Annotated in this window: 49 protein-coding genes (1 of these 49 only partly in view); 29 read left to right on the top strand and 20 right to left on the bottom strand. The window is 38.8% G+C overall.

The window, feature by feature from the left end; genetic code table 11:
* A partial coding sequence (locus A1D26_RS03065; RefSeq protein ID WP_232516791.1) for a hypothetical protein occupies window positions 1–1,457 on the top strand: 1,457 nt, incomplete at its 5' end.
* A gap of 104 nt (window positions 1,458–1,561) precedes the next feature.
* On the opposite strand, the gene A1D26_RS03060 is transcribed toward A1D26_RS03065, so the two are convergent.
* The 5 genes from A1D26_RS03060 to A1D26_RS03040 all read right to left on the bottom strand — a co-directional run bounded on the left by A1D26_RS03060 (window position 1,562) and on the right by A1D26_RS03040 (window position 4,811).
* Window positions 1,562–2,353, bottom strand: a complete 792-nt coding sequence (locus tag A1D26_RS03060) for a hypothetical protein (RefSeq protein WP_157402621.1) — start codon at window positions 2,351–2,353, stop codon at window positions 1,562–1,564.
* 390 nt (window positions 2,354–2,743) lie between these two features.
* Window positions 2,744–2,998, bottom strand: a complete 255-nt coding sequence (locus tag A1D26_RS09750; protein ID WP_157402620.1) for a type III toxin-antitoxin system ToxN/AbiQ family toxin — start codon at window positions 2,996–2,998, stop codon at window positions 2,744–2,746.
* A gap of 333 nt (window positions 2,999–3,331) precedes the next feature.
* Window positions 3,332–3,655 (bottom strand): hypothetical protein, encoded by a 324-nt coding sequence (locus A1D26_RS03050; RefSeq protein ID WP_157402619.1) that lies wholly within the window; start codon window positions 3,653–3,655, stop codon window positions 3,332–3,334.
* Between the two features lie 92 nt (window positions 3,656–3,747).
* The gene (locus A1D26_RS03045; protein WP_157402618.1) at window positions 3,748–4,098 is read right to left on the bottom strand and encodes a hypothetical protein; all 351 of its coding nucleotides are present in this window, start codon (window positions 4,096–4,098) and stop codon (window positions 3,748–3,750) included.
* A 332-nt stretch (window positions 4,099–4,430) separates the two neighbouring features.
* Window positions 4,431–4,811 (bottom strand): hypothetical protein, encoded by a 381-nt coding sequence (locus A1D26_RS03040; RefSeq protein WP_157402617.1) that lies wholly within the window; start codon window positions 4,809–4,811, stop codon window positions 4,431–4,433.
* A gap of 882 nt (window positions 4,812–5,693) precedes the next feature.
* Here A1D26_RS03040 and A1D26_RS03035 point away from each other — a divergent pair.
* The 7 genes from A1D26_RS03035 to A1D26_RS03000 all read left to right on the top strand — a co-directional run bounded on the left by A1D26_RS03035 (window position 5,694) and on the right by A1D26_RS03000 (window position 11,976).
* Entirely contained in the window at window positions 5,694–6,428 is a 735-nt protein-coding gene (locus A1D26_RS03035; RefSeq protein ID WP_157402616.1) for a thioredoxin fold domain-containing protein, read from the top strand.
* Between the two features lie 511 nt (window positions 6,429–6,939).
* Window positions 6,940–7,302 carry a hypothetical protein gene (locus tag A1D26_RS03030; RefSeq protein ID WP_157402615.1) on the top strand — a complete coding sequence of 121 codons (363 nt, stop codon included), beginning with the start codon at window positions 6,940–6,942 and terminating at the stop codon, window positions 7,300–7,302.
* Window positions 7,303–7,446: 144 nt separating this feature from the next.
* Entirely contained in the window at window positions 7,447–8,643 is a 1,197-nt protein-coding gene (locus A1D26_RS03025; RefSeq protein ID WP_157402614.1) for a MobA/MobL family protein, read from the top strand.
* 533 nt (window positions 8,644–9,176) lie between these two features.
* Complete coding sequence (locus A1D26_RS03015; RefSeq protein ID WP_157402613.1) at window positions 9,177–9,425, top strand: AbrB/MazE/SpoVT family DNA-binding domain-containing protein; 249 nt, start codon at window positions 9,177–9,179, stop codon at window positions 9,423–9,425.
* Window positions 9,425–9,763 (top strand): type II toxin-antitoxin system PemK/MazF family toxin, encoded by a 339-nt coding sequence (locus A1D26_RS03010; protein ID WP_157402612.1) that lies wholly within the window; start codon window positions 9,425–9,427, stop codon window positions 9,761–9,763. Before A1D26_RS03015 ends, A1D26_RS03010 begins: the two co-directional genes overlap by 1 nt.
* A gap of 497 nt (window positions 9,764–10,260) precedes the next feature.
* A complete protein-coding gene (gene argG / locus A1D26_RS03005) occupies window positions 10,261–11,592 on the top strand; it encodes an argininosuccinate synthase (RefSeq protein WP_157402611.1) in 1,332 nt (443 codons plus the stop codon).
* Window positions 11,593–11,679: 87 nt separating this feature from the next.
* Window positions 11,680–11,976, top strand: a complete 297-nt coding sequence (locus A1D26_RS03000) for a hypothetical protein (RefSeq protein ID WP_157402610.1) — start codon at window positions 11,680–11,682, stop codon at window positions 11,974–11,976.
* An 11-nt stretch (window positions 11,977–11,987) separates the two neighbouring features.
* Here A1D26_RS03000 and trmJ read toward each other — a convergent pair whose 3' ends face one another.
* Window positions 11,988–12,734, bottom strand: a complete 747-nt coding sequence (trmJ, locus tag A1D26_RS02995; protein ID WP_157402626.1) for a tRNA (cytosine(32)/uridine(32)-2'-O)-methyltransferase TrmJ — start codon at window positions 12,732–12,734, stop codon at window positions 11,988–11,990.
* 125 nt (window positions 12,735–12,859) lie between these two features.
* Between trmJ and A1D26_RS02990 the strand changes: the two genes are divergently transcribed.
* Complete coding sequence (locus tag A1D26_RS02990; RefSeq protein ID WP_157402609.1) at window positions 12,860–13,894, top strand: ABC transporter substrate-binding protein; 1,035 nt, start codon at window positions 12,860–12,862, stop codon at window positions 13,892–13,894.
* Window positions 13,895–14,005: 111 nt separating this feature from the next.
* Here A1D26_RS02990 and A1D26_RS02985 read toward each other — a convergent pair whose 3' ends face one another.
* The 3 genes from A1D26_RS02985 to A1D26_RS02975 form a co-directional block, all read right to left on the bottom strand.
* Complete coding sequence (locus A1D26_RS02985) at window positions 14,006–14,338, bottom strand: type II toxin-antitoxin system HicB family antitoxin (RefSeq protein WP_157402608.1); 333 nt, start codon at window positions 14,336–14,338, stop codon at window positions 14,006–14,008.
* A complete protein-coding gene (locus A1D26_RS02980) occupies window positions 14,331–14,606 on the bottom strand; it encodes a type II toxin-antitoxin system HicA family toxin (protein ID WP_157402607.1) in 276 nt (91 codons plus the stop codon). Before A1D26_RS02980 ends, A1D26_RS02985 begins: the two co-directional genes overlap by 8 nt.
* Window positions 14,607–14,713: 107 nt before the next feature.
* Entirely contained in the window at window positions 14,714–16,657 is a 1,944-nt protein-coding gene (locus A1D26_RS02975) for an ABC transporter ATP-binding protein (protein WP_157402606.1), read from the bottom strand.
* 81 nt (window positions 16,658–16,738) lie between these two features.
* Here A1D26_RS02975 and A1D26_RS02970 point away from each other — a divergent pair, with 81 nt between their 5' ends.
* Genes A1D26_RS02970 through gmhB form a run of 4 tightly spaced genes read left to right on the top strand, consistent with a single transcriptional unit; the run spans window position 16,739 to window position 19,698 of the window.
* Window positions 16,739–17,371: a MarC family protein gene (locus A1D26_RS02970; protein WP_157402605.1), complete on the top strand. Its 633-nt coding sequence runs from the start codon at window positions 16,739–16,741 to the stop codon at window positions 17,369–17,371.
* A gap of 58 nt (window positions 17,372–17,429) precedes the next feature.
* Entirely contained in the window at window positions 17,430–18,677 is a 1,248-nt protein-coding gene (moeA, locus tag A1D26_RS02965; protein ID WP_157402604.1) for a molybdopterin molybdotransferase MoeA, read from the top strand.
* A 9-nt stretch (window positions 18,678–18,686) separates the two neighbouring features.
* Window positions 18,687–19,166, top strand: a complete 480-nt coding sequence (gene bcp / locus A1D26_RS02960) for a thioredoxin-dependent thiol peroxidase (protein WP_157402603.1) — start codon at window positions 18,687–18,689, stop codon at window positions 19,164–19,166.
* Window positions 19,156–19,698: a D-glycero-beta-D-manno-heptose 1,7-bisphosphate 7-phosphatase gene (gmhB, locus tag A1D26_RS02955; RefSeq protein WP_157402602.1), complete on the top strand. Its 543-nt coding sequence runs from the start codon at window positions 19,156–19,158 to the stop codon at window positions 19,696–19,698. The genes bcp and gmhB overlap by 11 nt, the downstream gene beginning before the upstream one ends.
* A gap of 117 nt (window positions 19,699–19,815) precedes the next feature.
* Here gmhB and A1D26_RS02950 read toward each other — a convergent pair whose 3' ends face one another.
* Genes A1D26_RS02950 through A1D26_RS02940 form a run of 3 tightly spaced genes read right to left on the bottom strand, consistent with a single transcriptional unit; the run spans window position 19,816 to window position 22,559 of the window.
* Window positions 19,816–20,562 carry an ABC transporter permease gene (locus A1D26_RS02950; RefSeq protein WP_157402601.1) on the bottom strand — a complete coding sequence of 249 codons (747 nt, stop codon included), beginning with the start codon at window positions 20,560–20,562 and terminating at the stop codon, window positions 19,816–19,818.
* A gap of 20 nt (window positions 20,563–20,582) precedes the next feature.
* Entirely contained in the window at window positions 20,583–21,749 is a 1,167-nt protein-coding gene (locus A1D26_RS02945) for an ABC transporter substrate-binding protein (protein ID WP_157394685.1), read from the bottom strand.
* A 12-nt stretch (window positions 21,750–21,761) separates the two neighbouring features.
* Window positions 21,762–22,559, bottom strand: a complete 798-nt coding sequence (locus A1D26_RS02940) for an ABC transporter ATP-binding protein (protein ID WP_157394684.1) — start codon at window positions 22,557–22,559, stop codon at window positions 21,762–21,764.
* Between the two features lie 210 nt (window positions 22,560–22,769).
* Between A1D26_RS02940 and A1D26_RS02935 the strand changes: the two genes are divergently transcribed.
* Window positions 22,770–23,837 (top strand): acyl-CoA dehydrogenase family protein, encoded by a 1,068-nt coding sequence (locus tag A1D26_RS02935; protein WP_157402600.1) that lies wholly within the window; start codon window positions 22,770–22,772, stop codon window positions 23,835–23,837.
* A 39-nt stretch (window positions 23,838–23,876) separates the two neighbouring features.
* Window positions 23,877–24,419 carry a carboxymuconolactone decarboxylase family protein gene (locus A1D26_RS02930; protein WP_157394682.1) on the top strand — a complete coding sequence of 181 codons (543 nt, stop codon included), beginning with the start codon at window positions 23,877–23,879 and terminating at the stop codon, window positions 24,417–24,419.
* 95 nt (window positions 24,420–24,514) lie between these two features.
* Here the strand turns inward: A1D26_RS02930 and frr are convergent, their stop codons facing one another.
* Complete coding sequence (frr, locus tag A1D26_RS02925; RefSeq protein ID WP_157393890.1) at window positions 24,515–25,072, bottom strand: ribosome recycling factor; 558 nt, start codon at window positions 25,070–25,072, stop codon at window positions 24,515–24,517.
* A gap of 164 nt (window positions 25,073–25,236) precedes the next feature.
* On the opposite strand from frr, the gene lpcA reads away from it, so the two are divergent.
* Window positions 25,237–25,821 carry a D-sedoheptulose 7-phosphate isomerase gene (lpcA, locus tag A1D26_RS02920; protein WP_157402599.1) on the top strand — a complete coding sequence of 195 codons (585 nt, stop codon included), beginning with the start codon at window positions 25,237–25,239 and terminating at the stop codon, window positions 25,819–25,821.
* A gap of 50 nt (window positions 25,822–25,871) precedes the next feature.
* On the opposite strand, the gene A1D26_RS09685 is transcribed toward lpcA, so the two are convergent.
* Window positions 25,872–26,006 carry a hypothetical protein gene (locus tag A1D26_RS09685; RefSeq protein WP_262508728.1) on the bottom strand — a complete coding sequence of 45 codons (135 nt, stop codon included), beginning with the start codon at window positions 26,004–26,006 and terminating at the stop codon, window positions 25,872–25,874.
* 152 nt (window positions 26,007–26,158) lie between these two features.
* Between A1D26_RS09685 and A1D26_RS02915 the strand changes: the two genes are divergently transcribed.
* The 3 genes from A1D26_RS02915 to A1D26_RS02905 all read left to right on the top strand — a co-directional run bounded on the left by A1D26_RS02915 (window position 26,159) and on the right by A1D26_RS02905 (window position 40,401).
* The gene (locus A1D26_RS02915; protein ID WP_157402598.1) at window positions 26,159–28,102 is read left to right on the top strand and encodes a PhoX family protein; all 1,944 of its coding nucleotides are present in this window, start codon (window positions 26,159–26,161) and stop codon (window positions 28,100–28,102) included.
* 194 nt (window positions 28,103–28,296) lie between these two features.
* A complete protein-coding gene (locus tag A1D26_RS02910) occupies window positions 28,297–29,511 on the top strand; it encodes an aromatic amino acid transport family protein (RefSeq protein WP_157402597.1) in 1,215 nt (404 codons plus the stop codon).
* A gap of 825 nt (window positions 29,512–30,336) precedes the next feature.
* Entirely contained in the window at window positions 30,337–40,401 is a 10,065-nt protein-coding gene (locus A1D26_RS02905) for a YadA-like family protein (protein WP_157402596.1), read from the top strand.
* A 378-nt stretch (window positions 40,402–40,779) separates the two neighbouring features.
* On the opposite strand, the gene cmoA is transcribed toward A1D26_RS02905, so the two are convergent.
* Complete coding sequence (gene cmoA, locus A1D26_RS02900; RefSeq protein ID WP_157402595.1) at window positions 40,780–41,505, bottom strand: carboxy-S-adenosyl-L-methionine synthase CmoA; 726 nt, start codon at window positions 41,503–41,505, stop codon at window positions 40,780–40,782.
* Between the two features lie 47 nt (window positions 41,506–41,552).
* Complete coding sequence (gene yfbV, locus A1D26_RS02895) at window positions 41,553–41,987, bottom strand: terminus macrodomain insulation protein YfbV (RefSeq protein ID WP_157402594.1); 435 nt, start codon at window positions 41,985–41,987, stop codon at window positions 41,553–41,555.
* Between the two features lie 124 nt (window positions 41,988–42,111).
* On the opposite strand from yfbV, the gene A1D26_RS02890 reads away from it, so the two are divergent.
* From A1D26_RS02890 to A1D26_RS02875, 4 genes are read left to right on the top strand one after another with little or no spacing between them, the layout of a single operon-like run.
* Window positions 42,112–42,858, top strand: a complete 747-nt coding sequence (locus tag A1D26_RS02890; protein ID WP_157402593.1) for a hypothetical protein — start codon at window positions 42,112–42,114, stop codon at window positions 42,856–42,858.
* Between the two features lie 20 nt (window positions 42,859–42,878).
* On the top strand, window positions 42,879–43,427 hold the full coding sequence (locus tag A1D26_RS02885) for a septation protein A (RefSeq protein WP_157402592.1): 549 nt from the start codon (window positions 42,879–42,881) through the stop codon (window positions 43,425–43,427).
* Entirely contained in the window at window positions 43,417–43,863 is a 447-nt protein-coding gene (gene yciA, locus A1D26_RS02880; RefSeq protein ID WP_157402591.1) for an acyl-CoA thioester hydrolase YciA, read from the top strand. The genes A1D26_RS02885 and yciA overlap by 11 nt, the downstream gene beginning before the upstream one ends.
* A gap of 27 nt (window positions 43,864–43,890) precedes the next feature.
* Entirely contained in the window at window positions 43,891–44,187 is a 297-nt protein-coding gene (locus A1D26_RS02875; RefSeq protein ID WP_157402590.1) for a YciI family protein, read from the top strand.
* A gap of 80 nt (window positions 44,188–44,267) precedes the next feature.
* Here the strand turns inward: A1D26_RS02875 and A1D26_RS02870 are convergent, their stop codons facing one another.
* Window positions 44,268–44,621 (bottom strand): helix-turn-helix domain-containing protein, encoded by a 354-nt coding sequence (locus A1D26_RS02870; protein WP_157402589.1) that lies wholly within the window; start codon window positions 44,619–44,621, stop codon window positions 44,268–44,270.
* Between the two features lie 431 nt (window positions 44,622–45,052).
* Here A1D26_RS02870 and glnE point away from each other — a divergent pair, with 431 nt between their 5' ends.
* The 6 genes from glnE (at window position 45,053) to fadD (ending at window position 52,289) form a co-directional block, all read left to right on the top strand.
* Window positions 45,053–47,935, top strand: coding sequence for a bifunctional [glutamate--ammonia ligase]-adenylyl-L-tyrosine phosphorylase/[glutamate--ammonia-ligase] adenylyltransferase (gene glnE / locus A1D26_RS02865; RefSeq protein ID WP_157402588.1), 2,883 nt, complete (start codon window positions 45,053–45,055; stop codon window positions 47,933–47,935).
* Entirely contained in the window at window positions 47,928–48,668 is a 741-nt protein-coding gene (locus A1D26_RS02860; protein ID WP_157402587.1) for a copper homeostasis protein CutC, read from the top strand. The genes glnE and A1D26_RS02860 overlap by 8 nt, the downstream gene beginning before the upstream one ends.
* A complete protein-coding gene (locus A1D26_RS02855) occupies window positions 48,665–49,054 on the top strand; it encodes a hypothetical protein (RefSeq protein ID WP_157402586.1) in 390 nt (129 codons plus the stop codon). Before A1D26_RS02860 ends, A1D26_RS02855 begins: the two co-directional genes overlap by 4 nt.
* 84 nt (window positions 49,055–49,138) lie before the next feature.
* On the top strand, window positions 49,139–50,119 hold the full coding sequence (locus A1D26_RS02850) for a MucB/RseB C-terminal domain-containing protein (RefSeq protein ID WP_157402585.1): 981 nt from the start codon (window positions 49,139–49,141) through the stop codon (window positions 50,117–50,119).
* Window positions 50,120–50,140: 21 nt separating this feature from the next.
* Entirely contained in the window at window positions 50,141–50,569 is a 429-nt protein-coding gene (locus A1D26_RS02845) for a SoxR reducing system RseC family protein (protein WP_157402584.1), read from the top strand.
* Window positions 50,570–50,579: 10 nt separating this feature from the next.
* Window positions 50,580–52,289: a long-chain-fatty-acid--CoA ligase FadD gene (fadD, locus tag A1D26_RS02840; RefSeq protein ID WP_157402583.1), complete on the top strand. Its 1,710-nt coding sequence runs from the start codon at window positions 50,580–50,582 to the stop codon at window positions 52,287–52,289.
* 94 nt (window positions 52,290–52,383) lie between these two features.
* Here the strand turns inward: fadD and A1D26_RS02835 are convergent, their stop codons facing one another.
* The 3 genes from A1D26_RS02835 to znuC all read right to left on the bottom strand — a co-directional run.
* Window positions 52,384–53,184 (bottom strand): class II glutamine amidotransferase, encoded by an 801-nt coding sequence (locus A1D26_RS02835; RefSeq protein WP_157402582.1) that lies wholly within the window; start codon window positions 53,182–53,184, stop codon window positions 52,384–52,386.
* A 124-nt stretch (window positions 53,185–53,308) separates the two neighbouring features.
* The gene (gene znuB, locus A1D26_RS02830; RefSeq protein WP_157402581.1) at window positions 53,309–54,094 is read right to left on the bottom strand and encodes a zinc ABC transporter permease subunit ZnuB; all 786 of its coding nucleotides are present in this window, start codon (window positions 54,092–54,094) and stop codon (window positions 53,309–53,311) included.
* Window positions 54,095–54,111: 17 nt separating this feature from the next.
* On the bottom strand, window positions 54,112–54,509 hold the 3' portion of the coding sequence (gene znuC / locus A1D26_RS02825) for a zinc ABC transporter ATP-binding protein ZnuC (protein WP_157402580.1). 388 nt of this gene lie beyond the right edge of the window; the window shows 398 of its 786 coding nt (coding positions 389–786); the start codon falls outside the window, past its right edge — the gene reads right to left on this strand; it ends in the stop codon at window positions 54,112–54,114.

Raw genomic sequence — 54,509 nt, 5'->3', positions numbered from 1 at the left:
GGTTGTACTTCGATAATAATCTCAATACGATGATGGTGAGATTGTCTTTCTTGGATAGGGAGATGCGGTTGGATGAGATTACATCTGAGTTTATTGATAAGCGGTTGTATAATGACAAGGGCGAGTTGAATTATTCTCTTGATGTTAGAGATTATAGAACTATGTTTATAGCAAACGCTGTCAATAATGAGCCCGACCCGAAAAGAGATAATGGTTTAGCTGCTGTTATGGCGACAGGAGCTAATGAAGGTATAAAGTTTAGTGTTGATGAAGTTGGCAAAATGACAGCTGAGGGAGCTGTTAATGAAGAATCTTGGAAGCGAGCGACAGAAGCTTTTAGGGTTAGTAAAGATGATTTAGGTAATCTCAGTCCAAAAAATAAAGGTAAAGTTGTTGATAAAGCTAATAATGCTATAACCAATGTTAGTAATGCGATTACGGAAAAAGATCCTCTGGAAAGATACGCTGATAAACTTCGGGGAGATGATAAAAGTTTATCTAAGGAAGAGGCTATTAAGATAGCTCGGCAAGAGTTTGAAGAAAAATATAAAAGCCGATATTCATTAGTTGATGAACCTCTGAAAACTAAGTATGCTATGGAGGATTTAGGTAGACAACTTGACGAGGGGGGTAAACAATCATCGCGACAATCAACAAATATACAAAATGAAAACGATAAAGTTGGCGATACTAAAACAACCTCAATTAGTGATTCACATCTTAGGGTTTTTGTTGATAGTGTAAAAGAAGGTAATCTCAAATCTATTGGATATAATTTAAATGATGGGGGAGTTTTAGATAGATTAGCTAATCATAAATCTTTCACTGAAATGGCAGAATATTTATCCAGTAAAGGTTATTCTACAGATGATATTAAGTTGATAACTGCTGTTGTAGTTAAGTATAGACAAAGAGATGCTAAAGTAATGGCGGAAAATGAAAATGTACCATTACAAGACCTTAATAAGTTTTTAAGCGATCAAGAGCTTTTAAAGGCGGGGGTTGATAATATTGAAGGGGGTACTGCTTTAGATAATATATGTAAAGTTAATCGGAAGCAACAATTTATGTGGGATAAAAACTTAAATGCTTCCAAAGCCGCTCCCATTCAAGAACTTGCCCCTGAAAACAAGGGTAAACCTGATTCGCAAGCATCGTTAGTTTCTGCTATTGCTACCCCTAAACCAACTTTAACCTATAAGCAAGAAAAAACAGAACAAGAAAAAGATGAAGAGCGTAGAAAGCGTGAAGAAAAGGATGTTTTAGATAGAGTTGAGCCTAACCGCACTGCAGACCATTCGCCACGAGCATTGAACGAAAAGAATACCACAGCGAGTATTGAAGAGCAGAAGATTATTTTAGCTCAACAAGAAAGAAATATGACTCAGGAAGAGAAAATGCGTATGGAGCAGGAGATTGGTAATGACTCAAGAAACAAACAAGGAATGGATGTGTAAATACAAAAACCTTTGAAAACTTGATTTTATTTCAAATATTTTTTACTCAACAAAAAGCCCTGTATAGCTATAAAACAGGGCTTTAAATTTATGTGAGATATAACTTAGTTTACAATTTTAACATTTTGTAATTCAATATATTTCTGTAAATTTTCATTCAATCCTTTATATTGTTCCGCAATAATATCAAACTTCTTACGCCCCTCACTATTTTGAATTTCTGCACGAATTTCATTGATTTTTGGGTCGCCTCTTTTTAAGTTTTTTGCTTTGTGATTAAGCTCATAATCTGCATATATCACTCCTGCCATTCTATTTTCTTCTAAAAATTCTTCTTCAAGAGCTTTACGATACTCTAGTGTTATTTCTAATAGTTCTTTGTCTTTTACTTTATTGTCAATCATTAAAATGATTAAATCTTTTGAGCGATTATATAAGAAGCGAAATTTATCTTGGTATAGTTTGTTTGGTTCACGTCTTGTTGCGTAGGCGATATAGTTTGCGAATTGTTGACGAAGTGCTTGAGTTTCAGTTTTGAGAGCTTGGATTTCGTCTTGAGAGAGAGTTTTGCTCGTGTTTTTATTGAGAGGAGATGTTTTCTTGAGAGCTTGTTTGAGTTTTTCTTGAGAGATTTTTTGAGAGAGCCATTCTTTTATTTTTGGTTTATATTTCTCTTCAGAGTTTACATATTTTAACCACAGCTCCTGATATTCTTTAGTTGGAACTCCATAACGATGCTCGAAGTACCAATCAGTGCCAGTATGCTGAATGTGTCGATTTAATTCTTTTTCTGAATGTTCTACTCTAAATGAAGTTTCTGTGCTTGCTACAGCATTTCCGCCAAACATTAGGATACCAATCCCTAACATTACTTTGATTTTATTTACTGCTTTCATAATATACCCCTTTGAAGTTTAAAAAGCATTGTACATTGTTTAACTAAAATTTAAGTGAATTGTAACCGATATTGAGTGTGAAGTCAAGAGGAGTTTGAGGGGGGGTTTAATAGGACTAAGAATTAAAAACGCTTGTAAAATGACAATTTAAATCATATAATGAACTCGTGGAAGGTAGAGTTCGCCCCACCTTAAATAATTAGAAGACTCAACAGAAATTTGTGGAAGGTAGAGTTCGCCCCACCTTAAATAATTAGAAGACTCAACAGAATTAAAGCCTGCTTTTAAGTGGGCTTTAATTTTATCTAGTTAACCCCATTACGCAAGCATGAAACTTAAAAAACTAAAAGAAGCATTTTTCTTAGACAACCCAAACCTAGAGCAAGCTCTTTACGATAAAAATAGAGGGTATGGTATAGTTGTGATTTCATATAAATCATGAACAGTTGCCCTATCTCTTGGGAGATTCTTGTATTTTTCTTCTTTGTCGGAAGTTAATGGAATGTAATATGAGTAATACCCTTTACTAAAAACAACTCCAGTATAAGGCTTTTTATTTGTTTTGTTGTCGTAATTGTTAGAAACCCTATAATCTAAGGATTTTAAGTAGTCAACATAATCTTTTGAAATTATATAAAAATCCATACTTCTCCTTTCTATAAAAACAAAAGACAGTCTTGTAAAAAACTGCCTTTTGTTAGTGTTTTAAAGCTTCACCTTTATGGGAGTGAGACCCCAGTTTTAAAGCTTCACCTTTATGGGAGTGAGACCCCAGTTTTAAAGCTTCACCTTTATGGGAGTGAGACCCCAGTTTTTAAAAGCAATGAATTAATCACCACCTTTGATACTATTATAGTGTTTTATAACCGTTTTATCAAGTAAAAAATCACAAAAATTTCAAAGAAAAGACGAATGCTATAAAAATCATTCGTCTGTCTGTTGTTTTGCTTTAAATCATACCGCCATATTGATGTAGATTTAATATACTTCTACTTTTATGTATTTTTCTAGCAAATTGTTAGTGTCTTTGTAGTGTTGCTCAATAATATCAAACTTCTTCACATCATCACGATTGTTGATTTCTTTATGAGCTTCTTTGTACTCGGGCATTTTGTGAACTGGCTTATTTGCTTTTTTTGCTTCAGTAAAGATTGGAAAATTATCCATTAATGCAGTTTCTAATACTGAGTCAAAAACACCTGCTTCGATTTTGTGAATGTATAAAAATTCCTTTTCAAGAGTTTTACGATACTCTAATGTCATATCTAATAATTCTTTATCTTTTACTTTGTTGTCGATCATTAAAATAATTAAATCTTTTGATCGATTGTAGAGAAAACGGAATTTATCTTGATATAGAGTTCCGTATCTGCTTGGTCTATAAATCAAATAGTTTAAGAATTGTTGCGTAGAACTTGAGTTTCGATTTTGAGAGCTTGGATTTCGTCTTGAGAGAGAGTTTTGCTAGTGTTTTTGTTGAGATGAGAGGTTAATTTGAGAGCTTGTTTGAGTTTTTCTTGAGAGATTTTTTGAGAGAGCCAGGATTTTATTTTTTCGTATTCTTTTTTGTCTGTTTCAGTTTCCAACCATTTTTCTTTTGTTTCTAACCAGTCTTTCTGTCGTTCTTTAGTTGGAGTACCGTAACGATGTTCGAAGTACCAATCAGTTCCAGTATGCTGAATGTGTTTATTTTTATTTTTTTCAGCGTAGAAATCAGGAGCTTTTAATTCATCTTTTTTAAGCATCTCTTCAGTAATTTCATATTTCCCCGCCACAGCCAAGCACACCCACTCCTAACAATGTCAATGCCACAATTTTGTTTAATTTCATTTTCATATTTGTACTCCTTGCTTGTACAATGTTTAACTAAAATATGTAAAGCTTTTAAAGCTTTTTAATTTCTTTAAAACTTTTCTGTTTTAAATTGAGTGAATTTTAACCGATATTGAGATTGAAGTCAAGGGGAATTTGAGTAATTTTAATAGGTTTACTTTATCTCCCCAGATGTATTCAAGTATAAAACACCATCAATTACTCGAAGGTGTTTTTATAATAAGCTTTTTATTAAACACCTAACTTAGCAGTCTTTCTTGATTGATTTTTTGGTGGTTTTTGATTTCAAATCAAATGGTTTTTTATCTCCCCACTGAATACTTGCACAAACTTGCGTAGAAATTCCGTTTGGAGCTATATTGACTTTTGTTAAATAAGGTGGGTCGCTATCAATAAAATCTTCTTGAATAAGAATAATTTCTGAATTTGTTTCTTTTGAAATTTCTAATAGTTTTCTATATAAGCTGGATTTATCTTCAATTAAAGAAAAATGCTCTGCATTACTAAAAAGCTTATTGTTAAACAAGCTTTTTAAAGCTATGTCGTTTTCTAAATTAAGTTTGTTTATAGCGTTTTTGATTTCTATTGTTGAGTCTGTTAATAAAAAAATATTACAATTGTTCATAAAACATTCCTTTTTAATAGATAAATGTGTGGCAAGCTTTAAGCTTTAATCTTCAACCTTAGAACGCAAGAAAAAATCAGATAATTCTTGAATTTCATCTTCTCCCCATTCAATCATTGTTTCGGGAACGGGAGAATAAAATGTTACTATGTTTGCTGAGTCAGAATCATTTATCACAGTTTACATTGATTCTGTTGCGTGGTTTGTGCTTGAATGGTTTTTCATATGGTCGTCCTTTAAAACGTTTTTTGTTTTCGTTTGTTTAAAGATTTGGTTGTGTTGTTATTGTAGTTTGATATATCATACTATTTTTCGAGTAGTACTTATGTTAATTATTCTCTTTGTGTTATGACGAGTTTTTATATATCGCCATTACAATTAACTTAATTTTTGACATTTGTGAAATCTTTTTAATGTAACTTAAGTGGCTTTTTTATTCTTGTTCAAAAGATTTAAAACGAGCATCTAACCCCTATTTTTTGTTTAATTCTCATCTTAATTGTATTAAATATTATCTCATTCTTAGATTTATTCTCAGATATTCTAAATACTCCATATCAAATTCAATCAATAAACAAGAAAACATGATTGTAAAATAAGTTAACGAATTATAACCTCAGTAAAAAAGAGAATTTCATTAAAATAGAGGGGCGTACTATGAATATGAACGAAACATCTCCTCTTAGAATAAATTCTTAACATAAAGAAGGCTTTCTTGAAAACTTGACAAATATATAAGGTTGATTTAATTTTATTCTATTTAAAGAATAGATTAAAAAATGACAACAGTTATTCAAAGTCGAAGCAAGTAAAAACTGCCAGCTTGGAAAACTGAGTTAGGGTTTTCTTCCACTTTTTATATTTGTAAATAAAGGATTCAAAATGAAATTAAGTAAAACTTTTTTAGCCATCGCAACATTATTCACAGCTACCACCGCTATGGCATCTGCTGAAACTTCTGCAGCTCAATACCCAGAACTCGCTAAATCTTTAGCGGTTATCGGAATCACAGAAGGTTATAAGGTTGAACCTTTAGATTATTTAAACTTAGTTAAAGTAACCACTAAAGATGGTAAAAAATTACAATTAACTCAAGACGGTAAATACGCTATTGAAGGGACTGTGTACGGCTTTAAAGACGGAGCTTTCTCTAATTTAACGCAAAAATCAGCTTTGAAAGGCTTAGCTGAAATTGAGAAGACAGCTATTGTGTTTAAAGCAACTGAAGAAAAACACGTTGTTCACGCTTTCGTTGATATTACCTGCTCTTTCTGCCAAAAGTTATTCAAAGATATGGCTAAATACAATGAAAAAGGTATTACTGTCAAATTATTAGCTTTCCCTCGTGAAGGTTTAGATAGCCCTACTGCAATGCGTATGGAAAGTATATTCACTGCAGAAAATCCTGCACAAGCTTATACAGACGCTGAAAATGGTAAAATGCCAGAAAACTTAAAAGAGCCTAATATCGTAAAACAGCACTATAAATTCGGTGATGATTTCGGTGTGTCAGGTACTCCTTTCATCATTCTTGCGAATGGGGAATCAATTCCTGGTTATCTTCCTCCAGATAAATTATTTGAAGCAGTTGAAACAATCACCAAAATTAAAAAATAAATCTATTTATGCTCAAAAATTTTAATGAATCTTAAACTTGTAAGCGTTAGTGATGTTATTAGTTTCTAGGGCTGATTTATTGTTTAATTTATCCAGCATCAAACCAATGTTGTATGTGTTTACGGTTTTTGGGGTGTTGCTGGATTCAGATTTTTTTGCTAAGAGCTCCATCCCACTTAGAATCGAATCTCTTATTTTGTTCTCTCTAAATTTTTAAACGTTTCTGCATTGCTACAATGCGTTTTAGTACGCATTAGAATGCTATAAACTTCTATATCTTCTGCATTATTATTTTTTTAGTGCCTCGTTATAAAGCGTTTCATAGCTTTTATAAGTAATTTGTACGTTAACCAATGTCATTATGCTCGCTAGAAAAATTTAACTCTGCTTTAGCTCCAAAACAGTATTACACCAACAACCCTGAAAGTGGGCTACTGATACACTCATATATAATAAATTACCCCATCTAAATAATATTAAATCCAAGCTCAATCATAACCAGACATGGACGTTGGCGAAACAATTTCCGAGTGTGGCGGAGCAAGGCTTGCAGGCGTTGCGGGATTGGTCGGCTAAAGCGGATATGCAGCGTGAGCGTATGGCGATATTACAATATTATGCGGAAGAAAGAGAAAATCGTGATGCTCGTGAGGCTCGAAATGCGAATTTAGCCCGAAATGTTGTAGGGGGTATGGGAGTCAGTCTGGGTGGTGCTAATAGCTTTAACAGTTTTGGTGGCGGGTTGTACTTCGATAATAATATCAATACATTGATGGTGAGATTGTCTTTCTTGGATAGGGAGAAATTATTTATGATAAATATATTAAAAGAATTAAGTGCCGCTAGGCCCCGCACGTTGCATAGCAATGTATAAGCGGGCATTTCGAGAATTATTTTAAATTCATTATATTAACCAATGTTAATGAGAGAAGTTTTTCTGTTAATTTATTTATAAATTCAAAAACTAGTAATGATTTATCTTATGATGAAAATATAAGAAGTAACTTCATTATTTATTATGGCTATTTTTCATTTGGAAGCAAAAATAATTGGTGGAAAAAATAGTGTTTTAGATGCGACACATGCTTGTGCATATAGACATAGAATTAAAATAGAAGGACATGGTGATTACAGTCATAAAGGCGGATTATTGCGTTCCTTTTTCTTAAAGCCTAAATCACTTAATCTATTGCATATTGAACCAGTGCATTTTTGGAAGGCTGTTGATGAGTTTGAAAGTAAAAGCCGTAAAGACTCTCAAAGAGCTAGAGAATTACAAATTTCTTTACATAAGGAATTATCCTTAGAAGAAAACGAAAATTTATTATTAAGTTTTATCGAAGAAGAATTTATATCAAGAGGTATGATTGCAGATATTGTTATTCATCAACCTAAAGAAAACCCAGATAATATACATGCACACGTTATGTTATCATTAAGAGAAATTATGTTAAATGAAAAAGATATAATATTTGGCAAAAAAAGAAGGGACTGGAATGATAGAAGTTTATTATTAAAATGGAGAGAGAAATGGGAGTGTAAAAGTAATGAAATTCTTTCTAGTAAAGGAGTCGATAAAATAACAAGCAAGAGTTATTCTACTCTTTATGAAGAAGCAAAGAAAAACAATGACATTAAAAATATGGAATTATATTCAAATTTAATGCGTTTTAGAACACATTTTAGCTCAAAAGATATTTATAATAATAAAAATATCATATCATCAGTAAGAGAAGAAAAAAATCGTATTAGAGATGAAATAATCAAAAAATACGATAAAACTAACAACGAGGTTAAAAATGAATCAAAATATATTAATGGGAGAGAAACTTCCTACTATAAATGTAGAAGAGGAAAAAATCCATTTGATAGAATTAGGAAGACTATTAAAAATTCAATCAATAGAGTTAGAAGTAGAATTAGAGGGTTATCTTTCGAAGTACAGCTCTTTAGACAAATTATCATTTCAAAAGCAACTGGAAAAATTAACTACGGGGAGTGGAAAAGAAAAAGAGTTAATGGAATTATTAATTCAAATAAGAAAAGTATCAAAAGCTATGAAAAATATAGCAAATCAAATAACTATGATTTTTCCGAATGGTTTGACTCTCTTGAATTAAATATAAAAGAGTTTTGTATTCCTTATCATTTAGTAGAATCATATGAAAATAATACTGGCAAAAAAAGTGGTGGATCAAAATATGTATTTAAATAAAATTAAAGAAAAAATAGAAACTATGAATATTAATGATTTTATAGCTATCATTAAAAGGTTAACAAGCAATGAAATAGATGAGCTATATACCCAATTAAAACAGGATTGTGAGGTTAAAAATATAAACTGTGACTATTTTAAAGCTCTAAAGGACGAGATTAACCGCAGGAAATCTTACAAAATAAGACCATAATAGTATTGTTAACACTCAAATAAAAATCTTATGTTTATATAAAAGTTGGTGATTATTATTACTAACTTTTTTATTTTTTAGACATAATATCAAAGATTCTATTCGGAATAAGTTTTCAGCTTATTTATCGTACCACTCAAATCTCTCATATTTTGGCGATGACCAGCAGAACTCCAAAAGTCGAACAGCCTAGATTATCTGACTATATGCAATTCTTTAATGAACAAGCAGAAAGTATAGCCGATTATGGCGTAGTATATGACTTAGTGAAAATATAGTTGTATTTCTAGTTTTTTGTTGATATTGTGTATATACATTATTCAATAGAGAGAATAACAAAATGCAACTTCAGATCAAAAAATGGGGAAATAGTGCCGCAGTACGTATTCCTCAAACACTTTTAGCACAGCTTCATTTAAGAGAAGATGACCTTTGCTCAGTAGAAGTGCTAGATAATAGCTTAATTCTTCGCCCTGCTAAACTAAAGAAGCAGTATGATTTAAAAGCATTACTTGCCGAAATGCCTGAAGAGTTTCCAAGGGTTGAAGGTTGGAACGAGTTAACCGATGTCGGATTGGAGAAAGTATAATGTATATTCCAGCTCGTGGTGATATTATTCATTTACAGTTTGACCCTGCCAGTGGAAAAGAAATGAAAGGGGAACATTTTGCCTTAGTTGTAAGTAGCAAACTATTTAATGAGCGTGGTTTAGCTTTTGTTTGTCCAATTTCTCAAGGCGTACATTCTCGTTCATTTGGTACAGTGGTCACCTTAATGGGAAGTGGCTTACATACTCAAGGTGCGGTTCATTGTCATCAATTAAAATCGCTAGATTGGAAAGCTCGCCAAGCAAAATGCAAAGAAAAAGTTCCTGATTTTATTTTAGAAGACGTGTTATTAAGAATAGAAGCTATCTTATCCGAATGATTTGTTAATTTAAAGGTAGTCCAGCTGGAAAGTGTGAATAAATCCATAGATTTAGAAGTGATGATTAACGTGATAGATTAAGCCTACTTAACTAATCCTTTTTAGCGTTGATTTTAAAAGTTAGTAGTACGTTTAGTAGTTTATAAATAAATCAAGTCAACAGACACCATATATAAAAAGGCTTTAGCTTGGTTTATTCAGGTTCGGTAGGGGGCCAATCAGAAACCTTATCAAAGCAAGGATTTGAACTACCCAAGAAAAATTCTATACTGCCTCAGAACGTATCTACAATATTTTCCTAAACAGATTAATAAAATCAGCTACATAGTTTTGATTTTGAATTACTTTTTCAGCCTGTGAGTGTCACTGGATAAACTATTTTCTCGACGTTTTTATTTCACATATTTCCTCGTATAAGCTAGAATATGCACCCCGAACGCAATCGTTTTCGCGTGTCACTTTTTCTTCATATATTAACTCTAAAAATAGGAAGCCCTATGTCAGCAACAATTTTAGAAACTCTACCTCTTAACCAAAAAGTTGGAATCGCTTTTTCAGGCGGATTAGATACCAGTGCCGCATTACTTTGGATGCGTCAAAAGGGAGCTGTACCTTATGCTTATACGGCTAATTTGGGGCAGCCAGACGAAGATGATTACAATGCTATTCCTAAAAAGGCGATGGAATATGGAGCAGAAAATGCTCGTTTAATTGATTGCCGTAGCCAATTAGCTCACGAAGGCATTGCAGCTATCCAATGTGGAGCTTTCCATATTTCAACAGGCGGTATGCCTTATTTTAATACCACCCCGTTAGGTCGTGCAGTAACAGGAACGATGCTGGTTGCAGCAATGAAAGAAGATGATGTAAACATTTGGGGTGATGGTAGTACTTTCAAAGGTAACGATATTGAGCGTTTTTATCGTTATGGTTTATTAACTAATCCTAAGTTAAAAATTTACAAACCTTGGTTAGATCAAACGTTTATTGATGAACTTGGCGGTCGCCACGAGATGTCAGAATTCTTAATTGCGAATGGCTTCCAGTATAAAATGTCAGTAGAGAAAGCGTACTCAACAGACTCAAATATGTTAGGTGCAACGCACGAAGCAAAAGATCTTGAGCTATTAAGCACAGGCATTAAAATTGTAAAACCAATTATGGGCGTAGCATTTTGGGACGAAAATGTTGAAATTAAACCTGAAACTGTTTCAGTAACTTTTGAAGAAGGTGTTCCTGTTGCATTAAATGGTAAACGTTTAGAAGATCCTGTTGAACTTATTCTTGAAGCAAACCGCATTGGTGGTCGCCACGGTTTAGGTATGACAGACCAAATTGAAAACCGTATCATTGAAGCGAAAAGCCGTGGTATTTATGAAGCACCGGGAATGGCATTATTGCATATTGCTTATGAGCGTTTAGTAACTGGTATTCACAACGAAGATACGATTGAACAATACCGCATTAACGGTTTACGTTTAGGTCGTTTATTGTATCAAGGTCGTTGGTTCGATCCACAAGCGTTAATGTTGCGCGAAACAGCACAACGTTGGGTTGCAAAAGCAATTACAGGTACAGTGACGCTTGAGTTACGTCGTGGTAACGACTTCTCGATTTTAAATACGGAATCACCAAATCTCACTTACGAGCCAGAACGTTTAAGTATGGAAAAAGTGGAAGATGCACCATTTACTCCAGCAGATCGTATTGGTCAATTAACAATGCGTAATTTAGATATTGTTGATACTCGTAATAAATTGGGTATTTATACCGACACTGGTTTATTATCTGTACAAAATAATGTATTACCGCAATTAGGTAATCAATAATCAAATAGTATCGCACTTAATGATTTGTTATCAATTAAGTGCGATTTAATTATTTGAGATATTTCTGTTCCAGTCTCAAGAAATGTTATGAAAAAAACACGAAAAACAAAGTTAGGTCGTCTAGCTGTTCCTGTATCAAAAGAATTTAAACAAAATTCACCTATTTTTATTCCGCTTTTCTTTGCTGATCCAACACAAAAAAGGCAAATTGTCTGGGAATTACAACTTGAAAATGGGCAATGTGATTCAGGTCGCGTCTCTAGAAATGCGATCAACTTACCAAGTTTACCAATCGGCATACATCATCTGACTGTTATTGTAGGTCAAAACCTATTGTCAAAAGGTCATAAAATTTACGAATGTAGCCTTCATATCAGCGAGTAAGTGGAAAGATCTTACTTATTCAGCCCTTTTTCTACTGCAGTGAGCATTCCTCGCAGTAAATTCAATTCCGCCGTTTCTAGTTCACAGCGTTGATAAAGACGGCGGAGTTTTAACATTACGGCATCATTACGAATAAACCCTAGCTCACGATATAACCGCTCAGTATGATTGAAAAAATGTGCTAATGATTCGGCAGAAGGGTAGCTAATGTTAGTGTTCTCTGTAAGCGGTAAGTTTTGCTGATCATTTTGCATATTCTTGGTTAAATTTAACCACGCCATTCTTATTTCATAGCTTACTAATTGCACAGCCATCGCCAAATTCAATGAACCATATTCAGCGTTTGTTGGTACATTTAAATGATAGTGGCATTTTAATAATTCTTCGTTTGTCAATCCAACTCGCTCTCGTCCAAAGACAATGGCAACTTTACCTTGCTTTGCTCGTTGCATGGCCAATTCTCCGCACGCTCTTGGCTCAATTAAACTGCTTTGTAAATGGCGTAAACGAGCGCTTGTTCCTACAATTAATTGACAATCGGCAATAGCATCATCAAAGCGGTTGAAAATTTGAGCTTGTTCAAGCACATCTTTTGCTCCCGCAGACAGTGCAACTGCTTGTTCATCAATTGATTGTTTTGGCGAAACTAAGCGTAAATGTGATAGCCCCATTGTTTTCATTGCCCGAGCGGTTGAGCCGATATTGCCACTGTGAGAAGTTTCGACAAGTACAATTTGAATTTGCTTGAGTAAGTTCATCATTAGATCACTAATTGCATCAATAGGTTAAGTTAGCTCATTTTAGCATAGATTATGCCGAAGTGATTATTTGCAATCGTTTACCTAGATGTTACACTTCGCAGCTCATTTGAAGGAGATGTAAAATGAAAAGAAAGTTAAAGTCATTAGTCGCAAGCTTATGTCTTGCAAGTCCGTTATTTGCGATGAGCAATGCCAATGCAGAGGGTAAATTAACCGTTTACTGCACTGTTCAAAATAATGTCTGTGAAAATATGACCCAAAAATTCTCGCAGAAATACAATGTAGAAACCCAATTTATTCACGGTGGGACAGGTACTATTTTTGCACGCATTAAAGCGGAAAAAGATAATCCACAAGCTGATATTTGGTATGGTGGTACAATTGAACCTCACTTCCAAGCAGGGCAACTCGGCTTATTAGAAGCTTATCGTTCACCGAATCAAGCCGAAATCTTACCTGAATTTAAAAGCTTAATGGAAAGTAAAAAAGGTGATTTTACTTCTATCGTTTATATGCTCGTTCTTGGTTTTGGGGTAAACACTGAAAAATTACAGAAATTAGGCATTGAAGCACCTAAAAAATGGGCTGACTTACTCAATCCTAAATTAAAAGGGGAAGTTCAACTGCCTGATCCGCGTACTTCTGGCACAACTTACACCATTATTGCAACATTAATTCAATTATGGGGTGAAGAAAAAGCCTTTGAATACTTAAAACAACTTGATGCTAACATTTCTCAATATGTAAAAAGTAGTCTTGTTACTACAAATTTATCTCGTGGTGAAAGTACAGCCACTGTTGGATTTGTTCATAGTTATGCCACTGAAAAAGAGAAAGGTGCACCAGTTGAGTCAGTTCTTCCTGAAGACGGGGTAGGTTATGCTTTAGGTGGGGTAAGTATCATCAAGGGAGCAAGAAATTTAGATAACGCAAAACTATTTATGGATTGGGTATTATCTAAAGAAGCGCAAGAAATTCCTTGGCGTGAACATGGTGTTTATCAAATTCCAACAAATGTGAAAGCAGAAGTTGCTCCGCAATCGGTTAAATTATCAGGCGTTAAATTAGTAGAATTAGACTTTGAACGCTTTGGTTCAAGTGAAGAAGGAAAACGCTTAGTTGATAAATGGCTATCAGAAGTTAAACTAGCGAAGTAATTCGTTCTTATACCTGACTGCAATTTTCTCAATCTTTTCTCGGTATTTTATGGATGCGGTACCGAGAAAGATTCAATTATATGTTCTAAATTATCAAATAAGTCATTAATATTACGGCACATTTTGCTGTAATGTTTGGCTTATCCACTCATTTAAACTTAAATTTTGTGCGTTAGCTGCGGCTACTGCGGCTGCGTGTAAGTCTGGGCTAATACGCACATTAAATTTACCTGAGTATTCTTTATATGGTGCAATACCTTTTTGCTGACATAATTCAAGAAATAAGGTTAAACTAGTTTCTCCTTCTTTACGGAGATCATTTACGTTATCAGCATAAAAGTCAGCGCCACCGTTTAAGTGAATAAATTCACCGCGAAATAGCTCAGTATCGGGATCGTAAGATATAGTGGCTTTGTGACCATTGATTTCCATGATATTACGCATAGGGATAGACTCCATTTTCAGAGAACCATTTACGAATAGTTGCAATCGCCCCTTTATCGGTTGTGGGTTCAGGATGGGGGCGATGAAATACTCTTACTTGCTCAAATAAAATAACAGCTATACGGCTCCCTTCTCGTTGATAAATTTCAGCACCCAAAGCAAGAAAGAGATTTTCAATACTTTCCCATTTGATATTGGCTGAAATAGGGTGCTGATAAATTTGGATTAAGGTTCGTTGATGTTTTTTATTGAGATGTTTTGATACCATAATTTAGTACTATTTTAATCTTAATTACCAGAAGATGCAAATAAGATAAAACTATCTCAATCATGTTTTAATCAGCAATTTATCATTTCTCGATCGTTATCGCAAAATTAGCCATTCAACAAACTTTCTAATTGCTCTTGCAAGTCAAGCCATTCTATTTCAACTTCTTCAAGCTGTTTTTTGGTGGCGACTTGTTGAGCAAGTGTTTCGGTTAATTTAGCTTTATTCTCCGCTTCATAAATTTCAGGAGAAGCAAGTGTGTCTTCCAATGTTTGTAAACAAGCGGTGAGTTTCTCTAAATTTTTTTCCAACTGCGTGAGCTGTTTACGCAACGGGGCAGTTTGTTGGCGAAGTTCTGCTTCTAAACGTTTCTGTTCTTTACGGCTTGCTGCACTGTTTTCATTTTCGTTTGGCGTATCACAAGCGGTTGGATTATCTCCATTTTTTGCAACATTATTTTTCTTCTGTTGTTCCAATAAGTTATTTTGCTCATTTAACCATTTCTGATAGTCGTCTAAATCCCCTTTAAATTCTTCCACTTTATGATCGTGCACCAAATAAAATTCATTGACGGTGCTACGGAGCAAGTGGCGATCGTGCGAAACGATAACTAACGAGCCTTCATATTGTGTTAAAGCCTCCATTAAGGCTTGACGCATATCTAAATCTAAGTGGTTGGTTGGCTCATCTAATAACAATAGATTTGGGCGTTGCCAAACAATAAGTGCTAATACCAAACGGGCTTTTTCTCCCCCTGAAAAGCTCTTTACTGCTTGCTTTACTTTGTCGCCATGGAAATCAAAACCGCCTAAATAATTACGCAATTCTTGCTCGGTTTTTTCGGGGGCTAGGCGAGCTAAATGCCATAACGCACTTTCATCGGCTCTTAATGTATCAAGCTGATGTTGTGCAAAGTAGCCAAGCTGTACGCCTTTAGCCAGTTGAGTATGACCTGATTGTGCGCTAATTTCGCCAGCTAATAATTTAATTAAGGTAGATTTACCGGCTCCGTTACGTCCTAATAAACCAATTCTTGAACCGGGAACAAGGTTGAGTTTAACAGACTGCAAAACCGTATTCTCGCCATAACCAGCACTCACTTTTTCCATTGAAAGTAATGGGTTAGGTAAACTTAATGGCTCTTTAAACTCAAAGGAAAACGGGCTATCTGCATACGCAGGGGCGATAAGCTCCATTTTTTCTAAGGCTTTCATTCGGCTTTGAGCTTGCTTAGCTTTACTTGCTTTCGCTTTAAAACGGTCAATAAATTTTTGTAAATGTGCCATTTTTTGCTGTTGCTGTTGGAAAGCAGATTGCTGTTGCGACAGTTTAGTTGCACGTTGAATTTCAAAGGAAGAGTAATTCCCCGTATAGTCATTCAGTTTCTGCTGTTCAATATGTAGCACCCGATTGATGATCGGATCAAGAAAATCCCTATCGTGTGAAATCAGTAATAATGTGCCACGATATTGACTTAACCAGCGCTCTAACCAAATTACTGCATCTAAATCTAAATGGTTGGTTGGCTCATCTAATAAAAGCAAATCAGAACGACAGATTAGTGCTTGAGCGAGATTTAAACGCATTCGCCAACCACCCGAAAAGGATTTAACGGGTAAATCAAGCTGTTCAGTACTAAAACATAGGCCATTGAGTAAGGTGGCAGCACGAGATTGAATTGTCCAAGCATCAATTGTATCTAATTGAGCGTGTAAGGTTGCGATTAAATTACCATTATTAGTTTGATTGGCTTGGGCTAACTGTGCCATTAAATCGGTGTATTCTCGGTCACCTTGAATGACATAATCAATCGCAGGAATATCTAGCGCAGGCGTTTCCTGGTTTACCCATGCAATCGACCAATGATGCGGATATTTCGCCTCTCCCCCTTCGGGAGATAGCTCATTTTTGAGTAAGGCAAAAAGAGAAGATTTGCCACAGCCATTTTTGCCAACAAGCCCCACTTTTTGTCCTGTATGGATTGTTGCATTGGCTTGTTCGAGTAGGACACTTTGCCCGCGTTTTAAGGTTAAATCTGTAAAAAATATCATTGAAATTTATATAAGTTGCTTGTATTAACGAAAATTTAATGCACAATAAAGCTTATCTATTCATTTGATTAAGGAAAGTAAATGTTTGATTCATTAGTTGTGCAATTTGTTGTACTTTGGGCGGTAATTGACCCTATTGGTTCAATTCCTGTTTATTTAGCGAAAACGATTGGGTTATCTCCAGAAGATCGCCGTAAAATTGCGCGTAACGCAATTTTAATCTCATTTGGGATTTTACTCTTTTTCTTGGTGATGGGACAATGGTTACTTGAAGCAATGCAAATTCCATTATCCGCATTCCAAATCGCAGGTGGTCTAGTTCTGTTACTTTTTGCATTATCAATGATCTTCGGGGAAGGAAAACCTGATCAAGAAATCAAAATTCGCAGTAACTTAAGTGAATTAGCGGTATATCCATTGGCGGTACCTTCCATTGCATCACCAGGGGCGATGATGGCTGTGGTATTATTAACGGATAATCATCGTTACAGTCTTTCTGATCAATTTATTACAACAGGGATAATGTTGTCCGTATTGGTTATTACTTATTTACTCTTTTTAGCTGCAAATCGTATTCAACATTTAATTGGTAATGCGGGTGCGGCGATTATTAGTCGAGTAATGGGCTTAATTTTATCTGCGGTTGCGATTAACAATATTTTACTAGGGTTGCGTGATTTTATCTCCCAAGTTTCCAATACACCATTATCTTAATCTATTGATTTAAAAGGGCGTGTTGGATACGTCCTTTTTCACTTTTAAAGAGAAAACAATGTCATTACTTCCACTTTCACAAGCACTTGAACAAATGCTACAAGAGTTGCCTACACCTAACAAAATAGAGCAGATCTCACTCGATCAGGCAGCGAATCGAATTTTAGCTGAAGATATTTTTTCGCCGATTAACGTCCCTCATTTTGATAATTCTGCAATGGACGGTTATGCGGTCAATTTGCAAAATTTTTCCATTAACCAACCGCTTACGGTAATTGGAAAAGCCTTTGCAGGTAATCCCTTTACTGACGAAATAGGCGAAGGGCAGTGTGTTCGCATTATGACAGGGGCAGCTATTCCAAAGGGAACAGATGCTGTTGTAATGCAAGAAGAAACAAGTCTTAATAATGATGGTTCAGTCTGTTTAGCTCGTCAGCCTAAGCACTTGGAGAATATCCGCCAGCAAGGCGAAGATATTCAACAAGGGCAGTTAGTCTTAGCGAAAGGGAGCAAATTAGATGTAACAACCCTACCACTTCTCGCCTCATTAGGCATTGCACAGGTAAACGTTTCTCCACGCATTAAAGTGGCGATTCTTTCAACAGGCGATGAGCTAGTTAGTGTAGGAAATCCGCTCAAATCGGGGCAAATTTATGACACCAACCGCTTTGCCGTATGTTTAATGCTGGAAAAATTAAATTGTGAAATTACGGATTATGGCATTTTACCTGACGATCCAATCCAATTTGAAAATGCGTTTCTAAAGGCACAACAACATGCAGAGGTATTGATCACCAGTGGCGGCGTTTCTGTTGGGGAAGCGGATTTTACCAAAGACGTTTTAGAGAAACGCGGGCAAATTGGCTTTTGGAAAATCGCAATGAAACCTGGCAAACCTTTTGCTTTTGGGCAGTTAAATTCAGAAGATACGGATAATAAAACCTGGTTCTTTGGCTTGCCGGGTAATCCTGTTTCGGCATTGGTTACGTTTTATCAATTAGTTCAACCAGCGTTAATGAAATTAGCGGGTTGTTCTGCTGAAAAAATTGCAAATTTCTCGCCAAATCTTACCGCTTATGTTGCGACTCCATTGAAAAAGGCGGTTGGACGACAAGATTTCCAACGGGGTTTTTATCGCGTCAATCCACAAGGCGAATTAGAAGTCAAACCGATTGGCAATCAGGGATCACATATTTTCAGTGCTTTTAATGAAAGCAACTGCTTTATTGTATTAGAACAAGAGCGTGGTAACGTTGCACAAGGTGAAAAGGTTACCATTCAGCCATTTAACTTTTTATTGAAATAAGGGGCAACAATGCAACTATTAACCGTAGGCGAACAAGCGCCACAATTTACACTATTAGATCAAAATGCCGAAGCTGTTTCTCTTGCACAATTTCAAGGAAAAAAAGTATTAGTCTATTTCTATCCTAAAGCACTTACCCCAGGTTGTACGACTCAAGCCTGTAGTTTAAGAGACAGCAAAACTGAACTAGATGAATTGAATGTCGTTGTACTTGGTATCAGCCCAGATTTACCGAAAAAATTACAACAGTTTGTTGAAAAGAAAGCGTTGAATTTTACTCTGTTATCTGACCCCGATCATCAAATTGCCGAAGCCTTTGGCGTATGGGGCGAGAAAAAATTTATGGGAAAAACCTACGATGGCATTCATCGCATCAGCTTTTTGCTCGATGAAAGCGGTAAGATCATCGCAGTTTTTGACAAATTTAAAACTAGTGAACATCATCAACTGATTGTCGATTTTGTAAAAGGGCTAGAAAATGGCAAATAAAGCAATTTTTTTAGATCGAGATGGCACAATCAATGTTGATTACGGCTATGTGCATCAAATTGACGATTTTCACTTTATTGATGGCGTGATTGATGCGTTGCTTGCCTTAAAGAAAAAAGGGTATTTACTGGTACTCGTAACGAATCAATCGGGGATTGCACGTGGCTATTTCAGTGAAGATCAGTTTTTACAACTGACGGAATGGTTTGATTGGTCGCTTGCTGATCGTGGTGTGGATTTTGACGGTATCTATTATTGCCCACATCACCCTGAAGGGAAGGGCGAATATCGAGAAGATTGCGATTGCCGTAAACCTAAGGCGGGAATGTTCACCCAAGCTATTCGAGATCTGAATATCGATCCAGCTCAATCTGTAATGGTAGGCGATAAATTAGAAGATCTATTAGCCGCAGAAAATGCTGGCGTAAAAACAAAAATTTTAGTGAGAACAGGTAAAGCGGTTACTGCCGAAGCTGAAGCTAAAGCAGACAAAGTGTTAGATAGCTTGGCGGATTTACCTAAATTTATATGATATTACACTCTTTTGAGGTTTGTCTTGCTTAATAATCTGAGACGCCACGCTTGGCGTCTGAATAAAACATTTTCTCACCAATCTATTAAGATGAAGATGGCACTTTAGTTATTTAAACTACTTATTTCCCCCTTTAGCAAGGGCAAAGCGTAATAAACTATCTAATCCCCAACCAATTAGCCCAATAATTACAACAGCAGCCATCAATTCTGAATAAGCAAGACGATCTCTTGTATCGAGTATGAAATAGCCTAACCCTTCATTTACCCCAAGCATCTCACAAGGTACTAATACGACCCAAGCAATCCCCATTGAAACTCTTAATCCTGTTAAAACGTGGCTACCAATCGCAGGTACAACGATTTTACATAAGGTTTCTGTTTTAGAGGCTGCCATTGAACGACTAAGTAACAGCCATTGTGGATCAATGCTTTTCACGCCAGCCGTAGTCGAAATAATTAAAGACCATACCGATGCAAAAGCCAGTAAGAAATAAACGGGTAAATCCCCTACACCGAGTAGCATTACCACAATCGGCATCCACGAAAGCGGAGAGATCATTCGTAATAATTGAAAAGATGGCGTACACCACATTTCTAATTTTTTAGAAAATCCTAACGCAAGTCCAAGAGGCACACCAACGAGCAATGCAGTGCCTAAGCCCACCGCAATTCGCCGTAAACTTGCCGTAATGTGCGGAATAATTTCGCCTGATGAAAATAACCACCAAAGGCTTTCAAATGTTGCTTGGGGAGCAAGATTAGTCGCAATCGGCACACTTTTTGCTAGTAGCAATGCTCCCCCTTGCCAAATTGCAAATAATGAGAGCAATCCACCCGCTCCCAATAGGTATTTTTGTTTCATAATTATCCTTATCAAACCGATTAAATCGCAATTTCTTCTACACGAGTCCAACCGTTTTGTAAGTTAAAGGTTTCTAACCAACCACCTTGCTCTACGGCTTTTTTCACGAATTGTGGAGCATTTAGATCTCTAGCAACTTGGCTCGGATCAAGTTTAGCTAAGAAAGCATTATTGCCTGAGATATGTGTTTCTTTCAGCACTTCTACCAATTTTTCCATATAAGAATCAAAAGGATACGGTTGGAAACCAATACGCTCTTGGTGCCATTCAGGGTGCTGAATTGCACCAGTTTTGATATAGTTTGCCCATTGTTGTTCTGTTGGTGCAAGCACTGCTTCTAATACTTTCTGATCGTGCGGAGTATATCCGTTGCCACGAGAAAGAATTTTAGCGGTTTCTAAACGATCATTTAAGGTAAAGACTTGGGCTTCTGTTAAAGCATTAACAACTTTCTGCACCCATTCAGGACGCTCATTCACATCTTGTTCGTGCATAAGTGTTAAGCAACAAGCGTGATTACGCCAAACATCGCCACTAAAACGCAACACTTTACCAACATTCTTCGCTTCAGCCAGTGCATTGAATGGTTCTGCCACAATAAAGCCAGCAATATTACCGCTTGCAAGTGCTGCAACCATATCAGAAGGTGGCATTACCGTTAATTTAACTTCATTCGCTTGAGGTTCTTTTTCGGTAACAGAAAGATTATTTGCCCTTAATAATTGCTGTAACACAATGTTATGAATGGAATACCAAAATGGAATCGCAACCGTTTTTCCACCTAATTCCGCAACGCTGTTAATATCAGGGCGAACAGTCAATGCCGAGCCTGCTAAGTGATTCCACATCACGACTTTAACAGGTGCATTTGAGCCATATTTTGCCCATAAACTCATTGGAGAAAGTAGATGAACAACATTCACATTCCCACTTAAAAAGGCTTCTACTAATTGAGCCCAGCTACGAAACATAACAGGTTTTTCGACCGCAATACCTTGCTTTTCAAATAGACCTTTTGCGTGAGCAACTAATAATGGCGTTGCATCGGTAATTGGTAAATAGCCAATGCGTAATGGTGCGTTACTATCAATTGCTCGTTTATTTTCTTGAGCTTGTAATAACGGAGCACTGCCTGCTACGGTAAATAAACTTAATAATTTTAAAAAATCTCTACGGTTGGTGTACATTTAAAACTCCTGTTAAATAAGGTATTCAAGGCTATTATGTTGTTTATGCTGTTGTTGGCTTGCTTGTAAAGTCTGCAAAATATCAAGACGAATATCATTTAATAACAATAAGTTATCTCGTGGAAATTCACTGACAATTTGCCATCGTCCAATAATATGAGCAGGTTGTTGGTTATTTTTTCCTAACAATAGAATGTTGTCCGCAACAATTAAGGCTTCATCTATATCGTGAGTAATCATCACCGCAGTTGTATTATGATGACGCACAATCTCGTGTAGCATTTGTTGCATTTGCTCACGAATTACGGGGTCAAGTGCAGAAAAAGGCTCATCTAATAAAATCAACTTAGGTTTACGAGCGATCGCTCTGGCTAAATTAACTCGTTGTGCCATTCCCCCTGAAAGTTCGTGTGGCATTGCATTACTGGCTTCTTTTAAACCGACTTCCTCAATGGCTTGTTCAACTCGTTGTTGAATTTCACCTTTAGACAGCTTTTCACGACAGGCAAAATCTAATCCAAAGGCAACATTTTGTTTTACATTTAGCCAAGGAAGCAGAGAGGGAGATTGAAATACGAAACCAATTTCCGCATTAGGTTGCTCAATTTGTTGATCAAACAGAGTAATAGAGCCTTGTTTGGCTTTATCTAAACCAGCAAGTACCCGTAGTAGTGAGGATTTTCCTACACCACTAGAGCCTAGTAAGCAAGTTAGTTCTCCTTGAGCAACTTCAAAAGAAACCTTTTCCAAAATGGTATTGAATTGGTTCTGTTTTACATAGCCGAGAGCAATATCAGTTACTTTTAACACAGGTTGTTTATCTCAATGAATATCAAATAATGGTTACATTAAGGAATAATGGACAAATAAGGAAAGAATCTCAAATTCTGTTATATGCTAATTTGGAATAAAAAATCTTATATCAATTAGGAATATAAAAATAACTTTGGTTATTTGTGGTACTTAAGAAAAACATTACTATTTCAACTAGTTAAAAGTTATAAAACATTGGGAGTTAAGATGTCATTATTATCTGCTGATTTTGTGCAATGGCTAGATGCACACGCAAATGAGCTAGACCAATCTAATCAATATGCCGATGAGTTATTTTCTCGTGTCGCACAACAAGGTATTTTTAAAATTGGTGTGCCAGAAGAGTTTGGTGGCGTAGGCGGAACGGTACAACAAGCGGTTGAATCTATTCAAGAAATTGCAAATCATTCCTTAACCGCAGCATTTATTACTTGGGGGCATAGAACCCTTATCCAAAATTTAATTACAAGCCAAAATAGCATACCAAGAGAAACCTACTTAGCCGATCTACTGGCAGGGAAATTATCGGGCGGTACAGGTTTATCAAATGCCGTAAAATTCCTAACAGGTATTGAAGAATTGCAAGTCAAAATTGTTGAAAAAGACGGAAAGTGCTATTTACAAGGGCGTTTACCTTGGGTAACGAATTTAAGCCAAAAAGGTTTTGTTACCATTTTTGCGGCGGAATATGCTGATGGATCTAATCCCCCAGTGGTATTAGCATTACCTTATAATGCTGAGGGAGTAACTCGCACAGCAGAGCTACAATTAGTTGCTTTACAAGGCAGTAATACAGTAGGTGTTGTATTAGATAATGTCCCACTCAACCCAGATTGGATTTTAGACTATAATGCTTCGCAATATTTAGCTCAGATCCGCCCTGCATTTTTAGGTTTACAATGTGGAATGGCATTCGGTTTAGCTGAAAAAGCCCTAGCTGAAGTAGAAAAATCCTTATCGGGTAATCGCTCTGTATTGGAACCAGAATGGCAAGCTCAACGAGATCAACTCACCGCATTACAAACACAGCTAGCAGAAGGGTTAAATCAAGCACATTATTTTATTGAAAATCCGAAAGCATTATTTCAAATTCGTATTGATATTGTTGATGTTGTTGCACAAAGTTTACTGTTAGAATTACAAGCATCAGGCGGAAGAGGATATTTACGCAATGGAGGTAGTGACTTTATTCGCCGTTGGCGAGAAGGGGCGTTCCTACCAGTCGTAACGCCTAGTGCTTTACAGCTTAAAACGATTTTACAAGCGGTAAGTTAATCTTTATTTTTTACATTTTCATTTTATATAGAGGTCAGAATGTCTAAATTTCAAATTCACACTATTGAAACAGCACCAGAAGCAGCAAAAGAGGCGTTAAAAGCGGTGCAACAAAATAACGGATATATTCCAAATTTAATTGGCGTACTTGCAAATGCACCTACGGCATTAGAAACTTACCGCACCGTTGGGGCAATCAATCAACGCAATAGCTTAACCCCAACAGAGCGAGAAGTGGTACAAATTACCGCAGCAGTGACTAACGGTTGTGGTTTCTGTGTGGCAGGGCATACCGCAATTTCTATTAAGCAGATCAAAATGCCTGATGAGTTATTACAAGCACTACGCAATACCACTGAAATTAGCGATCCAAAACTAAACACACTAGCAAAATTTACCCTTGCGGTAATCAACACTAAAGGTAAAGTGGGTGAAACATTACTCAATGAATTTTTAGCGGCAGGTTACACCCAACAAAATGCGTTAGATGTTGTACTTGGCGTGAGTTTAGCGAGCTTATGTAACTATGCGAATAACCTTGCAGATACACCTATCAACCCAGAATTACAACCTTATGCGTAATTAACTTATTGGTTTTCTGGTAATAAAATAAATGGACACACTGTGTGTGTCCATTACGCCAAACAAATTAAGCTTTATCAGAAATCTCAATAAAATTAGAAATCCATTAACTCTTTTTCTTTATCCGCTAAAATCTCATCGACTTTCTTAATATAAGTATCAGTGATTTTTTGGATATCTTCTTGTGCTTTACGCTCTTCGTTTTCGCTGATTTCTTTCTCTTTTTCTAATGCTTTGATTTTATCATTTGCATCACGACGCACGTTACGGATTGCCACTTTGCCTTGTTCGCCTTCGCCTTTTACAATTTTGATTAAATCACGACGACGTTCTTCTGTTAATGGTGGAAGTGGCACACGAATGGTTGTGCCCGCAGAAGAAGGGTTTAACCCTAAATCTGACGTTAAAATTGCTTTTTCTACTGCACTGATTAACGAGCGGTCGAAAACGGTTACCGCTAATGTACGAGCATCTTCTGCGACCACGTTTGCTAATTGACGTAATGGCGTAGCAGAACCGTAATAATCGACTTGAATGCCATCTAATAAACTTGGTTGAGCACGACCTGTACGAATTTTAGAAATATGGCCTTTTAACGCTTCAAGGCTTTTTTCCATACGGTCTTGCGTATCTTTTTTAATTTCATTGATCATTGTTTTGTCCTTTCAATAAAGTGAGATGAATGATAAATCGTGCCGATTTTACCTAATTTCCGCCATTTTTCCTAGTGTTAAGTATGGGGCATTGTGATAGACTTCATTCGTTTGATCGATAACAAGCGGTCAGATTTACCCATTTTTTTGCAAAAGGAGCAATTATGTATCAGCAACAGATTTTGGCAGAGCTTCAAGAAGCAGCAGAAGTATTAGATAAATTTATCAAAGATGAAAACAACCTGAATTTAATTCAACAAGCAGCATTACTGATTTCAGATAGCTTTAAACAAGGCGGAAAAGTGCTTTCTTGCGGTAATGGCGGTTCACATTGTGATGCAATGCACTTTGCAGAAGAACTGACAGGGCGTTATCGTGAAAACCGCCCAGGTTATCCAGCGATTGCCATTTCAGACGTTAGCCATTTAAGCTGTGTCAGTAACGATTTTGGCTATGAATATGTTTTCTCTCGTTATGTTGAAGCGGTAGGGCAAAAAGGCGATGTATTATTTGGCATATCGACATCGGGCAATTCGCAAAATGTGTTAAATGCCATTGACGCAGCGAAGAAAAAAGGAATGAAAGTGATCGCTTTAACCGGTAAAGACGGTGGAAAAATGGCTGGGCTTGCCGATGTTGAAATCCGAGTACCCCATTTCCGCTACGCAGATCGTATTCAAGAAGTACACATTAAAGTCATCCATATTTTAATGATGTTGATTGAGTTTGAAATGGCGAAATCGGAATAATCAAATCAGGGGCTAGTATTAGCCCCTAATTTATGTGTGGAAGATCAAACCTAATTTGACCTTAAATTCCTTCCGCCCCAATCCATTTTGTCTGTTACACTGATTTTGATTAAGTAAGACATAAATTCCCCATTATTCACCCATTCTTTATCGTGAATTGCCAGATCAAGTCTGATCTTATACATAAATATATTGATAGCGGTTCTACACTGTATTCTCTGATTTATCCCAATGTGGTTCTCATAAACAATTCAATGTCATCAAACTGTCACATTCCCTTGATAAACTGCCTGCGTTCTATAAAAGAACCTTTGATTACCTTCAGGAGATATTATCTATGAGTAAACCATTATCATTGAAAACAACAAATGCAGAAGATATTTGTAATGATTCGGAAAACCTTGCGTTTTCTCAAGTTTTAGATTGTCATCTTTCTCGCAGAAAATTATTGCAATCGGGGGCTGTATTAGGTTCTGTGGCAATGATGCCTTCGCTTAGCTTTGCCAAAACAGCACCTACTTTCGAAAGGGCAACATCTTTAGGATTTACCAGTGTCCCTTTTTCAACAGAAGATAAAGTTATTGTACCTAAAGGCTATACGGCAAGGGCATTTTATAAGTGGGGAGATCCTGTCGGTATAGTGGGCAATATGCCAAAATTCAAATTTGATGCGTCCAATTCAGCGGAAGAACAAGCCGCTCAAGCAGGTATGCACCATGATGGAATGGCATTTTTTCCTTTACCTTATGGTTCAAACACCGCAACACATGGCCTATTAGCAATGAACCACGAGTATGTGGACAATGGTTTATTGTTTAAAGACGGTATCGAAAATTGGGATTTAACCAAAGTGCGTAAAAGCCAGAATGCAATGGGGATTTCAGTCGTTGAAGTTAAACGAGAAAATAATGAATGGAGTGTGGTAATGCCTTCGTCATTTGCTCGTCGAATTACACCGCATACTCCTATGCTCGTAACAGGTCCTGCTGCGGGTAATGATTTAATGAAGACTGCAGCCGATCCAAAAGGTATAGTGGTACTCGGTACAATGCAAAACTGTGCCAATGGCAAAACGCCTTGGGGAACTTATTTAACTTGTGAAGAAAACTGGAGCGATATTTTTGTTAATCCAAGCAATAATCTAACCGCATTGGAAAAACGTTATGGCATTAAATCTAAAGAGAAATCTTACCTTTGGAGTAAAGAAGATGAGCGTTTCAATACTGAAATTAATCCCAATGAGCCAAATCGTTTTGGCTGGGTAGTGGAGATTGATCCTTTTAATCCAACTTCGACCCCTCGTAAACATACGATGTTAGGCCGTATTAAGCATGAAGGGGCTGAAATGGTCATCACGCCAAACGGACAAGTCGCCGTTTATATGGGAGATGACCAACGCTTTGAATATATCTACAAATTTGTCTCCAAAAATCGTTATAAAGAAGGAGATCGGGTTGCGAATATGCGCTTGCTTGAAGAAGGAACGCTCTATGTCGCAAAATTCAACGAAGATGGCAGTGGAGAGTGGCTACCACTTGTGTTTGGACAAAATGGTTTGACTCCTGAAAATGGTTTTGCTGACCAAGGTGAAGTGTTGGTCAAAACTCGTATGGCAGGTGATGTATTAGGGGCGACCAAAATGGATAGACCTGAATGGATCAGTGCCGATCCATTTGAGTCTGGCAGTCTTTATTGTACCTTAACCAATAATAGTGAAAGGGGTAAAGAAGGCAAACCTGGTACTGATGCCGCAAACCCTCGTAACAACAACCGTTTTGGACATATTATTCGTTGGAAAGAGAAAAATGGTGATGGCACTGAATTAAGCTTTAAGTGGAACATTTTTGTATTAGCAGGAAACCCAGATTCACCCAAAGAGGAACATAGGGGCAACATTATGGGGGATATTTTCGGTAGCCCAGATGGCTTAGCTTTTGATTATCGAGGCGTACTGTGGATTCAAACGGACGTTTCTTCTTCCAGATTGAATGAAAAGGAATACGCTGGTATGGGGAATAATCAGATGGTTGCAACTATTCCAGGGACTGGTGAATACCGTCGTTTTCTGACCGCTCCAAATGGCAGTGAGGTTACGGGAATTGCCTTTACACCAGACAATAAAACCCTATTTATTAACATTCAGCACCCAGGTGAGCCGAAAGATGGAGATAGCGATCCGCTAAATCCAACAGCAGTGTCTAGCTGGCCAGATGGTCACAGCAGACCAAGAGCTGCCACAGTGGTAATTACAAAAGATGATGGCGGTGTAATAGGTAGTTAATTTACAGACGATCTAACCTAATCTGACAGTGTCTGTTTAAAATTACAGTATCTGTCAGATTCATTTGAGCTTCCATACTTTTCCTTTCAAATCCGTTTTTTATCAAGCAATAATCTATTTTTTTGTAATAATAAATTTACAATCTGTTTTGTTATATATACAATGCCGCTGTTTTTTTAATTTTAGAGGTTTGTATGAAAAATAAAACATTTGGTAGTACGCTTATTGTTGCAGGTACAACAATTGGTGGCGGTATGTTGGCAATGCCATTAACATCAGCAGGTATTGGGTTTGGTTTTACCATGGTGTTATTGGTGGGGTTATGGTTATTACTCTGTTTTAGTGCGTTGTTATTTGTAGAACTGTATCAAACAGTTGACAGTGATGCAGGTATCGGTACATTGGCTGAAAAATATTACGGCACATTTGGGCGAGTGGTTTCCACTGCGGTGTTAATCATTTTCTTGTATGCGATTTTGTCAGCTTATGTCTCGGGGGGTAGCTCATTATTAGCCGCATTTTTACCCACAATTTCGGATGCAGAAACCACCACACGCATTGCAGGGGTTTTATTTACCCTGCTGTTTGGGGTATTTGTTATCGTTGGCACAACCAGTGTTGATGCAGTCAATCGCCTGTTGTTTACCAGTAAAATCTTGGCTTTCTTATTGGTGTTAGTTTTATTGTTACCTAAGGTTTCCGTAGAAAACCTATTAGAAATGCCGATTGATAATGCTTTATTGATTTCAGCCAGCCCAATTTTCTTCACCGCTTTTGGCTTTCATGGCTCGATTCCAAGTTTAAATAAATATCTAGACGGGAATGTAAAAGCCCTCCGCATTTCGATTTTAGTCGGGACAGCAATTCCGCTCGTGGCTTACATTTTATGGCAGTTGGCAACTCACGGGGTATTAAGCCAAACAGAATTTTTACAAATCTTAGAAAAAGACCCAACATTAAATGGCTTGGCGGAAGCCGCAGCACAGATTACCGGCAGTTCCATTATTGGTGCAGTGGTTAGAATTTTCTCCGCACTTGCCTTGATCACGTCATTCTTAGGCGTAGCACTTGGTTTGCTCGAAGCTTTAGACGATTTATTAAAACGTGTAAACATTCAGGCAAACCGAGCAACATTAGGGGCAATGACCTTTATTCCGCCAATGTTATTCGCCTTCTTCTACCCACAAGGATTTATTGCGGCATTAGGTTATGCAGGGCAGATGTTTGCCTTTTATGCGATTGTGTTACCAATTGCGATGGTATGGAAACTTCGTTCCCAATATCCAACATTAGCTTACCGAGTAAAAGGTGGGAAGGCATCACTACTCACTGCGTTAGTGATTGGTGTGTTTATCGTGATTGTGCCTTTCTTAATTGAACAAGGGTTATTACCGAAAGTAGTTGGTTAATTTGTTCATTTCATCGTTCGGACACACGCAGTGTGTCCCTACCAAAATCATAACCAATTGAAAAATAAAAAATTTATTTCGTGGTGTAGGGACACACTGCGTGTGTCCGTCTATCAAACATAACAACTAATCAAATAAATAGCCTTAACTTATCACGCCAAATAAAACTGACAAAAGGCGAAAAAAAAGCCGATATCAACATAATATCGGCGGAGGTCTTTACCTAAGAAATGAAAAAAACTTGCTACACGGGTTTAAGCATTTAGCGAATGGTAAGACTAAGGCATTAAAAAAAAGTTCAAAAAATTTATAAAATTTTATTCTTACCATTACACAACCTGTGTTTGAATACACAATATCAACGATAGATTTGCAAAAAAACCAACTAATCTCACCGCTTGTAGCACCTGTTCCATTGTGCTAAATCCATTTAATTGCACAACAAAAATCCGTATCCGTAATCGCACAGCTCATTTTTTCTTTGGCATTAATTGTACAGCGTTTGAATGATACTTACACAACGCTGACTTTTTTTACTTTACCTTTTCACTATCGCAAAGTAGGCAATTCTATCTGAAAATCCTATTAGAGCCATAATTGACATTTACTGGTTTGACTTCTACAATTATTAGGTTGTATTTGTGATAGATCTTTCTATTGCAAATATCCAAAACAAGCATAAACGGGTGTTAAACCTTATGTTTATAGCATTGTAGAGTGGGTAGTCAAGCTGTACTACCTGTGTGTATTTGAATAGCGTAAAAACTGCACTATTCAACATAACTGAGTTCTAGAAAACTAGAACAATAAAAAGGTTATTTTTATATGAATAAAATATTCCGAGTGATTTGGAACCACTCAACGCAAAGTTGGACTGCCGTTTCAGAATTATCAACGGCAAAGGGTAAAACCAAATCATCTTCTTTAAGTAAAGCAGCAGCTGCGGTAGCGTTAGCGTTTGCGGGTGCAGATGCATTAGCCGCAAACCATGTGAATGCGGATAATACTGGTGCTAATGTTACTGTACCAGATGTAGTCGTCCGCCAGTATTATGTGGATCCAAAGTCGGTGAATGAGAAGGATCCAGCTTCAGTAGCTGCAGCACCAAAAAAATCGGTCGCCACCAACTCATATACCGTTTATGGTCAAGATATTAAGGTTGAACCACAGACTCCAGACCATATAGGCTCTGAATTCAAAGCTGGGTCTATGAGAACTGCAGCAGAGGCAGAAAGAGATTCCCAACCTGTCGTGCTGGTTGGGCAAGGCATTCAAGTTATTGACTCTTACCCAGATAAGCCGGGCCCGGAGGGGGAGGCTAGTCGTGGCAAAAGCCATAACCTAACTAATAGTGCAATATTTGGTATCAATGTAACTGCAACTGGTTATACCAAGGCGAGAAATCTACTTGTTACAGGTAGTAATATTTCATTAGATGCTAACGACGTTACTCTCTTTGGCCGCGATGATAATGTATCAGGGACTGGCAGTGCAGTCTTTGGTAATAATATTTCGTCACAAGGTAATTACAAACTTGTGATGGGTAACAACATCACAGCTAAAGGGGGAGATTATCACGTCATCCTTGGTAACAATCTACTAGTGACAAATGACGTTAAAACCTCTCATCTAAACAGACGCAACCCTGCCAATAACTTTTTTAATGGTGGCGTATATCACCCAGCTTTCGATAAGTATTCTGCAGATAATGATACATTTAGCTTTGTAGATGGGGGCGGTGCATATAACTCACAAGCAGGGGTGCTGATCGGTAATTATGCAGCAATGAGCCGTGGGGGCACTGTCGTTATTGGTGATGGTGCTTTTGGTGAAGCATTGTCGACCACTGTCGGCTCTATGGCGTACGCTATGGCCATTGGCAGTATGGCGATGGGCGAAGGTACATTTTCTGGCGGTAACTCTGCAATGGCCATCGGTCGTCAAGCAGCAGTACAAAAAGGTCGTGACTTTGGTATTGCCATCGGTGGTACTGCGGCTGTTCAAGGATTTGGTGCGACAGCCATCGGTCAGTCGGCTACGGCAAAATCCCTACAGTCCATCGCCATCGGTGGATCGGATTTCCTGACCGCAGCGTCAACAACGAGTCCTAGCGTTGGTCAGCAGTTCGCTACCAAATATAACGCAGACACTACCATTGCGGACGGCGTTCAGTCGGTGGCATTGGGTGTACAAGCTGTATCCACAGGCAATCATTCATTGGCCTTTGGTACAGAAGCTCAAGCTGTCAGCGATCTAACCATCGCTCAAGGTCGTCAGGCCAAAGCAGAAGGTCTGCGTGCAGTGGCACAAGGTGCATTGGCGACAGCCAATGGCACAGAAGCCTTGGCAAGCGGTGCCAGAGCCAGAGCATTGGGCAACCAATCAACCTCAGTGGGTGCAAACAGCTTCGCTTCAACAGATAACAGCATCGCCATCGGTAATAATGCTGTCGCTGGCACAAACAAAGAGCAAATCCAAGCCGCTCGTGAAGCCTTGGACGCAGCTGAAGCAGCAATGCTTGTAGCCCAAAAAGAATACGCCACAAAACTAGAGATTCAGCAAGAAGCTGCAGCAGAGAAAGTTTCATTCAGGTTTAGTAAAGGTCCAGCGGCTCCTGAAACAAAAGCGGCTCAGGCAAAAGAAGATGCGGCTAAAGTAGAATATAACACAGCTAAGACAGCGTTCGAAGCTAAAATTGCTGACTTCAAAGCTAAAAAACAAGCCTACGATGCCATCGCTCTGACCAAAGGTCAGAAAAAAGATGCCATCGCCATCGGTACAGGTTCGACTGCTGCTGGTGAACAATCTATCTCAGTAGGTTTTGGTAACGTAGTTACTGGCGACAACTCTGGTGCATTCGGTGACCCATCATTCATCAGTGGTAACGGTACTTATGCTCTAGGTAACAACAACGGTGCCGAAGGTGCTCCAGTCGCTGCCAACAACGCAGGTGTGTTCGGTAACAACAACAAGATGAATGGCGGCGGCGAAGAAAGCCGTATTGTGGGTAATAACAACACCGTAAACGTTGCTAACACTTTCGTGGTAGGTAACGATGTAACTGCTACTCAAGCCAACAGCGTCATTCTAGGTAACGACTCTACCGACCGCCCAGCGACAACAGAAAACACCGCTACTGTGCGTACTTATACCTACAGCGGTTTTGAGGGGAAAGGTGCTCCAGATAAAGGCGTGGTGAGCGTAGGTGCTAAAGGCAAAGAACGCCAAATCATCAACGTAGCGGCAGGTAATATCTCTGCAACTTCTACCGATGCCATCAACGGCTCACAGCTATATCTAGTGGCTGATCGTATCGAGCAAGGTTTCAATGTTAGTCAGCGTGGTGAAAAAACCAACGCAGTAGCGAACATCATTCCAACCGAAAACATCGACTTCTCAAACGGTACATTGACTGTAGCGACTGTTACTGCTGATGGCGACGGTGCGAAAGTAGTGTATGATGTGGCAACTCAAAAACTAGCCACAGAATCAACTGATGGTAAAGCGAAAGTTAGCCCAGATGCAGCTACTGTTGCTGGTAACAATCTTGCTGCTTCAAATCCAAATGCATTGACCACTGCTCAAAACGTAGCTGATGCGATCAACGCAGCAGGCTGGAAAGCTGGTAACAATGATGGTACTTCTGCTGGATTTATCAACCCAGGCGACCAAGTTAACTTCACTAACGGCAAGGGTACAACCTCTACCGTAACTGCCAACGACAAAGGTGGCGTGAACGTTACTTATAACGTTGATTTCGGCACACTTAATGTTGACAGTGGTGTAGGTACTGCAAGTGGCGGCGCGCCAAATAAAGTAGCGACCACTCAAGACGTGATGAATGCCGTAAACAACGCTGCGTTCTTCGTAAACTCTGGTCAAACAGGTACAGGCACAAACACAGGCGGTAATCCTGCCAAAACTGCTGTAAAAGCAGGTGATGAAGTCAAATTCATCGCAGGCGAGAACATCAACATCGCCCAAAATGGTAAAGAATTCACCATCTCTGCCAAAGCCTCAGGCTCTGCTGGCGGTTTGAAAGTTGGTACAGATCCTAATCTGTCTGTTTACCCTATCAATGGCGAATTTCACATCCAAGGCGATCCTACGTCATTCACTACCACATCAATCAATGCCAACGATGGCAAGCCAGTCATCAATGTCAAAACCACACAGGCTAATACGCCAGAGGTTGGCAGAACAGGTTCTGTTATTGCACCAAATGCAGCGACAGGCTTGGTCAATGACAAAGTGCTTGCTGAAGCAATCAACAACTCAGGTATCCGCATCACAGTGGATAAAGCTGCTGATACCACAGGCACATCAACAGGCCGTAACACAGACAACGTCGTTCGTCCGGGTACTTTGGTTGAGCTGATCGCAGGCGATGGCGTGGACATCACTCAAGCCAGCAATAAGTTCACCATTTCAACCAAACCACAAACGCCACAAACCACTACGTTGGATGTGAATCCTGAAACCGCACCGAACAACCCTGGTAAAGTGGCAACACCTACCAATGGCGACAGAATGGTAAATGCGACCCAAATCGCTAATGCCATCAATAACAGCGGTTGGACACTGGGTAACAACACCGCCAAAGTTGGCTTCATCAACCCAGGCGACAGAGTGAACTTTGTGGATAGCGACAGCGTAACTTCTGACGTAAAAGACAAAGGCAATGGCGTATTTGATGTGACATTCAATGCCAAGACCGCTGCCCCAACCATCGGTGACAATGGTCAAGCCGTTAAACCAGCAGCAGGCACAAGCCTAGTCAATGCCTCTACTTTGGTTGATACTGTAAACAACGTTTCTTGGACACTGCAAGAAAACGGTGCAGAAAAAGACAAAGTCACTGCAGGTAATGTCGTGAACTTCGTGAATGGCACAACCACCACTGTTAACATCACCACAGCAGGCGATGTATCGACTGTGAAAGTAGAAGTGAACGCTACTAAATTTGTTGCAGACAACAAAGGTGACGTGACTAACAACACCAATGGTACAGCAACAACAACCAACAAGGCAGATGCTCCGAAACTTGCAACCACAAACGACGTTGTAAATGCAATCAACAATTCAGGTTGGATCGCAACTTCTGGTAAAGCTGAAGGTGGTGAGTCTGAAACTGCAACCGAAGAATTGGTAAATCCAGGCGAAAAAGTAACACTTAAAGCAGGTAAAAACCTGAAAGTGGTACAAGCGGGTGCTAACTTCACGTTCTCAACGCTAGATAACGTAACATTCACCAATGTAACAGCGAACGAAGTGAAAGCTGGCCCTGTAACCATCAATGCTGCTGGCATCGATGCAGGTAGCAAGCCAATCACGAACGTAACAGCAGGTGTTAACCCAACTGATGCAGTAAATCTTCAACAGTTGAACGCAACTAAAGTTGACGTGGCTGCAGGTACAAACGTTGTTTCTGTTGTTGCAACACCAAACGCAACCACCGGTGGCACAACTTACACCGTAAATGCTAAAGATACGAAAGTTCAAGCTGCTCAAGATAGCTTGGCGAGTGTGACGGCAACTCCTGCAGGTGCGGATAACATCACTACTTACACTGTGGATGTGAAAGCTGCTGATGTGGTTACTGGCACTAAAGGTGACATCATTGTAGAAGGCAACAAAGCGAAAACTGATAATGCAGATGACACCAAACTTGCAACCACAAGCGACGTTGTAAACGCAATCAACAACTCAGGTTTCACGCTAAAAACTTCTAAAGTTGATGGCGGTGAGAAACTTGCTGGTGCTGATGAAGTCATCAACCCAGGTGATGAAGTTGAATTGGTGGCAGGTAAGAACCTAACTGTTAAACAAGAAAACGGTAAAGTAACTTACGCTACCAAAGAAGATGTATCGTTCACTTCTGTTCAACTAGGTGCGCCTAATGCTGCTGGTGCTGTAACTGGCCCTAAATTGACTGCTGACGGCGATAACATCAAAGTATCTAAAGCAGACGGCACAACACCAACCACCATTACCAACGTTGAAGGCAACCTAAACGGTGCGAAGACTGGTACAACCGCTCCAACTACCACAGGTGTAGCACCTGCTGACGTGAACAACAGCAATGTTGCGACCGTAGGCGACGTGTTGAACGCAGGTTTCAACCTACAAAACAATGGTGGTGAAAAAGACTTCGTTAAAGCCTTTGATACCCTAAACATCAAAGACGGTGGCAACACTCAAGCTGTGGTTGACGTAACCAACGAAGGCAAAGTAAGCAACATCTCTGTAAACGTAGTTGGCTTGCCTGTTCAATATACTGACGCAAATGGCAAACCAGTAGCGAAAGTTGGCGATAAGTTCTACACCGTAGATGCAGAAGGTAAACCAACTACTAATGAAGTTGCTCCTGAAGAGTTGGTAGCAAACGTTATCAATCCTACCGCTAAGCCAAACCAAAAAGGCGATGCGACTACTTTGGGTAACGTAGTAAGTGGCTTGAAGCCTTACACCGCAGCTGATGCTCCTGACACCAAGAAAGCTGCTGCAGGCTTGGTAAATCTTGCTAAAGATGCACCAAATGCTCCATCAGACAATAACGTAGCCACTGTGGGCGATATCCGCAACATGGGCTGGGTAGTTTCTGCAGGCGATACTTACTCTGAAGCGGTGAAAAACGCTAACGAAGTGAAATTCGTAGGCGACACAGGTGTAACCGTAACTGGTGAAACTAAAAACAATGTTCGTGAAATCAAGATTGCATTCAATGCAGCTGCTGATGCAGGTGCTGTAACGAACAATGCAAATGGTACAGCGACAACTACTGATACCAAAGAAGCACCAAAAGTTGCAACCACTCAAGATGTTGTTAACGCTATCAACAACTCTGGCTTTACAGCGACCATCGCTCGTGACGATGAAGCGTTTGACGACGAAGCGGGTAAAAAAGACTACCTAGTCAAGCCAGGCTCAACTGTGAAACTTCAAGCTGGTAAAAACTTGAAAGTGAAACAGAAAGACGGTGAGTTCACCTTTGCAACCAAAGACGAGCTAGAAGCTGATAAAATTACCTTGAATGGTAAACCAGGTACTAACGGTACTGATGGTCAACCAGCTCCTGCACAGCCTGCACCAAAAGCTGACATCACTGTCGTGAACGGTCCTGTAGGTGTGGATGGTCTAGGCTCTGACGGTAAACCAGGTGAAACCAAAACTCGTATTGAATACGTTCCTGTGAACCCAGACGGCACTAAAGGTGAACCTGAAAAAGTGGCTACCTTAAACGACGGCTTGAAGTTCCAAGGCAACAACAATACTGACGCTCCGATTGCTAAGAAACTAAACGAAACGCTTGACATCGTTGGTGGTTCTACAGATAAAGACAATGTATCTGATAAGAACACTTACGTTGAAAACAAAGGTGGTAAGCTGACTGTTAAGTTCGCTGATCGTCCAGAATTCACAGAAGTGAAATTGACCAACAATGGTAACAACGTAAATCTAGCTGCTGATGCTGTTAAGCCAAATACTTTGGTAGTTGGTGGTAAAGATAATGCACCTGTTACCATTACTAACATAGCAAGCAACTTGCCGGAAACGGTAAACAAAGGCGACACTAAAGCAGACGGTTCAAAAGCTGATGCTCCGACCACTGCACAAAAAACGCCTGATAATGTTGACAGTATCAAGAACAACGCTGCAACTGTAAGCGATGTATTGAACGCAGGTTTCAACCTACAAAACAACAAGGAAGCGAGAGACTTTGTTAAGCCTTACGACACCTTGAACTTTGTAAATGGTGGCAACACTCAAGCAGTGGTAGAAACTGATGCAGACGGTAAAGTAAGCAACATCTCTGTAAACGTAGTTGGCTTGCCTGTTCAGTTTACTGACCCAGCTGGTAACCCAGTAGCGAAAGTGGGTGATAAGTATTTCCGCGTTAATGCAGATGGCAAACCAAGTAACAGCGAGGTTAAGCCTGAAAACTTGACTACTAACCTAATCAACCCAGCAGCCGCTCCAAACGAGAAAGGCGAGCCTGTAACATTGGGTAACGTAAAAAGCAATGTTCCATTATTGAACGAAGATGATGACACAGCTCCAGATCAAGGCTTGTTAGATCTTCGTAACGTATATGCACCGACTGGTGAGCCTAACCCAATCGCAAGCAACGCTGCGACTGTGGGCGACCTAGCACACCTAGGTTGGGTAGTGACTGCAACTGACAATGGTTTCGGTAGCCAAGTACGTAATGCTGACAAAGTGAACTTTGTAGGCACAGGTCTTGCGACTGTCACTGGTGACGTTAAAGAAGGCGTAGCGACCATCACTGTTGATGTGAATGCTCAAGACGTCGTAGAATCTGCTCAACAACCTGTTGTGTACAGTACTGCTGACGGTAAGAAAGTATTCAAAGCTGGTGATAAATTCGTAACTGCAGACGGTGATGTTGTTGAACCTAAAGACGTGATTGCGTCTATGAACAACGGCAGCAACCAAACAGCTCCGACTAAGCTAACCAACATCGCTAGCAGTATCAGCAGCCCAGAAAACCAAGCTAAACCATACTTGGAAAACTTGAAAAACGCAGCTGAAAATCCATTGACTGTAAACAACGCAGTTAACGTAGGTGACTTGAACAATGCGATTCAAAACACCGGCTTTAACTTGACAGCTAATGGTAAGGATTCAAGCAAAGTTGGTCCAAATGCAACTGTTGATCTGAACAATACAGATGGTAACATCAAGATCACTAAAGACGGTAACAATGTAACCTTCAACCTAGCACCTGTTGTTAAGATTGGTGGCGACAATAACAAAGTTACCATCGATGGCGATAACGGTACTATCGGTGGCTTGAGCAATAAGACCTTCGATCCGAATAACTTCGTTTCAGGTCAAGCAGCGACTGAAGATCAGTTGGGTGATGTGTACAATAAGTTGAACACAAGCATCAACAACAGTGGCTTTAACTTGACTGGTAAAGCGAATGGTGGCGAGTTTGAAGACAAGTCAACTGATAAGCGTATCGGCAAAGACGACAGCTTCACCTTGAATGCTGGCAACAACATCAAAGTAACTCAAATCGACAACGGTTACGAAGTATCGTTGAAAGATAAGATTGAAGTTACCGATGTTCAAGTTGGTGAGAAAGGTGCTGACGGCAAACCAGGTAAAGATGGTACTGTGGGCGTAAACGGTAAAGATGGTTCTTCTGTTGTATTGAACGGCAAAGACGGCTCTATCGGCTTAACTGGTCCTAAGGGTGCTGACGGCAAAACTCCTTCTGCGAACATCAAAGTTGTTGATGGTCCTGCAGGTGTTGACGGTCAACCAGGTGAAACCAAAACTCGTATCGAATACGTTCCTGTGAACCCAGACGGCACAATGGGCGCTCCTGAAAAAGTAGCTACCTTGAATGATGGTCTGAAGTTCGTTGGTAATGACGGTAAAGTTGTTACTAAGAAACTGAACGAAACCCTTGATATCGTTGGTGGTGCTAAAGCAAATACACCTGTAAGCGATAAGAACACTTACGTTGAAAACATAGACGGTAAGTTGGTTGTTAAGTTTGCTGAAACTCCAGAGTTCAAAGGCGTAAGTCTGAAGAATGGTGACAATGTGGTTAATATGACTACAACAGCACCGAACACCTTGACACTAGGCGATAACAACGCTCCTGTAACCGTGAACAACGTAGCAGGTAACCTACAAGGTGCGAAGACTGGTACTACTGAGCCTACCACTTCTGCAAGCTTCCCAGCAGCAAATGTGAACGACATCAAGAACAACGCTGCAACTGTTGGCGATGTATTGAACGCAGGCTGGAACTTGCAAGGTAATGGCGCAGCCAAAGACTTTGTGAAGCCTTATGACACTGTGAACTTCAAAGACGGCAAAGGCACAACTGCTAAAGTTGATACTTCTGCTGACGGCAAAGTAAGCAACGTTACATTTGACGTGAAAGCTGTTGACGGTAAAGGTACAACTGCAACCGTAACCAACGAAGGCATCAAAGTTGACGTGAAAGCTGTTGACGGTAAAGGTACAACTGCAACCGTAACCAACGAAGGCATTAAAGTTGACGTGAAAGCCGACAATACTGGCAAAGGTACTAACGTAACTGTTGGTCCAAACGGTGTTAAAGTTGACCTTAAAGTTGATGGCGATTCAATCACAGTTGACGACAATGGCAACTTAGTAGTGGCAGCACCTAAGACCACGACATTGACACCAAATGCAGATGGTACAGTGTCTGCACCAACAGATGCCGCAGAAGCAGCTAAAGTGGTTAATGCAACAACTGTAGCGAATGCTATCAATAAGTCTGGCTTTACACTAACTACATCTGAAAACGGTGGTAAGAAAGATCCAGCATCTACTGGTGCTGAAGTTATCAACCCTGGTAAGAAAGTTGATATGGCTGCAGGTAAGAACTTAACTGTTAAACAAGAAGCTAACGGTAAAGTAACTTACGCAACTGCTGATGATGTAAGTTTCAACAAGGTTGAGGCGACAGAAAGCATTGGTATTAAAGATGGTCCTTCTATGAGTACTACTGGCATCAACGCAGGCAACAAAGTTATCAGTAACGTAGCACCAGGTGTTAAAGATACTGATGCTGTGAACGTAAGCCAATTAAAAGGCACTGTAAACAACGTTGCTAACCAGTTAAACAACAAGATCAACCGTCAAGGTAAAGATCTTCGTGCTGGTATCGCTGGTGCGAACGCTGCGGCTGGTTTACCACAAGTTTACATCCCAGGTAAATCAATGGTAGCGGCTTCTGCAGGTACATTCAAAGGTCAAAGCGCAGTTGCAGTGGGTTACTCACGTGCATCTGACAACGGTAAACTTATCTTGAAACTTCAAGGTAATGCGAATACCCGCGGTGACGTTGGTGGATCTGTAGGCGTTGGTTACCAATGGTAATAATGCTTTAGTCTAACTGACTAATGATAAAAACCCCCTTTCTTCTGAAAGGGGGTTTTTTTATGGGATTTATTGTATTTAATAAGCGTAAACACACAGTGTGTCCCAGATTATTGACAAAGTCTGTTTTAATTCGGACGCACTCAGTGCGTCCCTACAAGAAAAAATATAACTAATTGAAAAATAACCAATTTTATTTTGTTATGTAGGGACACACTGAGTGTGTCAGAATGAAAACGCTAATTTGAAGTAAAAAGCAATCAGATCTTATAAAGGTTCTATGGCCGAATGAAGATTTTTTTAATGGCTAGGGCAAATCATATTTGCCCCAAACTGTAAAAAGAACTGTTTTGTATTCGATAGGTATGGTTGAAATGGCTATTTTACCGCAATCATCGATCCAAAATTAAAGCATTGGAACCATAATTCTGTTTTAGAAAATCCGACTTGTTGCAAGCGGTTTTTATGGGTTTCGATGGTATCTGTTCGCATTACATTTTCAAGAGCGGTTCTTTTTTGGCTCACTTCTAGCTCGCTATATCCGTTTGCTCGTTTGAAAGTATGGTGCAAATCAATCAATAACTCATTGATTGTTTCATCTTCAAAGGTGAATTTTTCTGAAAGCACTAATATGCCGTTGGGGTTTAATCCTTGATAGATTTTGCGTAGCAGTACAAGACGATCTTCAGGCGGAATAAACTGCAAGGTAAAATTCAAGACCACCATTGAGGCATTTTTGATCTCAATTTGGCGAATATCATCACATAAAATAGTAACCGGAATATCAGAATGATAAGCGGCTAGATGTTGGCGACAACGTTCAACCATTGGCTCAGAGTTATCTACGCCAATAATAGTGATATTTTGAGCCTGTACGTTACGGCGGATAGATAAGATCCCTGCACCACGAGAGCAACCCAAATCATAAACATTGGAGTTGTCTGTGACAAAACGAGTAGCCAACATTCCAATGGCGGTAATAATGTTAGAGTAGCCAGGAACCGAGCGTTGAATCATATCTGGGAATACTTCTGCAACTGCGGCATCAAAGGTAAAATCGCCTAGTTTTTCAATAGGGGCGGAAAAAATTGTATCTTTTGTCATAGTCTTAAAATGGATTGGGTCAGCAATGATATATCATTGCGGGATTATTATAACTCATCAAAATAACTTTGCCCCCAGGTTTTCTCGGCAAGTTGTAGTAAATTTGCAAAATCTTGGTAGGAAGGCACCGCTTGATCGGCAATTTTATGCCGTTCACTAATCAATTTTTGGCGGAGAGTTTCATACCATTCTAATAAAGAGAGCGGAAGGGGAGATTTTGCCCGTCTGCCTAACCAATATAACCCTTGAAATGGAATACTTAATGCAAACAAGGCGGTGAGTGTGGCATTTGCTGTAATCGATTGTTCAGGATCAGCAAAGCAGTATTGCCAAATAATCGCAAAACACGCAAAAGCAGGCATTACCTTAGAAGCAAATTTGACTAAGCGGATCAATCGATAATCAGGCATAAAAAGGTTAAGTTTTTTCTGATTTGGGAAGGTATTGAGATAATCTTGCCCCGCTTGGAATGTGTTATACATAAATTTCCCATAAGTGAATGAATTGGTTAGTTATTTTAGCTAAGTTTGTAAAATCTACAATAGCGAAATGAAGTAACTCTTGCTATACTTCTAGCAATTTTTACTTCATTTTAAGGATTTCTCAATGCCGATTAACTTTCTAGGTTTATTGCAAGATAGTTGGAATTTTATGCGGAATCAACCCAATTTTACGCTGTTCGGGGTGGGGCTGTTATTGGTTTTGCAGTTGGCGAGCTTTTATTTTATGCCGCCTGTTCAGCTTTCCGAACAAGAGTTAAAATCACCAGAAGCTTTGCAATCTGTGCTTTCTGCACAATTTTATCCTACCCTTATTTCAGGAATTATCAGCGTTTTTGTCAATGTGTTACTGATTTTAAATATTAAATCGATCAGCAAAGGGGAATATCAACATTTCTTCCAAAATATTGTGGCAACCTTGCAAAAATTGCCTGCGGTCATTGTATTAAGTTTAGTGATGGTAGTACCTTTATCTGTTGCCATTGCCTTTGGTGGAACAGCTGCTCAAGCAGGTAATGTGGCGATTATGATCTTACCGTTGATGATTGCAGGGTTATTTATCTTTATTAAATTATGCTTGGTTGTTTATGCCTATTTAATTGAAGAGCCACAATTAAGCGTAACTCAAACCATCAAACATACTTGGCAGTTAAGCCGTGGCAAAATGCTGGTTATCTTCTTATTCTGTATTTTGAGCTATTTCATTCCAAGTGCATTAGGCTCTTTATTTTCAGGTATTGCTGGCAGTTTAGGCGTGATTATTTCTTACTTCGTGAGTGCGGTACTTAATCTCTTTTTTGTGATTTTTAGTTTCCGTTTTTATCAAATTTTCCGCACATTGCCACAAAGATAATATAAAACTGGAGAGAGATAATGAAACAACTTTTAGAATTTATTCCTTTAATACTCTTTTTTGTTGTCTATAAAACCTATGGAGTGCAAGAAGCTGCATTAGTTTTAGTAGTGGCAACAGTGGTTCAACTAATTGCACTTAAAGTGCTTTATAAAAAAATCGAAAAATCCCAATGGATTTTAGGTGTTTCGGTCGTATTTTTTGGGTTACTGACCGCTTATTTTAACGATCTTGCCTTTTTAAAATGGAAAGTTACTTTAGTGAATGGTTTATTTGCAACTGCATTATTGGTTAGCCAATTTGTCTTTAAAAAACCGTTGGTTCAAATGTTATTAGGCAAAGAGTTAAAATTACCGAGTAATGTTTGGGAAAAACTGAATTTAGGTTGGGCGGGGTTCTTTATTGTTTGTATGATCATCAACATTGTAATCAGCGAATTTTTCTCTGACGATGTTTGGACAAACTTTAAAGTCTTTGGCTTAACAGGGCTAAGTTTAATCGCTGTGATCGGCACAGGTTTTTATCTTTATCCGCATTTAAAACAACAAGAGGAATCAAATGGAAACTAAACAGGAAGTACGTCAGCCAGAAGGAACGTTAATTTTACGCACATTAGCAATGCCATCAGACACTAATGCAAATGGCGATATTTTTGGTGGTTGGATAATGTCGCAAATGGATATGGGCGGTGCAATTTTAGCTAAAGAGTTGGCTCGTGGGCGTGTGGTAACGGTCTCTGTGGATAGTATGAGCTTTATCCGTCCTGTTGCGGTGGGCGACGTGGTTTGTTGTTATGGAAAATGTGTCAAAGTCGGTCGTACTTCAATGCAAGTTAAAGTTGAAGTGTGGATCAAAAAAGTCGCCGATGGCGGTCGTGATCGCTATTGCGTAACGGAGGCGTTATTTACTTTCGTTGCGATTGATAAAAATGGTAAACCAAGACCGATTCCAAGAGAAGATAACCCTGAATTAGATGATGTGTTATCTAAATTAGAAACACAATAAACCCATTTAACATAGAAGGAGAATGTAATGTATTACGTTATTTTTGCACAAGATATTCCCAATACGCTTGAGAAACGTTTAGCAGTAAGAGAACAACATCTCGCTCGTTTAAAACAACTACAAGCGGAAGATCGCCTTTTAACCGCTGGCCCAAATCCTGCGATTGACGATGAAAACCCTGGCGATGCAGGTTTTACGGGCTCAACAGTGATTGCGGAGTTTAGTTCTTTAGCACAAGCACAGCAGTGGGCAAGTGAAGATCCTTATGTTGAAGCGGGGGTTTATGGCGAAGTGATTGTAAAACCGTTTAAGAAGGTGTTTTAAGTAAAAAGTAAACCTTCAAGTTTTTGAGTAAGACCTTTCTGTTTAAGTTTGAGCAGAAAGGTCTTAATTTATTAAACAGGTTAAGTTCGAAGTTCGTTGATTAGCTCAGGTTTACGATGAAGTAAATCTAATAATGTTTTTGCCGCACCACTTGGCTTTCGTAGTCCCTGCTCCCAAGAACGTAGCGTATTGACTGAAATACCCAATTTTTCGGCAAATTTAGGTTGTGAAAGTTTTACTTTATTGCGAGTTTCGACAATAGGGGATATTTGATAGGTTGCTTTACTAATTTCCCCATATTTAGCTTGGCTGAGCGACAGGTATAAACTTTCTTCATGTTCAGCCATTTCGGGATCGTCAGTAATAATAGCTTCTATCATTGCATCAATGTCCCAATCTTTGGTTGCTTCTTTTAGTTGTTTATCAATACTCATTATTTTTGCTCCGTAAGTTGTTTTAATTCGTTATTAGATAGGTTTTCTTTGTCATTTTTTGTATAAATATCTAGCATTAAGATAAAACCTGACTGCAATACGTTGAAATAAATAACTCGAGCACCACCACGCTTACCTCGTCCTGATGGTTGCCAACGTATTTTTCTGAGACCTTTTCCTTGTGGAATGACATCACCTAAAAGAGGATTCTTTGAAATATGTGAAAAAACGCTAAACGTTCTTCTTCATTCCAAATTTTTTTAGATTCCTGTTCAAATCGGACGGTTTCAATAATGGTGTACATTAGTTATCTCCTTAATGCTTTGTATTATAATAATACTTTGTATTATTTTAAAGCATAAATTCCCATTCTTCCCCAAATTAAAGTATCATAGCACTACTTAATAGCGCTCTATTTATGTGTGAATACTATGTCTAACGATCTCTTTCAAACTGCTCAACAACAACTTTCTCAGCTCTGTGAAAATCAGGGGATTACCTTGGATTTGCAAAATAATCCGCAGATCTCACCGCTTATTACGGCAATAGCAATGTCGGATTTTGTAGCGACACAACTACAAAAACAGCCTGAATTATTGGTTCAATGGTTAGTGAAATCGCCGAGTATTGCCGATTGTGATCACTATTCACAACGCTTACAAGCGGTATTATCGGGAGTAGAAAATGAAGAGCAATTACATTCTGCATTACGTCGCTTTCGTCATCGTGAAATGGCAACGTTAAGTTTTGTGCAATCGAACCGCCTAGCAACAGTGCAACAAATTTTTGAGCGATTGTCAGATTTAGCCGAAGCCTTAATTTTAGGAGCTAGAGATTGGTTGTTTGAACGTTTGTGTCAAGAATATGGCACGCCAATGAATGAGTTAGGCGAGAAACAGGAATTACTGATTTTAGGTATGGGCAAATTAGGTGGTAGGGAGCTGAATTTCTCGTCTGATATTGATTTGATTTTTACCTACCCAGATATGGGCGAAACAGTCGGGGCAAGAAAACCGATAGAAAATAGTAAATTTTTCACTCGTTTAGGACAACGTTTAATTCGTGCATTAGATGAAGTGACTGCCGAAGGATTCGTATATCGAACCGATATGCGTTTGCGACCTTTCGGAGATAGTGGGGCTTTAGTGCTCAGTTTTAGTGCGATGGAAGATTATTACCAAGAGCAAGGGCGAGATTGGGAACGTTATGCGATGATTAAAGCCAAAATCTTGGGCGAAGATCTGAATAACATTAACCATAAATACCTAAAACAGCTATTGCGTCCTTTTGTTTATCGCCGCTATTTAGATTTCAGTGCTATTCAATCATTACGCGAAATGAAGCAGAAAATTAGCCGAGAAGTGTTAAGACGGGGGCTAGTCGATAATATAAAATTAGGGGCTGGTGGTATTCGTGAAGTGGAATTTATCGTGCAAACCTTTCAGATGATGCGTGGTGGGCGAGATAAAATTTTACAGCAGCGTAGCTTGTTGCAAGTTTTACCCCATTTCGTACCGCTTAATCTGTTAAGCCAACAGCAAGTAGAGCAGTTACAACAAGCCTATCTATTTTTACGCAATGTAGAAAATACCTTGCAAGCCATCAACGACCAACAAACCCAAACATTGCCGACTGATCCTATCGATCAGGCTCGGATTGCGTTTGTTTGCCAATGCGATAGTTGGCAAATTTTTCTCAATCAATTACAACAACATCAGCAGAATGTACGGGCTGTGTTTAATGAATTGATTGGTGAAGATGAGCAAGAAAATGATCAGGCTGAAAATACTTTACTTGCGACGTGGCGAGATATTTTACATTATCAGATAACAGAAGAGGATTTAGCCAGCCAGCTAAAAGATTACCCGGTTGAACCTCGCGATTATCCGATTATTTTTCAGCAATTATCGACTACCTTTCAAGATTGGGTAAAACGTTCTATTGGCGTGCGTGGGCGTGAAGTCCTTCGCAAATTGATGCCGAAGGTAGCCGATCAGCTTTTTAATCAACCCAATTATTTGGTGTTATTGCCCCGAATTTTAAATATTCTCGACAAAATCAATACTCGCACAACCTATTTAGAATTATTACTCGAAAAAGAGCAAATTCTGCCGCAGCTAATGCAATTATGTGGACAGTCAATCATGATTTCGGAGCAGATCGCACGCTATCCAATGTTGCTCGATGAACTCATATTGGCAAAGAGTTTGGTGACGATGATCGAGTTAGATCATTACCCTATGGCATTACAAGAATATCTAATGAGAGTGCCTGAAGATGATGAAGAAGCGTTGATTGATGCATTGCGTCAGTTTAAACAGAGCCATATTTTGCGGATTGCGGCTGCGGATATTTTAGGCGTTCTGCCTGTGATGAAAATTAGCGATCACCTCACTTACTTGGCGGAAGCGATTATTGGGGCGGTGGTGAATATCGCTTGGCGGCAAGTGGCTCAACGCTTTGGCACGCCAGAACATTTAACATTTGATGAGCATAGCGGTGAGCAACAGCAAGATTTTGTGGTGATTGGTTACGGTAAATTGGGCGGCATTGAACTCGGGTATAATTCGGATTTAGATTTGGTGTTCTTGCACAATGCCCCAGAACAAAGCGAAACTCAAGGCGGTAAGAAATCGATTTCAAGCCATCAGTTCTATTTAAAATTAGCTCAAAAAATCAATGGTATTTTTAATTTAAATACCAGTGCAGGTGTGCTATATGAAGTGGATATGCGTTTACGCCCGTCTGGAGAAGCAGGGCTGTTAGTCAGCACTTTTAAAGCCTTTCAAGATTATCAGCAAAATGAAGCGTGGACGTGGGAAAGTCAGGCATTGGTGCGAGCAAGGGCAGTATATGGCAGTAAAAACTTGCGAGCGAAATTTACTCAAGTTCGCCGAGAAATCTTATCAATTCCCCGTGAAAGCGGTGAGTTGCGTGCAGAAATTTGCAAAATGCGTGCAAAAATGTATGAGCATTTAAGCCATACAGCACAGGGAAAATTTCATTTAAAAACCGATCAAGGCGGTATTACCGATATTGAGTTTATCGCTCAATATCTCGTGCTAAATTATGCTCATCATTACCCAACAATGACCGATTGGTCGGACAATGTGCGTATTTTTGAGCGTAGTGTGGAATGTGGTATTTTGACCGATACACAAGGCGAAACCTTAAAACATTGCTACATTACGTTACGCAATCAAATTCATCATTTAAATCTACTGAACCAAGATCCAGTGGTCGCGAGTGATGAATTTGTTGCAGAGCGTCAGCAAGTACAAGCAATTTGGCGGGAGTTATTGCAAAATGGTTAAAGTTGAAGTCTGTGTCGATAATTTGGAATCGGTGGTTTTAGCCAATCGATTTCCTATTCAGCGTATTGAACTTTGTTCTGCGTTATCTGTGGGTGGGTTAAGCCCGAGTTATGGCGTATTAAAACAAGCCGTTGAGATATCAACAATTCCGATTGCGGTAATGGTGAGACCAAGAGCAGGCGATTTTTTGTTTAGCGCTCAAGAAATCAAGGCAATGCAACTTGAAATTGAATTAGCAAATAAACTTGGGGTTAAGCATATTGTTATTGGTGCATTGACCGCTAATGCTGATTTAGATCTGGCAACAATTCGCCAACTGTTATCCGTCGCTGAAGGAATGGAAGTGACTTTTCATCGAGCGTTTGATTTATGTCGAAATCCCTTTGAAGCGTTAGAGCAACTGGTGGAATTAGGTATTCAGCGCATTTTAACATCAGGGCAAGCCGCTAATGCCTTATTGGGTTGTGCGTTGTTGCAACAATTAGTCAAACAAGCTAATCAGCGGATAGATATTATGGCAGGGTGTGGTATCAATGCAGAAAATGTTCAGATGATTATCAAAACGAGTCAAGTGCCACAAATTCATTGTTCGGCGAAAGGTATTCGGTTAAGTAAAATGCATTCTTCTTCATCGGTTGCAATGGGACAATCCCACGAACAAGATCAGAAAATAGATGTCTTAGACCCACACAAACTTAAGGCAATTTTACAGCAAATAGGGAGTTACAAATGAATAGATTGAAAGCGACAATCATGTTATTGAGTGCCATTACTTTAACCGCTTGTGCCGTTAGCCCTGAACAGCGTGCAGAAAGGGAAGCAAAACGAGTACGAGCAGAACAAGCATTACAAGTAAAATTAGCTAAACAATGTGATATGGAAACTGCGGAATTGATGCACGAGCAATTTAATCCGCCATTAGACCGCACAGAAAAAGAGCAGAAATTATTTGAAAAACGCTATACTGAAAAAGTCAATAATCCTGTTTTCCAAGCTTGTTATAAACTGGCGTTAGAAAATTATAAAGCACAAGAAGAATTATCTTATATGCGAATGCACTATGACGAAGATTTCCGTTTTGGGTTTGGATTTAGCCGCTTTTGTTATGCGTGTTGGTAATCTCTTGATAAAGCGGTCGATTTTTTCAAAATTTTTGTAAAAATTTGTTACAATCGCACCGCTTATATATAACAATTCAAAATAATGAAAAGAAATACCTTATTAACGCTATTATTGGCTTTATTTTTTGTACTGAATGTGCCGTTATATGCAAAAACGGCACAATTTTCTTCGCCTTTAGAATATCTCAATTCGATGACGAAAGCACATAAAACGTCAAATTATGAACAGCTTTATATTTTGCAACAAGGGGAAGATGTTCAATCTCTACGTTATCGCCACGCCTATTGGAATGAGAAGGAATATGCTCAATTGTTACGTCTAGATAATAACCGAGAAGAGATGATTCTGCGTGATGATATGGTGAGCTATTTTGGCGACTTCCAACCGTTCAGCCTACCGAGTTCGCATATTTTAGATGATCTGCCATCAGTGCTTTATACAGACTTTAATCAGCTACAAGGCTACCATTTTGTCGATTCAGGTAGAATGCGAGTGGCTGACCGTCTTGCCCGAGTAATCCGCATTTTGCCACGAGATGATTTCCGCTATCAATATGAACTTTGGATTGATGAAGAAACTCATCTATTGCTACGCAGTGATTTATTAGATCGCGATAGAAATCTGTTAGAACAATTTAGAGTGATTCAGAATAGCGTCAATGAAGAGTTTCTCTATATTGTCGAGCCTATTAGCACGTTAATTTTACCTGCGCTAATTCAACCGAAAGAAAATTCGCCACAAAGTACATTAAATTGGAAACCAAGTTGGGTTCCACAAGGGTTCAAAGCCATTGCATCAGGGAAACAAACCTTATCAGAATTTTTAATGGACAATGAGCAAGTAGAAAGCCAGCTATATAGCGATGGATTATTCTCATTTACCGTCTATGTTGTCCAGAATAAAGGGATTATTTTTGATGAACAGTTTTGGCGACAAGGTAAAATGAGCATCTATAGCCAAACCTTAGGCGATAAAGATATTGTGATCGTGGGGGAAATTCCATTGGTATCTGCTCGTCATATCGTGCAAGAAATCAAATTGCAAGAAATTAAGCCAAACTAACCGCTTACGGAGAAAATCACAATGATGATTGAACAAGCCACTGTTTTAGATTATCAAAACGGAGTGGCAAAGGTACAATGCTTTGCTAAAAGTGGTTGTGGTGCTTGCTCGGCAACATCAAGTTGTGGAACAAAATCGCTTTCGGCATTGGCTGGAGAGAAGTTAGCACCACAATTTGAATTAAGTGTCAACCAAGTGTTAAAGGTAGGCGATCGTATTGAAATTGGTTTGTCAGAAAACAGTTTATTGATAAGTGTGTTTTGGTTGTATTTAATACCACTTATCGTTTTAGTGGGCAGTACATTGTTACTTTCACAATGGATTAGTAATGAATTAGGATTAGCATTCGGTATTTTGACTACCACTGCAATCGCTTTTGTTATTGTAAAAAAGATAATAGCTCAAAAACAGCAAGGGGAATTTACCCCCGTATTTTTGCGAAAGATTTAAGGAGAGTTTAATGGAGCAGATTTGGTTTGAAAATTATCCAGAAGGGGCTGAGCGTACAATAAACCCTGATAAATATAGTTCTTTGCTGGAAATGTTTGAAAAAGCAGTACAACGCCACCCTGATATTCCTGCCTACATCAATATGGGGAAAGTGCTGACATTTCGTAAATTAGAAGAACGTAGTCGTGCGTTTGCAGCGTATTTACAAAATGAATTACGCTTAGAAAAAGGCGAGCGAATTGCCTTGATGATGCCAAATTTATTGCAATATCCTATCGCATTATTTGGTGCATTGCGTGCGGGACTTGTGGTGGTAAATGTAAATCCTCTTTATACGCCACGAGAATTAGAACATCAACTTAATGATAGCGGTGCGAAAGCGATTGTTGTGGTCTCTAACTTTGCGGCAACTTTAGAAAAAGTGGTCTTTGATACGCAAGTTAAACACGTTATTTTAACCCGAATGGGCGATCAGCTCTCTTTCGGTAAACGGACGTTAGTTAATTTTGTAGTTAAGTATGTCAAAAAACTCGTGCCAAAATATAAATTACCTCACGCAGTAAGTTTTCGTGAAGCATTGAGCATTGGTAAGCAACGTCAATATGTCAAACCTGTTATTCATAGTGATGATCTTGCTTTCTTACAATATACAGGTGGTACCACAGGTGTGGCAAAAGGAGCAATGCTGACTCATCGCAACATTATTGCTAATGTAATGCAAGCAAAATGGGTGGCTTATCCTCTGGTAAGTAAAAGTGATGAACGGATTGCTGTCATTGCCTTACCGCTTTATCACGTTTTTGCGTTAACGGTAAACTGCTTACTCTTTATTGAATTAGGTATTACCGGTTTATTGATTACTAACCCAAGAGATATTCCGGGTTTTATTAAAGAATTGAAAAAATATCGCGTGATGGCAATTACAGGCGTTAATACCTTATTTAACGCGTTATTGAATAATAGCCAGCTGAAAGAAGTCGATTTTTCTACATTACGCCTTTCTGTAGGTGGTGGCGCAGCGATTCAACGAGCTGTGGCGGAACGTTGGCATAAAACCACTGGAAATCATATTATTGAAGGTTATGGGATGACCGAATGTTCGCCGTTGATTGCGGCAACGCGTAATGACTCAACAGAGTATTCAGGTTCTATTGGTGTACCAGTACCAAATACGGATATTCGCATTGTGGATGATGCTGGAAATGATGTTGCAATGGGTGAACGTGGTGAGCTATGGGTAAAAGGCCCACAAGTTATGCGTGGTTATTGGCAACGCCCTGAAGATACCGCTGATGTGTTAAAAGATGGTTGGATGGCAACAGGAGATATTGTCGAAATGGGACAAGATCTCAATTTACGCATTGTGGATCGCAAAAAAGATATGATTATCGTATCAGGTTTTAATGTTTATCCAAATGAAATTGAAGATGTTGCTGCATTACACCCGAAAGTAAATGAAGTGGTAGCGGTGGGGATTCCAAGTGAAGTATCGGGTGAGAGCATTAAATTATATGTCACCAAAAAAGATGAAAGCCTCACGCGTGAAGAGTTGCGTAGCCACTGCCGACAACATCTCACTGGCTATAAGATCCCAAGAGATATTGAATTCCGAGATGAGCTACCAAAAAGTAATATCGGTAAAATTTTACGCCGAGTCTTACGAGATGAAGAGGTTGCAAGGGTAAAAGCTCAACTTAAATCACAAAAACCTGCTGAATAATCTAGAAGAAACTATTATTCTACTATGCACAAGCGGTATGATTTGTAAAATAATTCACAAATCATACCGCTTGTTTTATATGGAAATCAGTTACTTAAACGTGATTTAAATTATCAGGTAGCGAGCCTTCAATTTCATAAAGGACATCGCCCTCTTTGAAAAAAACATAGCCGCCATTTTTCATTTTTGTCCACTGTTCATTTTTAGTCAGTGGCTGAGTGGTAATAATGGTTACTTTGTCTGTTTCACAGGTATATTGGCGAAAATCAATCATTACATCATCATCTCGCAATGCTGTGCCAAAAGGTGCTTTGCGGCACACATAATGCAGATTTGTAGAACAGCGTGCGATCATCCAATGTCCATTTGAAAGAATAAAGTTAAACACACCATGTTTAGCGATTTCACTAGTGATTTCTACAATAGCATCAAAAATCTCTTTCTCTGTTGGTTTTGATTGAAATCGTTCTTTTAGTTTTGCGGCAATGCAACAAAACGCAGCTTCTGAATCTGTTGTACCGATAGGTTGATAGTGATTATTTTCACAAACAGTAATGCCTTCTACTGTGCCATTATGCGCAAATACCCAGTTTTCACCCCAAAGCTCTCGAATAAAGGGGTGAGTATTTTCTAAATTGACATCGCCTCGAGTAGCTTTACGAATATGTGCGATTACGTTAAAAGATTTAATTCGATATTGGCTGACGAGATCTGCCATTGGTGATGATGCGCCAGGGCGGTTATCTCGAAAAATACGCACGCCCTTTCCTTCAAAAAAAGCAATACCAAATCCATCGGTATGATGATCGGTTAAACCTGCACGACGGCGAAATCCGTCAAAAGAAAAGGTAATATCGGTTGGAGTGTTACAGTTCATTCCTAATAATTGGCACATAATTTTTACTTCACTTTTTTATTTATTATCAAAATAATCACACTGCTTGTTATGGCTAAACAAGCGGCGTGATTTAAACTAAAATTTACAAAAAATTCAACTAGATTCTTATGAATTATTGATATTAGTTATATTGTTTTTTTAAAAGCGAAAGCAAAAAGAGAAAAGTTGCACAAATAACTACCGATGGCCCAGCAGGCGTATCTTTTAAACCTGAAAAGAGTAGTCCGCCTGTAACGGACAAAATGCTGAATAAAATAGCATATCCCACCATTTTTTCTGGTGTCGCTGCAAAACGGCGCGCAGTTGCAGCTGGAATAATTAGCAATGATGTAATAATTAGAGCGCCAACAAATTTCATACTTAAGGCGATAGTAAGTGCGGTTAATAGCATTAACAGTAAGCGTAGCTGAGAAACCTTTAACCCTTCTATTTGGGCGAGTTCAGGGCTGATGGTAATAGATAAAAATTTTTGCCAAAAAATGGCGAGTAAAGTTGCTATCAATATAACTCCAACACCGATAAATATCACATCATTAAAGTCAATAGCGAGTAGATCGCCAAAAAGATAGGACATTAAATCGACTCTAACGTTATCCAATAGACTAATAGTGATTATCCCAAGGGATAAGCTACTGTGAGCAATAATGCCAAGTAAGGTATCGGCAGAGTGGTTGGAATATTTTTCGAGCCAAACTAAGCCGAGTGCCAAAGCGATGGTCATTATAATCACTGCAATATAGGGATTGATGTCTAAGAAAATACCTAATGCAACCCCTAACAATGCAGAGTGAGAGAGAGTATCGCCAAAATAAGCCATTTTCCGCCAAACAACGAAAGCACCAAGTGGTGCAGTAATAAAAGCAAGTAGTAAGCCTGCTAACCAAGCAGGAAAAAGGATTTCAAACATATTTTTCCTTCAAAAAGTTAATGCTGACAATCTCCATCACAAACATCGCCGCTCAAATTGTGATGGTGGTTGTGTTTATGGGCATAGAATGCCACATTTTTAGCAAATTGATCGCCAAAGAAGTGAATAAAGCTAGGATCGGATGATACTCTGTCTGGCGAACCGGCACAGCAAATATGGCGGTTGATACAAAGCACTTCATCGGTATTCGCCATTACAATGTTAAGATCGTGGGAAACTAGCAAAATCGCACAATTTAACCACGATCTTGTTTTATTTAATAGTTGATAGAGTTCCGTTTGCCCTGTAATATCCACCCCTTGCATAGGCTCATCTAACACAAGTAGCTGTGGTCGGTCTAAAATAGCACGAGCCAGTAGCACCCGTTGCAATTCTCCACCAGATAATTTTTGCA

Source organism: Ursidibacter maritimus, assembly GCF_009761395.1.
GTDB classification, from domain to species: Bacteria; Pseudomonadota; Gammaproteobacteria; order Enterobacterales; family Pasteurellaceae; genus Ursidibacter; species Ursidibacter maritimus.
Note: the sequence above shows the minus strand (reverse complement) of the source record. Positions and strands in the feature narration are given on the sequence as shown.

Bases quoted from the DNA above. Each gene is read 5' to 3' on its own strand.
- A1D26_RS03060 (WP_157402621.1), bottom strand. From the start codon at position 2,353: ATGAAAGCAGTAAATAAAATCAAAGTAATGTTAGGGATTGGTATCCTA.
- A1D26_RS09750 (WP_157402620.1), bottom strand. From the start codon at position 2,998: ATGGATTTTTATATAATTTCAAAAGATTATGTTGACTACTTAAAATCC.
- A1D26_RS03050 (WP_157402619.1), bottom strand. From the start codon at position 3,655: ATGATCGACAACAAAGTAAAAGATAAAGAATTATTAGATATGACATTA.
- A1D26_RS03045 (WP_157402618.1), bottom strand. From the start codon at position 4,098: ATGCTTAAAAAAGATGAATTAAAAGCTCCTGATTTCTACGCTGAAAAA.
- A1D26_RS03040 (WP_157402617.1), bottom strand. From the start codon at position 4,811: ATGAACAATTGTAATATTTTTTTATTAACAGACTCAACAATAGAAATC.
- A1D26_RS03035 (WP_157402616.1), top strand. From the start codon at position 5,694: ATGAAATTAAGTAAAACTTTTTTAGCCATCGCAACATTATTCACAGCT.
- A1D26_RS03025 (WP_157402614.1), top strand. From the start codon at position 7,447: ATGGCTATTTTTCATTTGGAAGCAAAAATAATTGGTGGAAAAAATAGT.
- A1D26_RS03015 (WP_157402613.1), top strand. From the start codon at position 9,177: ATGCAACTTCAGATCAAAAAATGGGGAAATAGTGCCGCAGTACGTATT.
- A1D26_RS03010 (WP_157402612.1), top strand. From the start codon at position 9,425: ATGTATATTCCAGCTCGTGGTGATATTATTCATTTACAGTTTGACCCT.
- argG (WP_157402611.1), top strand. From the start codon at position 10,261: ATGTCAGCAACAATTTTAGAAACTCTACCTCTTAACCAAAAAGTTGGA.
- A1D26_RS03000 (WP_157402610.1), top strand. From the start codon at position 11,680: ATGAAAAAAACACGAAAAACAAAGTTAGGTCGTCTAGCTGTTCCTGTA.
- trmJ (WP_157402626.1), bottom strand. From the start codon at position 12,734: ATGAACTTACTCAAGCAAATTCAAATTGTACTTGTCGAAACTTCTCAC.
- A1D26_RS02990 (WP_157402609.1), top strand. From the start codon at position 12,860: ATGAAAAGAAAGTTAAAGTCATTAGTCGCAAGCTTATGTCTTGCAAGT.
- A1D26_RS02985 (WP_157402608.1), bottom strand. From the start codon at position 14,338: ATGCGTAATATCATGGAAATCAATGGTCACAAAGCCACTATATCTTAC.
- A1D26_RS02980 (WP_157402607.1), bottom strand. From the start codon at position 14,606: ATGGTATCAAAACATCTCAATAAAAAACATCAACGAACCTTAATCCAA.
- A1D26_RS02975 (WP_157402606.1), bottom strand. From the start codon at position 16,657: ATGATATTTTTTACAGATTTAACCTTAAAACGCGGGCAAAGTGTCCTA.
- A1D26_RS02970 (WP_157402605.1), top strand. From the start codon at position 16,739: ATGTTTGATTCATTAGTTGTGCAATTTGTTGTACTTTGGGCGGTAATT.
- moeA (WP_157402604.1), top strand. From the start codon at position 17,430: ATGTCATTACTTCCACTTTCACAAGCACTTGAACAAATGCTACAAGAG.
- bcp (WP_157402603.1), top strand. From the start codon at position 18,687: ATGCAACTATTAACCGTAGGCGAACAAGCGCCACAATTTACACTATTA.
- gmhB (WP_157402602.1), top strand. From the start codon at position 19,156: ATGGCAAATAAAGCAATTTTTTTAGATCGAGATGGCACAATCAATGTT.
- A1D26_RS02950 (WP_157402601.1), bottom strand. From the start codon at position 20,562: ATGAAACAAAAATACCTATTGGGAGCGGGTGGATTGCTCTCATTATTT.
- A1D26_RS02945 (WP_157394685.1), bottom strand. From the start codon at position 21,749: ATGTACACCAACCGTAGAGATTTTTTAAAATTATTAAGTTTATTTACC.
- A1D26_RS02935 (WP_157402600.1), top strand. From the start codon at position 22,770: ATGTCATTATTATCTGCTGATTTTGTGCAATGGCTAGATGCACACGCA.
- A1D26_RS02930 (WP_157394682.1), top strand. From the start codon at position 23,877: ATGTCTAAATTTCAAATTCACACTATTGAAACAGCACCAGAAGCAGCA.
- frr (WP_157393890.1), bottom strand. From the start codon at position 25,072: ATGATCAATGAAATTAAAAAAGATACGCAAGACCGTATGGAAAAAAGC.
- lpcA (WP_157402599.1), top strand. From the start codon at position 25,237: ATGTATCAGCAACAGATTTTGGCAGAGCTTCAAGAAGCAGCAGAAGTA.
- A1D26_RS09685 (WP_262508728.1), bottom strand. From the start codon at position 26,006: ATGTATAAGATCAGACTTGATCTGGCAATTCACGATAAAGAATGGGTG.
- A1D26_RS02915 (WP_157402598.1), top strand. From the start codon at position 26,159: ATGAGTAAACCATTATCATTGAAAACAACAAATGCAGAAGATATTTGT.
- A1D26_RS02910 (WP_157402597.1), top strand. From the start codon at position 28,297: ATGAAAAATAAAACATTTGGTAGTACGCTTATTGTTGCAGGTACAACA.
- A1D26_RS02905 (WP_157402596.1), top strand. From the start codon at position 30,337: ATGAATAAAATATTCCGAGTGATTTGGAACCACTCAACGCAAAGTTGG.
- cmoA (WP_157402595.1), bottom strand. From the start codon at position 41,505: ATGACAAAAGATACAATTTTTTCCGCCCCTATTGAAAAACTAGGCGAT.
- yfbV (WP_157402594.1), bottom strand. From the start codon at position 41,987: ATGTATAACACATTCCAAGCGGGGCAAGATTATCTCAATACCTTCCCA.
- A1D26_RS02890 (WP_157402593.1), top strand. From the start codon at position 42,112: ATGCCGATTAACTTTCTAGGTTTATTGCAAGATAGTTGGAATTTTATG.
- A1D26_RS02885 (WP_157402592.1), top strand. From the start codon at position 42,879: ATGAAACAACTTTTAGAATTTATTCCTTTAATACTCTTTTTTGTTGTC.
- yciA (WP_157402591.1), top strand. From the start codon at position 43,417: ATGGAAACTAAACAGGAAGTACGTCAGCCAGAAGGAACGTTAATTTTA.
- A1D26_RS02875 (WP_157402590.1), top strand. From the start codon at position 43,891: ATGTATTACGTTATTTTTGCACAAGATATTCCCAATACGCTTGAGAAA.
- A1D26_RS02870 (WP_157402589.1), bottom strand. From the start codon at position 44,621: ATGAGTATTGATAAACAACTAAAAGAAGCAACCAAAGATTGGGACATT.
- glnE (WP_157402588.1), top strand. From the start codon at position 45,053: ATGTCTAACGATCTCTTTCAAACTGCTCAACAACAACTTTCTCAGCTC.
- A1D26_RS02860 (WP_157402587.1), top strand. From the start codon at position 47,928: ATGGTTAAAGTTGAAGTCTGTGTCGATAATTTGGAATCGGTGGTTTTA.
- A1D26_RS02855 (WP_157402586.1), top strand. From the start codon at position 48,665: ATGAATAGATTGAAAGCGACAATCATGTTATTGAGTGCCATTACTTTA.
- A1D26_RS02850 (WP_157402585.1), top strand. From the start codon at position 49,139: ATGAAAAGAAATACCTTATTAACGCTATTATTGGCTTTATTTTTTGTA.
- A1D26_RS02845 (WP_157402584.1), top strand. From the start codon at position 50,141: ATGATGATTGAACAAGCCACTGTTTTAGATTATCAAAACGGAGTGGCA.
- fadD (WP_157402583.1), top strand. From the start codon at position 50,580: ATGGAGCAGATTTGGTTTGAAAATTATCCAGAAGGGGCTGAGCGTACA.
- A1D26_RS02835 (WP_157402582.1), bottom strand. From the start codon at position 53,184: ATGTGCCAATTATTAGGAATGAACTGTAACACTCCAACCGATATTACC.
- znuB (WP_157402581.1), bottom strand. From the start codon at position 54,094: ATGTTTGAAATCCTTTTTCCTGCTTGGTTAGCAGGCTTACTACTTGCT.